The following is a 56,258-nucleotide window of genomic DNA, read 5'->3' on the forward strand; positions in this document are numbered from 1 at the left end:
CATCGGGGCGATGGTGCTGGCGGCCTTCGTCTCGGCGCTGATCGAGCTGCGCCGCCAAGCCGTCCCGGCCGTGCCCCAACCGGTGCCGCACCACGCCGTGGGCACCGCGCCGCAGCGCCGCTTCGTGCCGCCCGCCCAGCGCCCGCCCACGCGGGCACCGCTGTTCTTCGCGCTGGCGGCGATGCTGGTCGCGGCCGTGTGGGGCGCCGTGATCGTGCTCGAGGAGCCCGGCTCCGGCAGCAGCGGGGCCAGTGGCCTGCACGTGTCGACGGCCTGGTGCATGGGCAGCGGCGGCAACTGCGACTACGCCCGGGACCACCTGTACGTGGCCGGGTCGCCCGAGCAGCTGCGGTCGGCGCTGACGGCCGGTGGCCGTGCCGCGGTCAAGGACTTCGAGCACGGCGCGGAGGTCCCGGCCGGGCAGACCCAGCTGGACGTGACGGTGCAGACCGACAGCGCCGAGTCGGTCATCCTGGAGGCGCTCCGGGTGCGGGTGCTGCACCGCGGCCAGAGCAGCCCCGCCGACGGGTTCGTGGTCACGATGCCGTGCGGGGACTGCGGTGGCTCCGTGATCACCCGGCCGTTCCAGGTGCGGCTCGACGACGCCGAACCGGTGCTGCGGCCGCTGCAGAACAGCCGGAACTTCCCGTACGAGGTGTCGCTGACCGACGTCGAGGTGTTCACCCTGGACCTGCGCGACAACGCCTGCGACTGCACGTTCGACCTGGTGCTCGAATGGGTGGCCAAGGGCAGGCACGGCGAGACGGTGCTCGACAACGAGGGCCGGCACTTCCGCATGGTCGGCCCGGCCGGGCTCGCGCACTACGCCCTGAGCCTGTCCGAGCAGGGCGAGCTGCGGCTGCCCGAAGCCCCGGGCAAGCCGCTGACCTGCCTGGTGAACGGAGACAAGCTGTGCGCGTGACCTCCGGGCGGCTCGTGGCGGCCTGCGTGGCGCTCGCCGCGCTGATCGTGGGCGGGGCGGTGGCGGTCCGGCTGCTGCGCGCCGACCCGGCGTCCTCGGGTACGACCCCGGTGGCGGTGCCCTCGGGCGCGACCGTGTTCGACCCGGTCCATCAGGTCGTCGACGGCGGGGTGCAGGTCGACGTGTCGGTCGGTGCCCGCGTCTGCCCGTCGCTGCAGTACGTCAAGGAGACCGAGGCCGCGGTGCGGGAGCGGATGGCGCACCATCCCCGCAACGACATCGAGGGCTTCTTCGCCGGGCTGATGCCGCAGGAGGTCAACGCGGCGATGACCGTGTCGGCGATGCGCCAGGAGGACGGCTCGCCGGTGCGCATCACCGACGTCCGGGTGGACGTGGTGCGTACCGTGGACGAGCAGGTGCAGCACGGTGTCTACATGATCTACGACCTGCAGTGCGAGTTCGTCGCGCCGGGCGTGCAGCCGATGGGCGGTGACGAGGACACGCTGGAACCGACGGTGTTCGCCCGCTTCGGCGGCGACGGGGTGGCGATGGGCAACAACGCGACCTTCGTCGCCGCGCCGACCGAGCGGGTGCACCGGCTCAACCTGCGGCCGCTGGGGTGCGGGCGGCAGGTGAGCGACTGGATCGCGACGGTCGGCTGGGCCGACGGCGACCGTACCGGCACGGCCGTGTTCGGGCCGTTCCGGACGGTGCCGCAGCAGGACCTGCCCCAGTTCAAGCTGGGTCGGCGCGAGTTCGGGGCGCCGTTCACGTTGACGCCGCAGACCGGGGGCAAGGAGTTCCGGCCGTGCGTGACCGGGCCGGTGCCCGACCCGCGGCAGCCGGCGGCGGCGCCGTACTGCGGGTCGGTGGACGGGCCGGGCGGCAAGGTGTTCGTGCGGATCGCCCGGGGGCCGGTGGACTGCGCCAAGGGCCGCGAGCTGATCGACGCGTACCTCAACCATCCGCCGACGCCGCCGCAGGGCACCGGCCGCTTCGTCGAGATCGGCGGCTGGGAGTGCACGACGCAGGGGTGGGTGTACAAGGCGGTGTCCGGCGTGGGCGGAGACTGCGGCACCAAGGAGTCCTCGGTGGAGTTCAGCGTGCCGTGACCATCTGACGCCACGCTCCGTGTCGGTGCCCCAGCGCTTCGCAAGCGTGTCGGTGGGCAGGGTGAACCGCTTTCCCCGGTCACCGCGCGCCAGCTACGATCGTCGCTGTTCTCGACGGTGGGTTACACCGGGACGGATCCGGCCACGGGACCCGCGGCGCGCAGACTCAGGGTGGGGAGAGCGTCATGACGGACAACCGCTTGAAAGGCCGGGTCAAGGGACTGTTCGGCAGCGGACCGGCCGAACTGGAGGCACTGCCGGAGCAGCCGGAGTCGGTGCTGGCCGATCCGGAGGCCGAGCGCCAGGCGCTGCAGGTGCTGGTGCTGGCGCGGCGTACGGCCGACGAGCACATCTCCACCGCGCAGCAGGAGGCCAGCCGCATCCGGCAGGAGGCGCGGGCCAAGGCCGAGGAGACCGCCCGGGAGGCGCGCGCCCTGGTCGAGGGCGCCCGCGAGGACGCCGCGAAGATCATGGCGGCGGCGCAGGCGAAGGCGGTCGAGACCGCCCGCGAGGCGCAGGCCCACGCCGAGAGCTCCCGGCGCGAGAGCGACCTGGTGCTGTCGGAGGCCCGCCAGCGCGCGATGAAGATCGGCGAGGACGCCCGGGCCAAGGCCGACGAGCTGGAGCAGGACGCCCTGCAGCAGTACGAGGACGTCGTGGGCAGCCTGGAGGGCAAGCGCGACGCGCTCAACGAGCGGATCGAGGCGCTGCAGCAGTTCGACCGGGAGTACCGGGCGCGGCTGCGCCGCTTCATGAACAGCCAGCTCGACGCGCTGGCCCAGGACGATCCGGCCGGCGAAGCCGACGCGCGCGACGCCGAGCCGCGCGAGGCCGAGCCCCGGCCGCCGGTCGGCCGCCAGCGCAAGCCCGCCGCCGAGGGCAACGTGGCCGTCTGAGCACCCCGTCCTGCTATCTTGTCGATGGAAAGATAGCGTGAGGGGTGAGGGCGATCGCGTACCACCACGGAGACCTGCGCCGGACCATCCTGTCCGCCGCCGTCGATGCGATCACCGAATCCGGTGTGGACGGCTGGAGCCTGCGCGAGCTGGCCCGCCGGGCGGGCGTCTCCCACGCCGCCCCCGCCCACCACTTCGGCGACCGCACCGGCCTGCTCACCGCGGTCGCCGCCGAGGGCTACCAGCTGCTGGCCGACGCCCTGCAAGCGGCCGAGCCCGGCTTCCTGGAGGCCGGACTGGCCTACATCGGCTTCGCCACCGAGCACCCGGCCCACTTCACGGTGATGTTCCAGCCCGCGCTGTACCGGCCCGACGACGACGCCGTCACCGATGCGCGCGAGCGGGCCGGCGCGCTGCTGCGGGCGGGCGCGCAGGCGGTGGCCGGCGAGCGGTCCGACGCCGAGAGCACCGCCCTGGCGGGCTGGTCCATCGCGCACGGCTTCGCCAGCCTGTGGCTGGCCCGGGCCCTGCCCGCGCACACCCGCGCCGACGCGGTGGCCGCCGCCCGCCCGGTCCTGCGCCGCCTGGTCGAGCACTGAGGCGTTGTGTGCAGTTTCGGGGAAAGTGCGCGAATCCGAGCCCCGATTCCAACACCTTCCCCGAAACTGCAAGATCACACGCGCGCCCGCCGCGCGTCGCAGGTGCGTAATGTCCGGATCATCCTGTTAGGGCATCGGCCAGGTGTACCGGATTCGTTGCGAACGCGCAGGCGGCTGGTACTTTCCCCCGGCCGGGACGCATAATGCCCTCCGGTGCGGCATCCGCGCCGGGCGTCGTGGTCGTATGGAGAGGTTGACGCAATGTCCCAGGGTGAGGAACCGTACGCAACACGTGACCACGTGTCCGCGCGTCCGGCCTTTGACGTCGCGATGCGCGGCTACGAGAAGCGCCAGGTCGACCAGTTCGTCGCCCGCGCCGACAGCGAGATCTCGACCCTGTCGGCCGAGCGCGACCGGGCGTTCGCCCGCATCCAGGACCTGACCTCGCAGTACAAGCAGCTGTCGCTGGAGATGGCCGAGCTGCGCCAGAAGCCCACGCAGGTCGAGCGCGCCTCGTTCCGCGACCTCGGCCCGATGGTCGAGCAGATCCTGGACCTGGCCGAGAAGCAGGCCGAGGCGATCACCACCACGACCGCCCAGCAGATGGCGGCGCACAAGTCCGACTCCGAGAAGCTGCTGGCCGAGGCCCGCGAGCACGCCGAGAAGCTGCGCGCCGAGAGCGAGGCCGCCAACGAGCGCGCCGAGCAGGAGGCCAAGCGCATCAACGACGTCAGCGCCCAGCAGATGGAGCACGCCCGCGCCGAGGCCGACGCACTGGTCGAGGCCGCCCGCCTGCGGGTGCAGCAGGAGGTCGAGGCCGCGCACGCGCAGACCCAGCAGGAGGTCGCGCAGTGGAAGGCCAACGCCGAGCGTGAGATCGCCGAGCTGCGCGCCGGTGCCGAGCGGGAGCTGGCCGCCCAGCGCACCGCCACGAACCAGAAGAACGCGGCGCTGCACGCCGAGGCCCAGCAGTACACCACCGACCTGCGCCGCCGGGCCGACGAGCAGACCGCCGCGCACCAGCAGCAGCTGACCGTGGTGCAGCAGGAGATCCGGGCCCGCCGCCAGGCGCTGGCCCAGCTGCAGGCCGAGCTGGACATCGCCCAGCAGCGCCTGGCCCAGTCCCGCCAGGAGGGGTCGGCCGCCGAGCGCGAGGTCGCCCAGCTGCAGCAGCGGCACAGCCAGGTCAGCCAGGAGCTCGGCGCGGAGATGACCCGCCTGGAGGAGGCGCGCCGCCAGGCCGACTCGGCCGAGCGGCACGCGCTCGCGGTGCGGGCCCGGGTGCAGCGCGAGGCGGAGCGGGTGGCCAACCTGGCCGCCGCGGCCGTCATGGCCGCCGCCACCGGCTCGGCCGAGACCGGCGAGTACCCGCGCGTGGTGCCCCGCGACCTGCAGGACCCGTCCCCGGTGCACGCCATGCAGGAGGTGCAGGAGGCGGTCGAGCAGCTGGCCGAGGAGGTCGCCGAGTTCGCCGACTTCCCGGAGGACAGCGACGCCGCCGAGGAGCAGCCGCTGAGCCGCCACGCCCGGCGCGAGGAGTACGCCCGGCGCGAGGAGGAGGAGCTGCAGGTGCCGATGCAGCGCCAGCCGCACGACGAGCTGCCGCAGCGCCAGCCGTTCAGCGAGCTGCCGCAGCGCGGGTACGAGGAGCTGCCGCACCGCCAGTCGCGCGACGAGATGGTCGCCGCCGACGCGGAGTGACCTGGGCTCGCCCGAGCGGATGAGCAGCGGAGCCCGGCACCGGACCTGATCCGGTGCCGGGCTCCGGCGTCTGTCGGGCGGCGGCTCAGCCGCGGGCGCCGCCGAGGCCGAGCAGGGCGGCCAGGCCCAGGGCGCTGCGCGGGGCGTACGGCATCCGCCACAGCCCGCCGTGCGCCGCCCCGTCGGCCTCCTCCTGCCACACGTGCTCGCGCACCGGCGGCGGGTTGCGCAGGTCGTGCACGAGCAGCGCCGCCATCAGCGTGTTGCTCGTCGCCGGGTCGAAGATCTCCACCCCGAACGCCGGCGCCCCCGCGTACGCCGCCGCCAGCACCCTGTTCTTCACCACCGACCGGGTCCGGGTCGGCGGGGCCACCTTGAAGCTGACCGTGGCGCCCTGCTGCCGGGCCACCGCCGCGCGCCACCGCTGCAGCCGCTTGGCCAGCGCGTAGTTCGGCCCCTGCTGGGCCACCAGGCTGTCGCAGACGCCCGGGTCGGCGCCGGGGGCGTAGTTGCGCCGCAGCAGCCGCCCCGCCGACACCATCCGCAGCGGCCCGCGCAGCGTACGCAGCAGCGACGACTCGTGGTAGTTGCGCTCGGCCCGCGCCACCGCATCGGCCGGGACGGCGAACACGTCGGTCGGGGTGGCCAGGAACGACAGGGCCGTGTCCGGCCGGTGGGCGCGCAGGTGCTCGGTCAGCGCGTCGACGGCGGTGCAGACGCGGACGTTGACCGCCCCGTCGGCGTAGACGTAGTTGCCGACGACCAGGCGGCCCTCGAACCCGCGCAGCCAGGCGCCGACGGCGGGCAGGTGGTGCAGCAGGTCCGCGCCCGCGACCTCGGCCACGTCGCCGCCGCCGTCGTACCCGGCGGGCACCGGCAGGTGCACCCGGCCGCCGGAGCGGCGTACCGCCTCCAGCAGCTCGCGCCACAGGCCCGGCCGGGGCAGGTCGACGGCGACCACGTCGGCGCCCCAGCGCAGCAGCGACCGCGTCGGCCCCATCTCCGCGCCCGCGCCCAGCACCGCCACCCGCAGGTCGGACAGGTCCAGCCAGTCCGGATTGGCCTGCACCGCGCGCACCGCCTCGGCGCAGCCCGGCTCGATCACGCCCGCCTCGGTCCACGCGTCCAGGCGCCGCAGGAGAGCGTCCCCGCGCAGCCGCTCGCCCCGGTACGGCAGGGACAGCTCGCGGTCGACCGGGCCGTCCCCGGCGACCACGGCCGTGCCCAGCTCGGCGCCCGGCTTCGCGTCGAACGCCTCGCGCAGCCCGATCTCGGTGCCGTCGGGGTCGGCCACCCGCATCCGGTCGTGCAGCGAGGCGAGCCCCGCCGCGGCGACGGCCCGCGCGGTGTCGCCGGAGCCCAGCCCGGCCTCGACCAGCCGCCGGAAGTGCACCAGGTAGTCGGCGCGCCAGTTCGTCTCATGGTCGGCGGCGCGGGCTCCGACCGGGTCCGCGGCCCGCAGCGCGTCGGCGACGACGGCGCGGCCGAGCGCGGAGGTGCTGCGGTCGGTGCCGTCGCTGAGGGGGAAGACCACGCCAGTCGTCATGTCCATGCCTCCTGTCGGCGGCACCCGATCAGCGGCGCCGCGCGCCAGCGGACCCTACCGGCCCGCCCCGGCGACGGCAACGACCACTCGCCGGGGCTGTGCGGAGCGCGCTGCTCAGGTGGGCCGCGGCGAGATCCACCCAGTCACCCGCGCGGACCACCACGTCGGCGCGGTCGACCGCCTCCCAGAGCGGTGTGGGCAGGTCCCGCGCCCGCTTCGGCAGGTGCGTATCCGCCATGACCACGACAAGCACCCCCGCGACGCTACGCGGGCAGCGTGCAGTTTCGGGGAAAGTGCACGAAAGGACGCCAAGATTCCTGCACTTCCCCCGAAACTGCCCCTAACGACGGCGGGTGAGGAGGAGGGGGCCGACGGGGCGGAGGGCGATCGCGGCGGTGGGGGTCGGGTTGCCTGAGACCTGCGTGAGGGGGCCGTCGCACCAGGGGGTCAGGGCGGCGAGCAGCATCGCGCGGGCCAGGTGGGCGCCCAGGCAGGTGCGGCGGCCCGCGCTGAACGGCAGGAACCCCCAGGCCGGGCGGCCGCCGTCGGCGAAGCGCTGCGGCCGGAACTCGTCCGGGTGCGGCCACAGGTCCGGATCGCGGTGGGTTAGCAGCGGCGAGTACAGCACCAGCGTGCGCGCGCGCAGCGGCACCCCGGCCACCTCGGTGTCGGTCGAGGTGATCCGGCTGCCCAGCCACCCCGCCGGGTACAGCCGCAGGATCTCGTCCAGCACCAGCGGCAGCGCCTGCGCGGTGCGCCACTCGGGCGCGCCGGCCAGGTGCCACAGCGCCCACGCGAGGGTATGCGCCGTGGTGTCGTACCCCGCCGCCAGCGCCACCCTCGTCTCGGCGACCGCGTCGTCCATCCCGGACAGCGCGCCGGCGAGGCTGCCCTCGGGCGGGTCGGCCAGCACCCGCGCGATCGCCGCGTCCAGGCGCCGGAACAGCAGCGGCCGGGGCAGCATCGGGCCCGGCACCGGGCGCTCCAGCGGGCGCAGGAACGCCGCCAGCAGCCGCTCGTCGAGCGCGCCGCCGAAGAACGCCGCGTTCAGCATCCGCCGCACCGTGTGCCCGGCCCATTCGAGCGCCTCGAACGGGCTCTCGGGCAGCCGCGCGGCCGCCGCCTCCGCCAGGCGGGTCTGCAGGTGGGCCAGGCCGCGCGAGTGGAAGTGCGGGTTCAGCTCGCGCCGCCTCGGGTCGTGCGCGGGCACGTCGGTGTAGACGACGCCCGCCGACAGGTACGGCGTGAGCCCGCTCAGGCTGCCCCGGCTGCGGAACGTGTCGAGGTCGCCGAGGACGGCCCGGTTCCACTCCGGCCGGTAGCCGACCACGGCGGGGCGCCACAGCCGCAGCCGGAACACCGGCCCGGTCCGGGCGCCCTCGGTGAGCAGGCGCACCGGGTCACGGGTCCACCGCCACAGGTGCCCGAACACCGGCGTGGTCGCGGGGGCGGGCAGCCGGACCGGGGTCGATCGGGCCAGTAGCGCGGTCACGGGTAGCGGCGTCCCTTCCAGACGGCGGTGCGCCGCAGCGCGACGGCGTAAACCGGGAGCGCGGCCGGGGCGATGAACGGCACCAGCGCGGCCTCGGCGTACGCCCCGCGCCCGGTCTTGGCGTTGGCCAGCAACCGCTCGGCCAGGCCGAGCACCGCCGCGACCCGCCACGCCGCCCCGCGCCGCCACAGCAGCCACGGCACCGTGTACGCGGTGACGTTGAACGCGGCGCTGGCCGCCAGCACCAGGTCGCTGCCGCCGTGCGCGGCCCGCATGCTCTTGCCCATGCCGCGCACCGTGGCCGGGTAGCCGTCGTACATCCGGGTGCTGATCAGGTCGCCGCCCAGCGCGAGCCCGAGCTTGAGGCCCTTGCGGCGGCTGAGCCGGGCCAGCTCCAGATCCTCCACGATCTGGTCGGCGACGGCCGCGTGCCCGCCGACGTGCTCGTACGCCGCCCGGCGGAACGCCAGCAGCTGCCCGTTGGCCACCGCCGCCGCCCGGATGGGCAGGTCCAGCAGCTGGTGCGGCAGGAACGCGAGCAGGTTCTCGTCGATCAGCGGCACCAGCATCCGCTCGCCCAGGGTGCCGGTCTGCTGGCGCGGGAACACGCTGAACACGTCGGCGCGCTGGCGGCGCAGCTGCGCCCATACCGCGTCCAGGGCGCCGGGCCGCAGGGTGACGTCGGCGTCGGCGTACACCAGCAGGTCGCCGGTGGCGGCCTGCGCGAGCTGGTGGCAGGCCCAGTTCTTGCCGATCCACCCGTCGGGCCGGGGGGTGCCGGTGAGCAGCCGCAGCCGGGGGTCGGCGAAGCCGCGCACGATCGCGGCGGTGTCGTCGGTGGAGCCGTCGTCGAGGATCAGGATCTCCTCGGCGGGCTGGGCGAGCAGACCCGGGATCGTGTACGGCAGCCGCCGCGCCTCATCGCGCGCGGGCACCAGCAGCGACGTCCGAGGCCGCCCCGGCGCCCGCTGCCCGAGCCGCAGCACCGGGAACGACCGCGCGTTGGCGACCAGCCCCGCCGTCTTGGCCAGGTGGAACGCCGCGACCAGGGTGCCTACGACCGCCACGGCAGCGCCCCCGTCAGCCGGTCGATCCGCTCGTCGCGACCGGCCCGCCCGGCGACCACCCGCCGGAACCCGGCCAGCGGCGTACGCGGGTCCGCCACGGCCAGCTGCCCGTCCAGGTTGGCCAGGTCCTCGGCCAGCGTCTCGGCCAGCAGCTCAGTGGTGTCGGCGACCCTGCCCTTGCCCGGCACCGCCGTGCACGACACGTACGCCTCCGGCCGGTCGTGGCCGCGCAGCACCACCCGGACCGCGACCGACAGCAGGGGCAGCCCGGCGCGCTCGGCGTACCAGGCGGCGCCGGGCGACAGCGGGCCGGGCGGGGCGGCCGGGCGCAGCTCGCCCTCGGGGTAGATGACCAGGGTGCGGCCCCGGGCCAGCAGCCGCAGGCCGGTGGCCAGCTCGGCGCTGCCGAAGACGCCGGCGTGCCGGAAGAACCGGTAGCGGTCCAGGTTCTCCTGCAGCATCAGCAGGCAGGCGGGGCGACCGGCCCGGCGCAGCACCGCCGAGGCCACGAACGGGTCCCACCAGCTGTGGTGGTTGGCCGCCCAGACGAACGGGCCGACGGGCAGCCCGCCGCGCAGGTACACCCCGCGCAGCTCGCGCCGCACCATCCGGTCGAACCCCGTTCGCAGCAGACCGCCGAGCAGGCTCGGCTCAGTCATCGGCGCCCCGTTCGGCGGCGCGGGCCGGGCGCAGCTTCAGCCACAGCAGCAGCGTCAGCGTCATCAGCGCGAACCCGAACCCGTAGTCCTCGACCGGGATGTGCCACGGCACCCGCAGCCCCGAGATCGCCGCGTCGTCATAGTGCACGACGGTCGCGTCCGGCCTGGTCAGCCAGCCGTCGACGGGCACCTGGAACGCGAACGCGATGGCCATGGTGAGCCAGTACCGCGCGCTGCGCAGCAGCCCGGTCCGCAGCACCCACAACTCCAGCGCCACCACCGCCAGCGGCGCCGCTATCGCGGCGACGGTGTACTCACCGCCCACGCCCGCCCCCCGCCTGCGGTGAAAGGAAGGGACCCTTCTTATCGCTTTCCGTAGTAGAAGGGCCCCTTCCCAACCGGAGCAGGTGGCGGGTGCGGCCGAGGACCTCGTAGGTCAGCAGGGCGCAGAGGGGGACGACCACGAAGAACAGCCACTCCTCGACAGGCAGCCCGAGCAGCCGTACGCCGGTGGTGTAGCGCGGGTCGAACCACCAGTGGCCGCGCGCGACCGCGGCCAGGTCCCACAGCACGAACAGCGCCACCACCGGGGCGAGCGCGGCCAGCAGGCGCCGCGGGCGGCGGTAGACGCGGGCGCCGAGCAGCAGCTCCAGCGGCAGGGTCACGGCCAGGCAGGCGAGCAGAATCAGCAGGTAGCGCAGCGGATCCATCACGGCACCGGCTGCGGGTCCAGCACCGGCGGCGCGGTGACGGGCGTGCCGGGCCGGGTCAGCAGGCAGCGGGCGGCCACCGCCAGGCGGCGCCGGTTGGGCACCACGGCACGGCGGGCGAACACGTCGTGGTCGGCCGCCTCCACCTCGTCGAGGATGCCCGCGTACAGGTGGTACGCGGTGCGGATGCAGGCCTGCGAGGTCGGGGCGAGCATGGTCACCCCGGGCGCGGCCAGGGCGTAGTGCTCGCGTGCGCGGGCGATCTCGAACCGGACCAGCTCGCGTACGGCTGTGGTCGACGTGCCGCGCTGGGCGCACAGGTGCAGGTCGGCGGTGCTGAGCCCGAATCGACGCAGGTCCTCCTGCGGCAGGTAGACCCGGCCCCGGTCCAGGTCCTCGGCCACGTCGCGGATGAAGTTGGTCAGCTGGAACGCCAGCCCCAGCTGCCGGGCGGGCTCGCGGGCCTGGGCCGGGTCGGCCGGGTCGAGGATGGGCAGCATCATCGTGCCGATCACCGCCGCCGAGCCCTCCATGTACTCCAGCAGCGCGTCGTAGTCGGCGTACTCGGCGATCTCCAGGTCCATGGCCATGGAGTGCAGGAACGAGGCGAAGTCGGCGCGGTCCAGGTCGAACGCGGCGATGGTGTGCAGCACCGCGGGCAGCAGCGGGTCGTCGGTGCGGGCGCCGTGCAGCCCGGCGACGAACCGGTCTGACCAGTCGCGCAGCAGCCGGGCCCGTTCGGCGGGCGGTAGCGCCTCGGTCTGGTCGACGATCTCGTCGGCGTGGCGGGTGAAGCCGTAGAGGGCGTGCACATGCGGCCGTTTCCAGGCCGGCAGCAGCCGGGTAGCCAGGTAGTAGGTGCGGCCGTGCTGTCGGTGCAGGTCCCGGCAGCGGGCGTACGCCGCCGCGAGTTCCGCCTCCGCGAATTGCGGCTCCACGAAGCCCTCCCCAAATCGACTCAGTAATCGACGCAACTTCGACTCTACGCTAGTCTGGCCCCGTGGCAAACGACACCTCTTCCGCTCCTGCCTCCATGCTCGCTGCTTCCGGGCCGTTGACCTGTGAAAACGGCCATGGCGCGGCCGCCGTACCCGGTCCGGCCGAGCTGCCCGCCGCCGTCGAGCGCGTGCTGGCCGACTTCGTCCGGGAGGAGAGCGCCGCCCTGATGGCGGTCGACCCGGCCCTGCAGCCGCTGGTCTCGGCCGCCCGCGCGGCGGTGCTGGGCGGCGGCAAGCGGGTGCGTCCGCTCTTCGCGTACTGGGGCTGGCGCAGCGCCGCCGGGCCGCACGCCCCGCTGCACCGGGTCCTGCCCGCGCTGGCGGCCCTCGAACTGCTGCACGCGTTCGCGCTGGTCCACGACGACGTCATGGACCGCTCCGACACCCGGCGCGGCCGCCCCACGGCCCACCGGCAGCTGGCCGCCACGCACACCGCCCAGCGGTTGCGCGGCGACGCCGACCGGTTCGGCGACGCGGGCGCGATCCTCGTCGGCGACCTGTGCCTGGTCTGGGCCGACCGGCTGATGGCCCGCGCCGACGTACCCGCCGCGGTGCTGGCCACCGCCCGCGCCGCCTACGACCGGATGCGGATCGAGGCCGTGGCCGGCCAGTTCCTCGACGTGCTCGGCGACTGCGCCCGCACCTGGTCGCCCGAGCGGGCCCTGCGCACCGCCCGCCTCAAGACCGCCGGCTACACCGCCACCTGGCCGCTGCACTTCGGCGCCGCGCTGGCCGGATCCGGCGGCGCCGCCTTCGCGCACGGGCCGCTCGGCCGCGCCTTCACCGGCTACGGCCTGGCCGTCGGCGAGGCGTTCCAGCTGCGCGACGACCTGCTCGGCCTGTACGGCGAACCCGCCGTCACCGGCAAGCCCGTCGGCGACGACCTCGGCAAACCCACCATGCTGCTGCTGCTCGCCCGGCAGCGCGCCACCCCCGCCCAGGCCGCCGAACTCGACGCGATCCTGGCCGCACCCCGCCCCGACGTGGGCCGGCTGGCCGCCGCCGTGCGGGTCACCGGCGCGGCCGAGCAGCTCAGTGACATGATCGGCGAGCGGGTCGCCGACGCTCGGGCCGCGCTGGGGTCCGCGCCGATGCCAGAGGCCGTCCGCGACGGGCTCGGCGAGCTGGCCGCCGCGGTCGCCTGGCGCGCGGCATGAGCACGAGGAAGGAGCAGGCGGGGATGCGTACCGTCAGCGGACCCAGCGAGCACGTGGTCGTGGTCGGCGCCGGACTCGGTGGACTGGCCTGCGCGCTGCACCTGGCGGGCGCCGGGCGGCAGGTGACCGTGCTGGAACGCGAGGCCGAACCGGGCGGCCGCGCCGGGCGCCTGCTGCGCGACGGGTACGAGTTCGACACCGGCCCGACCGTGCTGACCATGCCCGAACTGATCGCCGAGGCGTTCGCCGCCGTCGGTGAGGAGCTGGCCGACTGGCTCACCCTCACCCCGCTCGACCCGGCCTACCGGGCCTGGTTCCCGGACGGGTCGAAGCTCGACGTCATCGCCGACCCGGCGCGGATGGCCGAGGAGATCGCGACGGTGTGCGGCCGGGCGGAGGCGGACGGATACCTGCGCTTCGTCGCGTACGCGCGCCGCCTGTGGGAGCTGGAGCGCAACGACTTCATCGACCGGAACTTCGACAGCCCGCGCGACCTGCTCACGGCCAACCTGCTGCGGCTGGTCGCCGCCGGTGCCTTCGGCCGCCTCCAGTCGCGCATCGACCACTTCCTGAAGGACCCCCGCACCCGCCGCATCTTCTCCTTCCAGGCCATGTACGCGGGCCTGTCCCCGCACAAGGCCCTGGCCGTCTACACCGTGATCTCCTACCTGGACTCCGTCGCCGGGGTCTACTTCCCGCACGGCGGCATGCACGCCGTCCCGCGCGCCCTGGCCGCGGCGGGGGAGAAGCACGGCGTGGTCATGCGGTACGGCACCGAGGTGGCCCGGGTCGAGTCGCGCGGCGGCCGCGCCACCGCCGTGGTGACCACCTCCGGCGAGCGGATCCCGGCCGACGCGGTCGTCCTCAACCCCGACACCGCCGCCGCGCATGCCCTGGTCACCGGGGCCGCCGCCCCGCGCCGCCGCCTGCGCTACTCGCCCTCCTGCGTCGTCATGCACGTCGGCTCCGACCGCGGGTACGCCAAGGCCGGGCATCACAACATCCACTTCGGGCGGGCCTGGCGGTCGACGTTCGACGAGGTGATCAACCAGGGGCGGCTGATGAGCGATCCGTCGCTGCTGGTCACCAACCCCAGCCGCACCGACCCGAGCGTCGCCCCGGCCGGCGGGCACACCTACTACGTGCTCGCGCCCGTGCCGAACCTGGCCACGGGCCGGCAGGACTGGCGCGGCGGGCTGGCCGAGTCGTACGCCGACGAGCTGGTCGAGGTGCTGGAGCAGCGCGGGTACGTCGGCTTCGGCGACGGCATCCGCAGTCGGCATGTGGTGACCCCCGCCGACTGGGCCGACGCGGGGATGGCGGCGGGGACCCCGTTCGCCGCCGCGCACACGCTGACCCAGTCGGGCCCGTTCCGGCCCCGGAACCTGCATCCGTCGCTGTCCAACGTGGTCTTCACCGGCTCCGGCACCACGCCCGGCGTCGGCGTGCCGATGGTGCTGATCTCCGGCAAACTCGCCGCCGCCCGCATCACCGGCTGACCCTGCCCTCAGCCGCCCTCATCACGTCGGCAACCGCAGGTCTCCCGCGCTTGCGGGCGTGATGATCGCGGCTTGCGGCCACGGGGTGGACGTCGGGGCGACGTTCTGACCGCGAAGGCCGATCATGAGGCTGCACTGGTCTCGGCGCTACGCCCGCGAGCGCCGGTCTCCAGCGCCTGCGGGCGTGATGATCGCGGCCTGTGGTCACTGAGTGGACTTCAGGGCGACCTCCCGACCCCAAGCGCCGATCATCACGTCCCACCCAGGACACACGCCGATCATGAAGCTGGCGCGGCGAGTTTCGGCGTGGCGCGGCCGACTCCGGTGGTGACGCGCCTGGGCCGGGAGGCCGAGGCGGTCGGTTCGGGGTTGTGGTGCAGGTGGTGACCGCTGAGGGTGATCTTGTGCGGCCGTGGCTCGATGATCGTTGGTTGCGGTCATCGGATGGGTTCGAGCGGCCGGGTTCGACCGCAGGTGCTGACCATCGGGGCGCTGCGGACGGATGATCGCCGTTTCGGTCCTTCAACCTCGATGTTCGCTCAGGGGTGGACCCGGGCGGGTCTCGGAGCCGAGAAATACTAGCCATGGCGATAGTAGCCATGTACATTAAACGGCGTGAGTGAAGCGCGGATGCGGATAGCGACGCCGGGGTTCCTGGTCTGGCGGCTGTCGATGAAGCTCAGGGTCGCGGTGGATCGGGCGGTGGCGCCCCTCGGCCTCACCCATGCGCAGTACTCGGTGCTCGCGTCCCTCTACGGCATGCATCACGCGGGCGAGAGCCCCAGCCAGCGCCGCCTGGCCGACCACACCGGCCTGGAGCCGCTCTACATCTCCAAACTGGCCCGCGGCCTCGAATCCGCCGGGCTGGTGGACCGCGCCCCCGACCCCGCCGACAGCCGCGCCGTGCGGCTGAACCTGACCGATCAGGGTCGCGACGTGACCGCCAGGGCCGTCGTCGTCGTCCGCGACCTCCAGGAACGACTGCTCGCCCCGCTGGGCGGGCTTGCGGGCGAGCGCGCCGCCGCGTTCGTACGCGACCTGAATCTCCTGCTCGACGTGCAGTTGGACCCGAAGGAGCAAGCATGACCACGCTGAATGGACAGATCCTCGGCCAGGCCGAACGGGCCACCCGTGCCGTCCTCGACCGGCTGCTCGACCGGGCCGGAACCGACTTCCACGGCTGGGTGCTGCTCAACCTGACCGCGGACGGCGCCGAGCCGGTGCCGCATGCGGCGCTGGCTGCCCGGATGGCCGCCGGACTCAAGATCGGCGAGGTGGAGGCCGCCGCCGTGGTCGAGCGGCTGGTCGGCGCGGGGCTGATCGCGGGCGGCGGGGACCGGGGTCTGGCCCAGACCGCCGCGGGTGCCGAACTGTACCGGCGGATCGGCGCGGGCGTCGCCGAGGTCACCACCCGGCTCTACGGCGGCATCCCGGCCGACGAGCTGGCCGTCGCGGGGCGGGTGCTGCGGCTGGTCACCGTACGTGCGGACGCGGAGCTGGCGGCCTGACCGGACGGTCACCCGCGCGGGGGTCAATCGCCCTCGCGCGCGTGACAGTCCGGCGTCCAGGCATTGTGCGTACACCACTTAACGGGCATTTTGGACTCCACCGGCTGAGGGGGTCTGAGATGCGGGCACGGCAGTCACTGGCGGCGGGCGCGGCGATCCTGGTCGCGTTCGCCTGGGCGCAGGCCGGGGCGGCACCGGTCGGCCGGGCGGCGGCGCTGCCCGGCGCGGCGACACCGCCGCTGGTCGCGTACTCGGGGCGGGCGTTCGGCGGCGACTGGCAGTCGTATGGCACGGGCGTGTTCGACAACGCCCGGGGCGAACTGGGCACCGTGGGGAACGACGCGATCAGCTCGCTGCGGGTGGCGCCCGGCTACCGGGCCGTGGGCTGCGTCGAGGGCGGCGGAGAAGGCCGGGTCGACGAGGGCGACCTCGGCCGGTGCCGCATCTTCGGGCCGGGCGGCCACGACTCCGTGGGCAGGGACCTCGACGACAAGATCTCCCTGCTGGCCGTGTACGGCGGCCCCGCCCGCCACGCGGGCGCCACCGCGTACCAGGGGCCGGGGTTCACCGGCGCGGACCTGCCGCTGGGGCCTGGCGGGTTCGAGGCGGCCACGGGCGCGCTCGACCGGCTCGGGGCGGCGATCTCCTCGCTGGCCGTCGAGGACGGCTACCGGGTGGTGGCCTGCGACCGCGACAGCGTGTCGGCCGGCAGCGACGCCGACCTCGGGCTGTGCCGCCTGTTCGGACCCGGCCGGCACAGCGGCGTCGGCGACGACCTGCAGCGCAGGATCTCGCTGGTCGCGGTCGGCGGTCCCGCGCTGACCGCGACCAGCGACGCCGGTATGGCCGGACTCCGCCAGACCTTCGGCCCCGGCATCCACCAGGCGCTGGCCGGCGAGCTGTCCCAGGTCGGCAACGACGCGGTCACCGCACTGCGCGTGGCCGACGGCTACCGCGTGATCGCGTGCGCGGACGACCGCACCGACCTCATCGGACAGGGCGACCTCGGCCTGTGCCGCCTGTACGGCCCCGGCGACCGGGACCTGTCCGACGGCCGCCTCAACGACGCCGTGTCCCTGCTCGCGGTCTACCCGGGCGGCGCGAGCGGCGACTCCGTCCTGGCCTACGCCGACCGCGACCTCAACGGCGCCTCCGCCGCGTTCGGCCCCGGCTGGTACCCGGCCGCCGACCTCGGCAAGGTCGGCAACGACACCGCCAGCTCCCTCAAGGTCCGCTCCGGCCGCGCCGTCGCCTGCGAACACGACCGCGAGCGGCTGGGCACCTGCCGCCTGTACACCGTGGGCGACCACCCCTTCGTAGGCACCTCCCTCAACGACCGCATCTCCCTGCTCGCCGTCGCCCCCTGACCGGGACGTGCGGCCCCGCAGCCCGCGTCGCGGGTTCGTGCAGTTTCGGGGAAAGTGCAGGAAAGGCGCCCAAGATTCCTGCACTTTCCCCGAAACTGCAGCCACCTGCCTCCCTCGTACGCGGCGGGTGGATCGCAGACCCTGCCGATCGAGCACGGGTGAGCCGGGCCGGGGCGCCGCCCGACGCGGCGGCGTCCCGGCACCGACGGCTGGATACGATGCGCCGATGCAGCCTGATCTGTCCCGGCCCTGTTCATGCCGCCTGTGCGTGCCCTCGGGGGAGGAGTTGGAAGCACACCGGCAGACGGTCGTGGACCATGTCGGTGAGTACGGCTGGCACGCGGCCGGGGTGCTCGCCGACGACCAGTCGCCGGGGTGGGCGTACACGGTGGGGTTGTGGCACAGCCTGGGCCGCCCCGAGGTGTCGGTGTTCGGGCTGCCGGTGGAGAAGGCGATGGACATCGTGAACGTGGCGGGGCGGCTGGTCCGCGACGGCGGCACGCTGGTCGACGGCCGCGACAGCGACGAGATCCTGCGCGGCGTCCCGGTCGCGGTGCGCAAGGTGCATTTCAGCTGGTACGCCGACCTGTTCGGTCAGGCCGTCGGCTTCTACCAGGGCAAGGTCCCGCCGATGCTGCAGCTGGTGTGGCCGGACCGGTCGGGCCGCTGGCCGTGGGAGGCCGAAGTGGAGGCGTCCTGCCGCGACAGCCAGCCGATGCTGTGGCTGCCCTGGGACGACCACCCCCGCAACGCCTGGACCGCCCTGCGCGACGGGCAGTAGCCGGCGATAAATCGGCTGCGTCCGGCGGCGGGGCGCGGCTACCGTCCTTGCATGACGACGATGCTGGTACAGGTGGATCTGAGGTCGAGCGGGCGCTATCTGACGTGCTGGGTCGAGCCGAAGGTGCGCGTAGGGGACCAGGTCACGCTCAAGTCTTCCGAAGAGCCCGCCCGCCGCTGGGACGTGCTGCGCGTGGGCGAGCCCCGCGTGACCACGGACATCAAGCGCGGCTGGAGCAACAACATCTGAGCCGCTGGACAAGTGGCGCACCCGCCTCGTCCCACCCGGGACGGGGCGGGTTTCGCATGTTGGGTGAATGGAACGGGCCCGGATTGGGCATGCTGGACCCATGAGCGAGGCGGGAGCAGGGCTGGCGGCGTCGCTGGTGCGCCTGCGCGACGAGCTGGCCGGGGTCGCGTACCCGCTGCCGCTGCCTGACGCCGCCACCGACGCGGCTCTGGCCAGGGCGAGCGTGGGGCAGCTCGACGACTACCTGATCCCGCGCCTGGCCCGGCTGGACGCGCCGCTGCTGGCGGTGGCCGGCGGTTCCACCGGGGCGGGCAAGTCGACGCTGGTCAACAGCCTGGTGCAGGCGCCGGTGAGCGTGGCCGGGGCGCGCCGCCCGACGACCCGGGCCCCGGTGCTGGTGTGCCATCCGGGCGACGCGACCTGGTTCGGGCAGGCGCAGCTGCTGCCGCGCCTGGGGCGTACCCATACCCCCGGCGGACCCGGCACCGACCTGGTGATCGTCACGTCGGCCGCGTTGACCCCGGGCCTGGCGCTGCTGGACGCCCCGGACATCGACTCGGTCGAGGAGGCCAACCGGGCGCTGGCCGAGCAGCTGCTGGCCGCCGCGGACCTGTGGCTGTTCGTCACGACCGCGGTCCGCTACGCCGACGCGGTGCCGTGGGAGCTGCTGACCACCGCCCGCGAGCGGGGCACCGCCGTGGCGGTGGTGCTCAACCGAGTGCCGTCCGGCGCCGACGACGAGGTCGTGCCGCACCTGCGGGAGATGCTGGCCGAGCACGGCCTGGGCGAGATCGGCCTGTACGTGGTGGCCGAGCGCCGCCTGGACGAGCAGGGCCTGCTGCCGCCGGAGGCGGTCGCGCCGCTGCGCGACTGGCTGGACCAGCTGGCCCGCTCGGCGGCCGAGCGGGCCCGGGTGATCCGGCAGACCGTCGACGGGGCGGTGGCCGCGCTGGTCCCCGCCACCGACCGGCTGGCCGCCGGCGCCGACGGTCAGGCCGCGGCGGTCGGCGAGCTCCGGGAGGCCGCCGAGCGGGCGTACCGGGACGCGGAGCTGACCGTCGACCACGGGCTGCGCGACGGGGTGCTGTTCCGGGGCGAGGTGCTGACCCGGTGGCAGGAGCTGGTCGGCACGGGCGAGTTCATGCGCGGGCTGCAGGCGAGGGTGGGCCGCTGGCGCGACCGGATCGTCGCGGCGGTCTCCGGCAAGCCGATGCCCGACGAGCAGCTCAAGACGGCGCTGGAGTCGGGCCTGGTGACGTTCCTGCACGGTACGGCCGCCGACGCCGCCGAGCAGGCGGTCACCGCGTGGCGCACCCGCCCGGCGGGCGCGGCGGTGCTGGCCGCCCCGGGCGGTCCGGAGCTGGCCGCGCCGTCGCCGGACCTGCCCGACCGCGCCGACCGGCTGGTGCGTGACTGGCAGCGCGGCGTGCTGGAGCTGGTGCGCACCGAGTCCGGCAACCGCCTGTTCGCGGCCAAGGCCAGCGCGTACGCGGTGAACGCGCTCGGGCTGTGCCTGATGGTCGCCACGTTCGCGGCCACCGCGTTCATCCCGACCGGGGCCGAGATCGCGGTCGCGGGCGGCACCACCATCGCCGCGCAGAAGGTGCTGGAGGCGGTCTTCGGCGACCAGGCGGTGCGGCGGCTGGCCGAGCAGGCCCGCCAGGACCTGCTGGCCCGGGTGCGCACCCTCTACGGCGAGGAGGCGCGGCGGTTCCACGCGGTGCTCGCCGCGGTCGGCGTCGACCCGGACGCGGGGCAGCGGCTGCGCGCCGCGGCCTCGGCGGTGCGCGCGGCCCGGCAGGCCGACCCGGTCCCGGGCGGGGCGGCATGACCGCGTCCACCGTGTACGACCGCATCGAGGCGCTGCGCCGGTTCACCACCGCCGCGCAGCCGTACCTGCCGGAGTCCGAGCTGGCCGCCGCGCGGGCCCTGGCCGTCAAGGCCGACGAGCGGCTGGCGCTGTCGCGGGCGCACACCGTGGTGGCGCTGGCCGGGGCGACCGGCACCGGCAAGTCCAGCATCTTCAACGCCCTGGCCGGGCTGACGCTGTCGCAGGCGGGCCTGCGCCGCCCCACCACCGGCCAGGCGCACGCCTGCGTCTGGGGCGACCAGCCCGCCGACGACCTGCTCGACTGGCTCGGCGTGGGCAAGCGCTTCGCCCGGCCCGGCGGCACCGACCCGGACCTGTCCGGCCTGGTGCTGCTGGACCTGCCCGACTTCGACTCGGTGCACGACGCGCACCGGGCCGAGGTCGACCGGCTGCTGAAGGTCGTCGACCAGATCGTGTGGGTGCTGCACCCGCAGAAGTACGCCGACCGCGTCGTCCACCACGGCTACCTGGCCCGGTTCCACCGCCACCGCGAGATCACCGTCGTCGACCTCAACCAGGTCGACCTGCTGTCCGCCGACGACCTGCAGGTGTGCCTGCTGGACCTGCGCCGCCTGCTCGCCGACGACGGCCTGGCCGACGTGCCCGTGCTGACCAGTTCCACCGTCGGCCCGCCGGGGCTGTCCGCGCTGGCCGACACGGTCGGCGCGGCGGTCGCGGCCCGGCAGGCGGCGCAGCGGCGGCTGGCCGCCGATGTGGACGACGCCGTCGCCGACCTCGGCCCGCTGGTCGCCGCGGACCTGCCGAAGGATGCGCTGGGCAAGCAGGTGCTGCGGCCACTGACCGACGCGCTGGCGCGGGCGGCGGGCGTGCCGCTGGTCGCCGACGCCACCGAGCGGGCGTACGTGCACCGCGCCCGCAAGCGCACCGGCTGGCCGCCGCTGCGCTGGGTCCGCCGGCTGCGCCCCGACCCGCTGATCCGCCTGCACCTGGGCGGTCCCGCCGGGGACACCCCGCCCGGCATGGCGGGCTCGGTCGGCGCCACCTCGATCAGCCCCGCCGCGCCCGCCGAGAAGGCGGCGGTGGCGCTGACCCTGCGCGACACCGCCGGACGCGCCGGGGCGGACCTGCCGGCGCCCTGGCGCGACAGCCTGCTCGCGGCCGTACGCTCCGGGGCCGACGGGCTGCCCGACGCGCTGGACCGGGCGGTGGCGAGCACCGACCTGGGCGTGGCCCGGCCCCGGGCCTGGTGGCGGGTGATCAACCTGCTGCAGTGGATTTTCGCGCTGGTGGCGCTGGCCGGGCTGGTCTGGCTGGGCGTGCGCTGGGCCATGTTCGCCCTGGCGCTTCCCCAGCTGCCGCTGCCGCAGGTCGCGGTGCAGGGCTGGCAGGTGCCGACACCGACGGCACTGCTGGCGGGCGGCCTGCTGGCCGGGCTGCTGCTGTCGCTGCTGGTACGGCCGGTGGTGCGGCTGGCCGCGGTACGCCGGCGCAAGCGGGCCGCCGCGCGGCTGCGCGCCAATGTGGAGCGGGTCGCCCGGGAGCAGGTGCTGGCCCCCGCGCAGCGGGTGCTGGACGCGTACGCCCAGGCCAGGCAGGCGCTGACGCAGGCAGGGCGCTGAACCGCCGCGGCCGCCGCCGGGGCGGACCGGGTGCTCGGCTGAGTCGAATTCCTGCTGGCGGCCCCGCGTCAACCCCTGCGGGGTGTGATGCGTCCGCATCAATTTCTATGCATCGACCCCTGGACATCGCCGTCGCTATCCCCCTAAATGGATCGAGGTTCGCGGCTGGCCGGCGGCGAGCCTGAGGCGGTGGGGGCGACCTGTGGGGTCCGGTCCGTGTGCCGCCAGGCGGAAAAGAGGTGGGGACGATGCTCTCGGTGGTGGAGTCGGGCAGGCAGGGCGTGTCCCTGGTCGCGGGACCGCAGCCGCAGGACGCGGCCGGACAGTCGTGGTGCTGGACTTCGGTGGCCGACAGTGACGGCGAGCCGCTCCGTGACGCGCTGGCCCGCCGCGACATCGGCAAGCTGTTCAACTTCCTGCGGGCGCGCGGGATGAGCGTCAACGCGCTCAGCCGGGCCACCGGCATGCAGGAGCACTCGGTGCGTGCGGTGTGCGGTGGCAAACGCACCGTCCAGCACTACGACGTGCTTGTCCGCATCGCCGAAGGATTGTGTATTCCACGGGACATGATGGGGCTCGGCCAACGCCAGCACCAGCACTGAGACACCGCTCGAATTACCGACTGTGACGATATCGCCGCCTTCTGCGGCTTGGCGTGACACGCGCTTTGCCGTAGCTTTCTCTGCACAGCAGACTGGGGCCGATGCGACAGAAACGGGGACGTGCGCAGTGGCTTTACAGGTAAGGAGGCCACACCGATGACGTCGTACACCGTCACCATCACGCCCGACGATCCAGCCATCGCCACGACTACGCTGCGTGTAGAGGTGAGCGACAGCTCGGCCGTCGTCACCGAGCTGCTGCTGCGCGCCGGCGCCGACGGGGGGCTGACCCCGGGCGGGCTGCCGGTGCTCGACCTCAACCAGCTGGTGCGGGCGGTGACGGCCGCGACCGGCGCCCCGCTGCCTCCCGCGGCCGCGAAGCCCGCCGCGCTTGCGTCCGGTCGCGACGGTGCGGCCGGTCTGGTGGGCGTAGCCAGGGCCGCCGCCCCGGTGGCCGCGCCCGGCGCGGCACCGGCGCGCCCCGCGGCCCCCGTCCGCACGGTCACGGCCGCGGCGCCCGCGAAGAAGGCGCCCGCCAAGCCCGTTCCGGTCCAGCGTCCGGTGGCGGGCAGGAGCGCGGCCGCCGCCGTGCCCAAGAGCGCTCCGGCCGCGCCGGCGTCGGCGCCCCGGCCCGTCACGCCCGCTGCCGAGCCGAAGATCGCGGCGGCGGCCGCCGACGGCGGTGTCCTGATGCCGGTGTTCTCCGCTCCGGCGGAGCCCGTGCCGCAGCTCAAGCCGGTGGAGAAGGCCGCACCGGCGGCTGCGGCCAAGGCCGCACCGGCGAAGGCGACCGCCACGAAGGCCGTACCCGCGAACGCGACCGTGACGAAGGCCGCCGCGAAGGCGGCCCCGGCCAAGGCGGGCGCGCGCAAGACCACGGCGGCCAAGGCGGCCGCCGGCAAGGCGGCCAAGCGCGGTGCGGTGAAGACCTCGGCGCGGGTGTACCGCCGGGTGCCCGACGACTTCGAGTCGGTGATGCGCCAGACCGGCGACAACGGGCCGGCCATCGCCGACCACTACAACGTCCCCAAGCACACCGCCTACGGCTGGCTGCGCACCGTACGCAACCGACCCGGCGCCTGACCGCCGCCTCCCGACAGGCCCGCTCCGCCCGCCACCGCGCGGGTCCGGGGCGGGCCTGCGCGCGTCAGGTGAAATCCACTCGGCCGCAGGACGCCGCGACCCTGTCGGACCGCGCCCCGCCACGACGATCATTCCGCTGCTCCGGGCGGGTGGAAGCAGCATTGCGCATGTTTCCGTATGGTGTCCTGAGAGGACTGTCCAGTATGGGGGGTCCACGTTAGACCCCCATGACAGTCTGGTGCCCCAGCGATTACAGTCGGCTCGCTTCATCGAAATGCCTGCGGGGCGGGCAGGCATCCACCAGTCGCGGGCAGCGTCGCCCGACGGTGGGTGAGACCTGGCTCGGGTGTGGGGTCGACAGAACGTTGGGGAGGCGGACCGCTATGCGCGGAATCGGCAAGGTCAGAGGCGGCACCACGTCGCACCGGGCACGACAGGCCCGGGGGGTGCGATGACGGGGCGCGCACTGGCACGCCGGACGCTGGGCGCCGGCTCGCTGTGGGTCTTCGCGGTCGGGGCGTCCTCGCCGCTGACCGTGCTCGTCGGTGGTGTCGTGGCGATGTACGCCCTCACCGGCGTGGTCGCGGTGCCGCTGTCGTTCGTGGTGATCGGAGTCGTGGTCGGGCTGCTGGCCGTCGGCTACGTCGCCATGGCCCGGCACGTGCCGCACGCGGCACCGTTCTACGCGCTGCTCGCGCGCGGTCTGAACCCGTCGGTGGGGGTCGCCGGCGCGGTCATCGCGCTCCTGGGCTACAACGCCATCCAGATCAGCCTGTACGGCCTGTGCGCCGTCACGCTGTCCGGCCTGGTCGGCGGCCCCTGGTGGGTGTGGGCCGCGGTCATCTGGGCCATCGTCGCGGTGCTGGGCCAACTGCGCGGCGTCACCAACGCCAAACTGCTCGGCACCCTGCTCACGGTCGAGCTCGCCATCATCGTCCTGTTCGACCTCGCCGCGCTGGCCAACCCGGCCGAGGGCCTGGACATGACGCCCTGGTCGCCCTCGCAGCTGGCCGTGCCCGGCATCGGTGGCGTGCTCGCGTTCGCGATGGCCGCCTTCGTGGGCGGCGAGACCGGACCCGCCTTCGGTGAGGAGGCCCGCGCCGACGGCGCGGTGGGCCGGGCCATGGCCGCCACGGTGGCTTTCCTCGGCCTGTTCTACGCCGTGTCGGCCTGGGCGTTCGCCGTGGCCGTCGGCCCGGACCACGTCGCCGACGCCGCCCGCGACCCCGACCAGGGCCCGCTGGGCGTGCTGGGCACCGTCTACGGCCCCGGCATCATCACCGTCGCGACCGTCCTGCTGGTCACCAGCGTCATCGCCGCCATGTCGGCGTTCCACGCCACCGTGGCCCGCTACGTCTTCGCGCTGGCCCGCGAGGGGGTGCTGCCGCCCGCGCTGGCCAAGCTCAGCGGCGGCGTACGCGGCGGCGCGCCGCTGGCCGGCTCGGCCGTGCAGTCGGTCGTGGCCGCGGTCGTGGTGACCGCGTTCGTCCTGGTCGGCGCCGACCCGATGGCCATCATGTTCACCTGGCTGTCCACCATCGGCGGTATGTCGGTGCTGGTGCTGCTGGTGCTGTCGGCGCTGTCGGCGCGGGCCTACTTCGCCCGCGGCGGCGGCTCGCGCGAGTCCGTCCTGGTGCGCACCGTCGCCCCGACGCTCGGCGCGGTGACCGGCTTCCTCGTCATCGTGTTCATGCTGTCCAACCTGGGCGCGCTGCTGGGCGTGTCAGAGGGCTCACGCTGGCCGTGGATCATCCCCGTGCTCATCGCCGGCGCCGGCGTGATCGGCCTGGCCTGGGGCGGCGGCATGCGCCGCAGCCGTCCGGGCGTCTACCAGCAGATCGGGCGGGGCACGCCGAACCCGCTCACCGTCGGCGACCACCGCCTCGAACCCCTGGAGCTGTGACATGGGACCGACCGCATACGGGCAGTCGCAGCCCGGCACCGGCAACCGACCGCAGGGCATGGACGAGCAGCCCGACCCTATCGGCGAGGCGTCCATGCTGGACCTGGCCCAGATGGCCGACCTGCGCCACCAGGCCGCGCAGCGGCTGCGCAAGATGAACGTCCTGCACGCCCGGCACGCGTGGGAGAAGCGCCGCTCGGACCCGCTGTCGCCGTACGCGCTGGCGTTCCTGTACAAGCAGGCCGACCCCTTCCGCCGGGACCGGCAGCTGCTCACCGCGTCGACGAAGATCTGGCTGGCCGGGCCGGAGGTCAGCAACCTGCCCCGGCTGCTGTTCGAGCTCAACCAGACCATCGCCGCGCAGCGCCCGCCCTACGACGTGCGCTTCGCGCTGGCCAACCGGCGCGACGACACGATGACCGACAAGGCCGTCTACGCCGGACTGGGCGTCAGCAGCCTGGACACCCACACCGGTACCTGGGACCAGGTCCGCTCGCAGGTCAACCGGGACTCCGACGTGCCGGGCAGCATCCGCGTGGTGATGACCGACGGCAGCGTGATGGTGGGGGAGCGGCGCGGCCTGGCCGAGTTCAACACCTTCCAGGTGCACTCCACGCACAGCCTCGAGGTCGCCCCCGGGCACCACCTGATGCAGTGGAGCCCGGTCGCCCTGGACAACCTGATCGCCGACGACTACCACGGCCAGATCGTGCGCTGGATGAACGAGCTGTCGACCACCCTGGCCTGGGCCGACAACCAGCGCATCGCGGCCGCGCAGGCCCGGGGCCGCAGGAGGGCCGGGTGACGGCCATCCCGGTCACACCGCTGCGACCGACGGCGCCGCCGCTGTCGGTCGCGGCCACCCTGCGGGACCTGACCGCCCGCCTCGCCCACTCCCGGCACTACGACATCGGCTTCCCCGGCGCCGTGGACCTGGTCTTCCCCGAACTGGCCGAGCTGATGACCGGCCACCTGCTCAACAACGTGGGCGACGCCTGGGGCGACCCGGGGCACGGCGTCAACCACACCAAGGAGCTGGAGCGCGAGGTCGTCACGACCATCGGCGGCCTGCTGCGGGCCCCGCGCGACTGCTGGGGGTACGTCACCGGCGGCGCCAGCGAGGGCACCGAGCACGCCCTGGACGAGGCCTGGCAGCGGTACCCCGACATCGTCGTCTACACCTCGGCGGCGGCGCACTACTCGGTCGCCAAGGCCGCCCGCAAGCTCAAGCTGCAGCTGGTCATCGTGCGCACCGACGTCACCGGCCGGATGGACGTCGCCGACCTGGCCGGGGAGCTGGCCCGGCGCCGCGAGCGCCCCGCCATGATCGTGGCGACCGCGGGCACCACCATGACCGAGGCGATCGACGACGTCGCCGCGATCCGGGAGGTCTGCGACGACCTGGCCATCATCCGGCGGCGCATCCACGTGGACGCGGCGCTGTCGGGGGTGCCGCTGGCGCTGCTGCCCGAGGACCAGCGGCCGGCGTTCGACTTCGCCGCCGGGGCGACGTCGATGGTCGTGTCCGGGCACAAGTTCCTGTCCACGCTGATGCCCTGCGGGGTGCTGGTGTACGCGCAGTCGCCCTACCGCAACGCGGACACGCGGGTGTCGTACACCGGCAGCGCGGACACCACGATCACCGGTTCCCGCTCCGGGCACACGCCGCTGATCCTGTGGACGGTGCTCAACCGGGTCGGCTTCGACGGGCTGCGCGAGCGGGCCGAGGCGTCGCGGCGGCTGGCCGACTACACCCACCAGGGGCTGTGCCGTCTGGGCTGGGACGCGCACCGCAACCCGCACGCGTTCACGGTCACCCTGCCCAGCCCGCCGTCGGGGCGGCTGGGCCGGTGGGTGCTGGCCGACGACGGGCGCCTGTCGCACGTCATCTGCATGCCCGGCGTGACCGTCGGGCAGATCGACGAGTTCCTCACCACCCTCGGCCACGGCCCGGGTCGGCGGCGGCTGCTGCGGTCCCGCGCGGCGGACGCCACGACGGCCGTGCTCAGTCCGGCGGTGTGAGGCGCGCCGGAGGCCGGTCCGGTCCGCAGCAGCCGCCGTACGCCGAGACGGGGCGGGGCGAGTGAGTTCGCCCCGCCCCTCGGAGCGGGTTTCGGCTGGTCATCTGCCCGGGTAATGCTCGGCATGGCCGATGGTAAGAAACTTCGCAAAGGCGACAAGGTGACCTGGCGGTCGCACGGCGAGACCGTCCACGGCACCGTCGAGGAGAAGATCACCAGGCGCACCCGGACCGCGGGCCGCACCGTCGACGCCGCACCCGACGACCCGCAGTACCGGGTACGCAGCGACAGGTCCGGCCGCGACGCGGTACACAAGCCCGGAGCGCTGAAGCATGAAGGCTGACCAGCGCGACGACGTCCGCCGCGAGTTCGCCGACGCCGTCAACATGACCGCGGGCGAGCTGGACCGGTGGCTGCACGGCGACGACTCCCGCGAAGTCGGCCAGAAGAAGGGCGGCGGCGGGGAGTCCACCGGGCACGCCTCCGGCCGACGCATCGTCGAGCTGCTGCGCCGGCGCAAGGACGACCTGACCGACGACGACCTGGCCCACATGCGCAAAGTCGTCGGCTACGTCCACCGCCACCTGGCCCAGCGCCCGAAGGGCGACATCGCCGACACCCCGTGGCGCTTCTCCCTCATGAACTGGGGCCACGACCCGCTGAAGTCCTGACCCGCCCCGCCGAGATCGCGCAAGTTGCCGGGCGGTCGGGCGTATCTCGACCACCTTTTCCCCCGATTGCCGGGCAACTTGAACGATCAACGGGCACGGACGCAACCACATTGGACCAAAAGCCGGAGTAGTCCGATCCGGTGAAGTTCACGTCCCCCTGGCGGGCCAAGCGGCCGAACATCCGGTTGCGGGCCACGGGGAACACGAGCAGACTCGCGTGCGTCGTCGCGTACGGGAGTCAACTGATGGCGCAGAGTTGGGCAGACCTGCCGCTGGGGCGGGTCATCCGCCTGCGCGACGCAGCCCTCGACGCCGTCGAGCTGTCGCTGCGGCCCCTGCCCGCAGCCGCTCCGGCCGTGGTCGTCTACCACCCGAGGCCCGCCCGCACCACCGCCGAGCAGGTCGGCGCCGTGCTCGCCGAACTCGACCGCGTCGCCGTCCAGCTCTTCCCCGCCTGGCTGCCCGCCGCCGAACCGCTCGACGGCCCCGCCGGAGCCGCGCTCGCCGCCGTACGCGCCCTGGCCGTGGAGCTCGCCGCCACCACCGGCCACTTCGGCCCGTTCCTGGCCGAGCTCGCCGAACGGGCACTGCGCGGCGGCGGCCCCGGCACGACCCGGTTCGCGCCCGAGGTGCGCGCGGCCGAACTGGCCAAGGTGCTGGCCGCCAGCTACGGCCGCGGCGGGGCCGCGATCGTCGTGGAGGTGCCCGCCGACCTGGACCAGCCCGCGCAGCGGGTGCTCGGCGCCGCCTGCGAGTGGCTGGCCGCCCACGGCGGCTTCGGCGTATGGCTCACCGGCGCGCCACTGCCCGCGGCGGAGCGGATCGAGACGGTCCGCTTCCCGCTGCCCGAACACGTCGCCGAGGTGGTCGCGCAGACCCCGGCGGCACCGGCTCCGGTGGCGCCCGCGGGCGCCGTGACGTACCCGCCGGTGGAGGGGCGGCCGGATCCGAACAGCACCGCCGAGAAGGCGCTGGAGGCGGCCCTGGCGAAGGCGGCCTGGGCGGTCGGGCGGATCTGGAACCGCAGGTTCGAGGCGTACCCGCACTACATCATCGACCTGCAGTGGCGGGCCGAGCGGTGCGCGGTGGAGATCGACGGCCCGGAGCACCGGGGGCCGCGCAAGTTCGAGAACGACCGCCGCCGGGACGTGCTGCTGCAGCTCGACGGCTTCGCGGTGCTGCGCTTCACCAACAACCAGGTCCTGACCGAGCTGGATCAGGTCCTGTCCCAGCTGGAACGGTACATCCGGAACAAACGCAACGACGCGCACAAGGAGTGAAGATGGCAGGCAAGACCCTCAAGCCCTCGCAGAAGGCCTTCCTCACGCTGCTGATGGCCGAGGCCCGGGAGGTCACCAACAGCGAGCTGACCGAGCGCTACGGCATCTCGCTGACCGGCGAGGACAGCCGCGCGCTGGTCGAGGCGAAGCTCGCCACCCGCCGCAAGGTCGGCCGAGGCCTCGCGCACGAGCTGACCGACGAGGGCTGGGCGCGGTGCCGGGAAGAGCTGACCGCCGAGTACGTCAAGGGCACCGGCCCCGCCGTCCCCGCCCTGCACGCGCTGTTCGGCGCACTCGACCGCTACGTCAAGCGGTCCGAGCTGAGCCTGCCGGAGCTGTTCACCGCCAGCCCGGCCCCGGTCGAGGCGCCCAAGCCGGAGAAGGCCGCCGCCAAGCCGCGGGCGGGCGGGAAGAAGGTGGACGTCGAGCAGCGCATCCGCACCGCGTACGCGAAGCTCGCCACCGCGCCGCAGGGCTGGGTCAGCCTGGCCGACCTGCGCGCGGCCCTGGCCGACGTCGACCGGGGCGCGGTCGACCAGGCGCTGATGACGATGGCCGTGCACCGGGACGTGGTGCTGGTTCCGGAGGAGAACCAGAAGAACATGAGCGCGGAGGACCGCGCCGCCGCTATCCACATCGGCGGTGAGGACAAGCACCTGCTCTCGATCGAGGCCGCATGAACGACGACGAGCGCCGGGCGCTGTCCGCGCTGAGGTTCGACGTCGCCCCGGTCCCCGACGACGTCTGGCGCAGCTCGCCCTTCCACGTCGAGGCGCTGCACGGCGAGGTCGCCCAGTACATCCTGGACGGCCTGCACGACGCCGAGCGCAGCGCGGACGGCAGCCCGATGGGGGTGGCCATGCAGGGGCAGGCCGGGTCGGGCAAGACCCACCTGCTCGGCTGGGTGCGCGAGCGGACGCAGGCCAAGGGCGGCTACTTCTTCCTGGTCGGCCTGCTCGACGGGGGCCACTTCTGGAAGAGCACCGCGCTGGCCTTCCTGGACGGCCTCTACCGGCCGCACCTGGAGCAGCGCAGCCAGCTGTCGGTGTTCCTGGACCGGATCTGCGGCCTGGCCGGGGTGGGCGAGCAGGCGCGCGCGGCCGTCGCCGGCAACGGCCTGCTGGAGCGCGGCCACGTGGACGAGTTCGTCAGCGCGCTGCGCCGCCACAACCAGCAGGTGGGCATGGCCTGCCACCACACGGCGCGGGCCCTGGTGCTGCTCGCGGCCGGGGACCCGGCCGCGCAGGACGTCGGCTACGCCTACCTGCAGTCGATGGAGGAGCTGGAGCAGGGCGAGCGGCACGCGTGGGGCATCCACCCGGATCCGAAGCTGCCGCAACTCGTGGTCCAGGAGATCTCCCAGTTGCTCGCGCTGACCGGGCCGTCGGTGGTCGCGGTGGACCAGCTCGACACGCTGATCGCCCAGGCGGTGACGAGCACCGCCGGCGACAGCGCCGCCGACGAGAGCCAGGACCAGGTCATGCTGGTCAACCGCATCGCGGACGGGCTGATGGCGCTGCGGCAGAGCACGCGCCGGACGCTGACCGTGCTGTCGTGCCTGCCCTCGACGTGGACGCTGATCCGGACCCAGGCCACCAAGTCGGTGGCGGACCGGTTCCGGGAGGTGGTGACGCTCAAGGGCATCGCCAGTGCCGACATCGCGCAGGACATCGTCGAGAAGCGGTTCGCGGTGCGGTTCGGCGAGATCGGGTACGTGCCCGAGTACCCCTCCTGGCCCGTACGCCCCGAGGTGTTCGCCCACGCCACGGTGATGACGCCGCGGCGTCTGATCAACACGATCAACGACCACGTCCAGTCCTGCCTGCGCCGGGGCGTCGTACGCGAGCTGGAGAGCCTGCTCGGTGACGGCGACCCGCCGCCGCAGGACCTGCCGCCGCGGCCGGTCCAGGACGGTGCGCTGCAGGAGCGGTTCGAGCAGCTCAAACGGGGCGCTGACATCTCCGGCGCGCTGCGCCCCGCCACCGAGGACCAGGTGGTGTACGAGCTGCTCACGGCCGGGCTGACGGCTTGGATCGAGGAGCAGGGGGCGTACGGGGAGCAGTTCAAGCTCGATCCGCCGCAGGGCGGGAAGGTGGCCCTGCACGCCCGGCTGCGCCGGATCCTGGACGAGAAGGTCGAGGACGAGCAGCACTGGTCGTTCCGCGCGATCTCGTCCGAGCAGCCCATCGCCGCGCTGGCGCGCATCCACGCGGCGCGTACCAGTGCGGGGCTCAGCCGCGGCATCACCAAGCGCAAGCTGTTCCTGCTGCGCGACGCCGACTGGAGCAAGGGTGCGAAGACCCGGGAGGCGATGCGGGCGTTCACCGAGGACGGCGGCACCTGGCTGCGGATGAACGAGGACGACCTGCGCACCTTCGCGGCGCTGCGGCAGCTGCTCGCCGAGCGGGACGCGGGCCTGTCCACCTGGCTGGTCTCGCAGCGCCCGGCCGGGCGCACCATGCTGCTGCGTACCGTGCTCGGCGAGGTGGGCGCCGAACTGGCCCAGGCCGAGCAGGCGGCCGCCGAGGCCGAGCAGACGGTGGCGGCCGAGGCCGAGACGCCGGTCGAAACGGTGGCGGCGCCGGACGTCGCGGGCGAGCCCGGCACCGAGATCGTGCTCGGGCACGGGTTCGAAGACGGCAGCCCGCTGCGGCTGCAGCTGGAGTGGCTGCGCAAGCACACCGTGATCTTCGCGGGCTCGGGTTCGGGCAAGACGGTGCTGATCCGGCGCCTGATCGAGGAGTGCGCGCTGCAGGGCGTCTCCACGATCGTGCTCGACCCCAACAACGACCTGTCCCGCCTCGGCGACGCGTGGCCGCAGCCGCCGTCGGGCTGGCGCGACGGGGACGCGGCCAGGGCGGCGGCCTACCACGACTCGGTCGAGGTCGTGGTGTGGACGCCGCGCTGGGAGGCCGGTCGGCCGCTGACGTTCCAGCCGCTGCCGGACTTCCAGGAGGTACGCGAGGACGCCGACGAGTTCCGGGCCGCCGTCGACTCGGCCGTGGCCAGCCTCGCCCCCCGGGCCAAGGCCGACGGTGCCACCGCCAAGTCGATCCGCAGCCAGGCGGTGCTGAAGGAGGCCGTCCGCTCGTTCGCGGTGCAGGGCGGCCGGGGGCTGCACCCGTTCATCGGCATGCTGTCGGCGCTGCCCGAAGGGGTCAGCCGGCTGGAGGAGGCGGAGAAGCTCGCCTTCGAGATGTCGCAGAACCTGACCGCCGCCACGGTCAACGATCCGCTGTTCGGCGGCGAGGGCGTCGCCGCCGACCCAGGGGTGCTGCTGACGCCGTCGCCGGGGCGGCGCGCCCGGGTGTCGGTGATCAGCTTCGTCGGCCTCACCTCCGACGAGCAGCGGCAGGGCTTCGTCAACCAGTTGCAGATGGCGCTGTTCGCCTGGATCAAGCGGCACCCGGCCGGCGACCGGCCGCTGGGCGGTCTGCTGGTGATGGACGAGGCGCAGACGCTGGCGCCGTCGGGCGGGGCGACCCCCTGTACGCAGAGCACGCTGGCGCTGGTGTCGCAGGCCCGCAAGTACGGCCTGGGCCTGGTCTTCGCGACCCAGGCGCCCAAGGGGCTGCACAACCAGATCCCCGGCAACGCGGCGACGCAGTTCTTCGGGCTGCTCAACGCGCCGGTGCAGATCGACGCGGCGCGGGAGATGGCCCGCGCCAAGGGCGCCGACGTCCCGGACATCTCGCGCCTGGGCACCGGCGAGTTCTACGCCTCGGGCGAGGGCTTCGCCTTCCGCAAGGTCCGCACCCCCCTCTGCCTAACCCACCACCCCAAGAGCCCCCTCACCACCGAGGAGGTCGTCGACCGCGCCCGCACCGGCCGCGCCTGACCGCCTTCTACCTGCAAGAACTCGATGGGCATCCGTACTGCGCGGATGCCCATCGGGCCGCAGGGCCGGTTGGCTATCGGACTGGAATGGGTTGGCGTTCGGCTGCGATCACCTCGACGATCTGATCGACGTCACGATCCACGCTGCGGTGCTCGAAACGCAGGTACTGCAGGTAGGCCAGCTCGGCGATATCATCAGGCAAGCGGTCGTGTTCCAGCCGAGGGGTACGGCTCAGTAGCACCGGAACCACACGAGCTGTGGCCACGAGGGCGCGCGATATCTCGGACCTCACCCAGTCGGTGCGGCTCGGGTCCTGCCCCTCGAGCCTGTCTACCCAGGTAGGCCCGATCAGCACCAGAACTGTGCGGCAGGAGCTGAGTGCTTGCCCGATGCGTTCTGCGTAGCTCTCGCCAGGCTGAATGGATCGGCTTGCCCTAAAGACCGCATGCGAACCGAAGGCGACACTCAGGCGATCGTCGAGCAGGGCTGCTGCGTACGCGTCATCGCCAGATCGGTAGCAAATGAAAACGTCATGCATGGTGCGAACTTTCGATGGTTTGCGCGGGGCGTCCGGCTGGGATGCTCACAAAACTGGAAACGGGATTCAAAGCGGCTGACAGTTCCGGCAGGAAACGCTGGACGGATGCTTCTCCGCTCCACCGATTGAGAACGCGTGTCAGTCTGCGAAGATCTCCCCGGATGGTTGCCGACTCCATCTCGGGAAACTGTACAAGAATCGGTTTGAGAACTTCATATGCCGCGTCGATCTCTCGGACCGTGGCCAGCGCCAGTGCCAGGCGGGCGCCGATCCGGGCGCGTGCCCTCGTGGCGCCTTTAGGAGTGGAGTCAAACAAGGGGGTCAAGACTTGCACGGCCTCCTGGCTGCGACCAAGATCATGAAGCGACCAGCCCTCGGCCAGCGCAACAGAGTTGGGAATCCTTGTCGGCCCTAGGACGGGTAGGTTCGACCTGTCATCGCTATCGCCGCTCAGCAGTACGGCTGCTCTGGAAATGCAGTCGCGAAAGGATGAGTAATCGTGGGCGAGGGCGTGCCCCTGGGCTTCACGCTGGACGGCCAGCCCCATCACCCTGCGACTGCATTCCATCGACTGCGCGGTTCGGGCAAAGGAGATGGTTCCATAAGCGTCTTGCTGGTATAGCGCTATGTTCGCCCGACGCACAAATGCATAGGCGATCATGTCGACGTCGTTGCCGGCGCGTGCACACCTGACCGCCTCGTCAGTCCAGCGCAGGGCTGCGGCATCGTCGCCTCTCTCTTGCTCCATCCATCCCAGGAACTCCGCGAAGCGAGCTGTCAGCAGCAAGGTGTCCCGCGCAGAAGCTGGATCGACTCTGCTGGACATCTGCAGCAGGATTCCGATGTGGGCGTGCAAGATGGGGATGATGGAGGAAGGGCTGAGCGTCTGTCCGAGTTGACGTAGATTGTCGAGCATCTCACGGAAAGCATGAAGAGAGTCACTCGCTCCATACGCGTCAATGGTCGTCGTTGCCGAGGTGGGAAGCGCCTCGGGAAGTTGCTGCCCCGTGACGACGGCTGATGGCTGTCCGGCCGGTTCCTGTTGGGATGCCTCCAGTAGCGCGGACAGGCTGCCGTTGGTTTGCAGGGCGGCGTCGCAGCTATGTGCGAGATCCCCGCTTGGGCTCCTCTGACCGGCTTCGACTCTGCTCAGGTAGCCCTTGCTGTAGTGAACTCGCCTGGCTAGCTCGCTCAAGCTGATGCCGGCTTCGAGCCTGAGTCGGCGGAGCTCGGTGCCGAACGATCGCCTCGCGGCGTTGCCGCCCTCCATTTGCCCGCCCTCTCCGATCTTTGGAACTGAGTATGCCGGAGATGGACTTCGTTGCCTAGTGTTGACGCTGTGGCAACGGGCAACGATACTCAAGCCAGGCGCGGGCTGCCCTTGATCATTCTTCCGTGCTTAGTGCACCTCCTCCATCCTGAAGGGGCCCATCGTGTACGAGATCATCAATGCGGCTGGAAGTGTTGCGAGCGTAATCGCCATGCTCCTGGCCATCCCCGCAGCTATCGCCCTTTTCCGCAGGCGGCGTCGGCGCAACTCGAACACGCAGCAGCAGGACTGACTCACTGCCGTACTCGCACAAGACCAAAGAAGTCTCACGGTTCGTGGGGGTCGAGGCGGTGGCGGAGGTCGTCGCGGCGCTGTTCGAGTTCGCCCAGGAGGGCCTCCTGCTCCTGGGTCTCGGCGAACAGCTCGCTGACGTCGCCGGGGTCACCCGGCCCGTCGTCGCGGTTGCCGATCTCCTCGTGGATGCCCTCGGCACTGCGGCGCAGGTCGGCGATCAGCCGCTCGACCTCCGCCAGCTCCGCCCGCGTGGCCGCCTCATCCGCCGCCATGGCCCGCCCCCTCGTGCGCTCGACCGCTTCCCCCTCATTGTCGGCACCCGTCGCCGGGCGCAGGGCCGGATGCCGACAATGCCGCTCGCCCCTCCCGGTGGTCTGGTCGCTGCAGTCTCGGGGAAGGTGCACGAATATCGCCCGAGATTCGCGCAGTTTCCCCGAAACTGCGCTCACGGTGCGAAGCGGCGGCGGGGGGCGGGGGCGGGGGTGCGGGCGGGGTCAGAGGCGGGCGAACCAGTCGCGTACGGCGTCGACGCCGCCGCCGCCGAGGGCGGCCATCAGCGCCACCCGGGCCTTGACCGGGGACAGGCCGCGGGCGCCGATCGCGCCGATCCCGGCGGACAGGCCGATGCCGGGCGGCAGGTCGGTCAGGGCCGCAGGTCCGGTGCCGCTGCGCGAGGCGACCACCACCGGGATGTCCCAGCCGACGAGTTCGCTGACGGTGCTGAACAGGCCGACCGGGATGTTGCCCGCCCCGGTCCCGGCCAGCACCACGCCTCGGGCGCCGGCGTCGACGGCCGCGTTGAGCAGCCCAGGCTCCATCCCCGGGTACGTCGTGATCAGAGCCACGTCGGGTTCGGGGTCGCCGGACACGGCCGGGGGCCGGGGCGGCACCGGGTTGAGCAGCTCGACCTTGGCGCCGATGACCTGGCCGAGCGGCCCGGTCTGGCCGGAGCCGAACAGGGCCACCCGGTCGGCGTCGACGAGGGTCGCCAGGCGGGCGGTGTGCAGCTCGCCCGCCGCGCAGACGAGCACTCCGGCCCCGGTCAGCCCGGGTTCGGCGGCCGCGGTGAGCGCGTCGGCGAGGTTGCCGGGCGCGTCGGCGTCGGGGTCGTCCAGGCGCCGCTGGCCGCCGGTGAAGATGATCGGGCCGCGTTCGGCCGCCGGTCCGGCGAGCAGGTCCGCCAGGTAGGCGCTCTCTTCCAGGGTGTCCGGGCCGTGGGCGACGACGACGCCGTGGTAGCCGTCGTCGAGTAGCGCGCCGCGTACCCGGCGGGCCAGCGCCAGCATGGTGGTGGGGGAGATGTCCCAGCTCGGCTCGGCCATCACGTCCACCGGCGTGACGTGGACGCCCGCGGGGGCCGGGCCGGCCGCCTCCAGCAGCTCGTGGGCGCTGGCGACGGCCGGCCGCTCGCCGTGGTGGGTGTGGGCGTAGGTGTCCTTCAACGCCAGCAGCAGCAGCCGTGTGGTCATGTCAGAACTCCTATCGCGCCGTCCGCCACGTGGTCCACCCGGGGTCTGCTCAGGCGCCTGCCAGCGTCTGCAGGATCCGGGCGGCGTCGGTGCCCAGGCCGCTGAACGACGGCAGGGCGGGGACCGGTTCGTGGCGGGCGCGCAGCTCGTGCTCGCCGTACCGGATGCAGGTGTCGTGCCAGACCAGGATGCCCGACATCCAGTCCTTGAGCTGCCCGGCGTACCGGTCCAGCCGGTCGCGCACCTCGGCCGACAGGTCCAGCTGCCGGTACAGCTGGGGCAGCTCGACCGAGTCCAGGTGCTCGAACTGGCGCATGCGCTGGTTCATCAGGTCGGCGACCACGTCGCGGGCGGCGTACGGGTCGCAGCCGAGGAACCGCTCCACCACGAACACCATGTTGTGCACCTCGTCCTCGTACTGCACCTCCTTCTGGTACGAGTAGAGGTCGTTGGTGAAGCAGGCGTAGTCTTGCGCGGCGTGCTCCAGCTGCTGCAGCACCCGGTGCTCGAACAGCTCGTCGGGGACCAGGTCGGCGTGGGCGAGCCGGGCCAGGCCCATGGTCATGTCGGAGCCGAAGGTGGCCCGGCGCATCTCCACGTAGTCCACCGGGTCGGGCACCCGGTTGAACGCCTGGTTCTCCAGCTCCCACACCCAGGACGCGACCATGTCGACCACCGAGGTGCGGAATCTGGCCCTCGCGTTCGGGCTCATCGGCCCGGCCGTGCGCAGCCACAGGTCGGCCAGCCCGCGCTCCAGCGGGGTGACCGGCTCGGGCATGGCCGCGCCGTCCAGCGGCATGAACAGCGCCAGCCGGGCGGTCTGGGCGCGGGCCCCGGCCAGGTCCCGGGTGCGGCCGAAGCGCACCGGGTAGAGGTCGTCGCCGTAGGTGCCCCAGGACAGCCAGTCGGCGGACAGCTCCAGCTGCTCCGGCTCGGCGTCCACATGGATCATCGCGGCGCAGTGGGCCAGGTCGTACCCGGCGAGCAGGCCCGCGTCCCAGACCGTGACCGGGCCGTCGCCGGGCGCGGGCTCGAAGAAGCCCATCCGCTCGCTCCAGGCCAGCACGTGCCGCCGGGCCTGGGCCAGGTGCGGGCTGGTCCGATGGGGGTACGGCATGTGCAGCGGCGGCAGCGGCAGGTGCCCCACGGTCCGCCCGACCGGCACGTGCGCGTGCTGCACCAGGAACGTGCGCACCCCGGGGGCGAGCTGGCCCGGCCAGGCGGCGGCGGTGCCCAGCCCCACCGGGCGGCCGCTGAGGTCGGCGGCGTTGCGCTCGCGCGGCTTCTGGTAGCGGCTGGACCGGGCGTGCCACTCGTGCCCGCCCGCCTGCCAGTCCTGCAGGCCCTTGGCGTACAGGGCGACGGCGAGCTGGTCCTCCAGCGGCACCCCCTGCTCGGCCAGCAGCTGCGGCAGCTCGGTCAGCGCGGTGTGCTCGAACTGGCGCAGCCGGGACGTCAGCAGCTCGTTGACCAGGTCGGCGGCCCGCTGGGCGGGCAGGTCGAGGAAGCGTTCGAGCACCAGCACCGCGTTGGAGTTCTCGCCCTCCTCGGCTACCTCCCGCTGGTACGAGAACAGGTCGTTGCGCAGGTGGACCGCGTCGGCGAAGGTGTCGCACAGCACCCGCAGCGGCCGCAGCGCGGCCAGGTGCTCGGGGATCTCGGCCCCGGCCGCGTACTCGACCAGGTTGGCCGACCAGGGGGCGCCGCCGACCCGCCGCCGCATCTCGATGTACTCGATCGGGTTGGCGATGCGGTGCCGGTTGATGTTGTCGAGCTCCCACATGGACTCGACCATGAGGTTGTGCGTGCTGGCGACGAAGCGCCGCCGCCAGCCGTCCGACATGGCCGGTATGGTGCGCGCCCACAGGTCGGCCAGCCCCGCCTCGGCGGGGTTCTCCGGCTCGGGCGGGGTCTGGCCGGGCTCGGTCATGAACCGGCCGAGCCGGTCCAGGTAGGCCTGCGCCCCGGCCAGGTCCCCGGAGTACTTGAACATCTCCAGGAAATGGTCGTCGAAGAAGAAGACCCACACGTACCAGTCGGTGACCAGGTCGAGGGTGGGCTCGTCGCAGTCGGGGTGGGTGTAGGCGCACATCAGCCCGTAGTCGTGCCGGTTGAGGCGCTCGGCGTCCCATACCAGGCTGCCCGTCGGCCCGACGGCGTCGAGCATCCCCATCTCCTTCGCCCAGGCGTTGGAGTGGTCACGGGCGTGCTGCTCGTGCGGGTTCAGCCGGGCCGGGTAGGGCAGATAGAACTCGGGCAGGTCGAACGCTGGCATTGCGGCTCCTGACGGGTCGGGGGCGGCGTAGCCAGCACGACATTACCGATAAAACGGACTTCTGGGTAGATGTCTCCTGGCGCTGATCGCCTGCCCGCCCAACGAACGACCCCGCGGCCGTGACACGGGCGACGATGCGGCCATGATGGACGCTCACCGTCCGAAATGGAAATCGCCAGCTCGCGCCCCCGAAGTGGATCAGCCGAGGGCCTGCATGAGCGGGCTGTAGTGGATCGCACGGTCGCCGCGCGCCGGCCCGTACGCCATGATCGTGCAGGTGAAGCGCTCGGCCAGGCCGTGCGCGGTGGCCCACTCGCGCAGGTGCGGGCGGCGCTCGTCGAAGTCGACCCGGACCCGCTCGTCGGTGCCGCCGACCGTCTCGGTGATCAGGGCCAGCGCGTCGGCGTCGGACCCGGCCACCACCGGGCCGACCATCAGCCGGTCGGTGTTGGGCCAGGCCCCCGCGAACCCGGTGACCTCGCCGTCCCGCTCGATCACCCGCAGGCTGCTGCTGAACTCCGGAAGCAGGCGCATCACGCCGGTGCGCTCGGCACCCATGGCCCGGGTGTCCAGACGGGTGATCGCGGGAAGGTCGGCCGCGGTCGCCGCGCGGGACACCGTGGCGGCGGCCGCGTCGGCGCCCGGGTCGAAGACGCCGGCGTGCACGTGCCGCGTGCCCAGCGCGGTGAAGCCGAGCTTCTCGTAGAGCGGACGGCCCTGCGCGGTGGCGTCCAGGATGACCGTGGCCGTACCGGCCTGCGCCAGCGCGTGCTCCATCAACCGCCGGCCGAGGCCGCGCCCGCCCAGTCGGGCGGCGACCAGCACCATGCTGATCGCGGCCATGCCGCTGCCGTACCGGGTGAGGATCGTGGTGCCGACCAGCTCGCCGCCGTCGCGGATGCCGTAGACCTCGCCGACCGCGAACAGGAACCGCCACTTGCCCGGCTCGTCCAGCCAGTCCCGGTCGGCGGCCAGGGCCAGGCAGCCGGGCAGGTCGGCCAGGGTCAGGCGCACCACGTCGTAGCTCACCCGCGGATGTTTTCATCCCCGCCGCCTGGCCGTCATCTCTGTTTCCGGCGCCTGAGCTCCAGGTCACACCAGTTCCAATTTACAAACCGTACGTACGTACTGTTAAATCGGCGGCATGATCCAGAGACTGCTGCCGCCGCCGGGACCTGCCCGCACGCTGAACCTCGTCACGCTGATCAACACGGCGGGCAACGGGCTCTGGCTCACTGTCAACGTCCTCTACCTCACCCGCGTCGTCGGCTTCAGCCCGCGCGAGGTCGGGTTCGGGCTCACCGCCGCCACCGCCGTCTGCGTCCTGGCCAGCACCCCCATGGGCTACCTGGCCGACCGCTTCGGCCCGCGCCGCATGCAGATCGCCTGCTTCGCGGCGCTGTCGCTGCTCACCGCCGCGATGCTGCCGGTACGCACGTTCGGCGCCTTCGTCGCGGTCGCGGCGCTGACCGCGCTGGCCGACGCCGGGCAGCGCGGCGCCCGGGGCGCCCTCATCGCTGGCGTCATCCCCGCCGACCAGCGGGTACGCGCCCGCGCCTACCTGCGCGCCACCACCAACGTCGGCATCTCGGTCGGGGCGGCGCTGGCCGGGGTCGCCCTCGCCGCGGACACGCCGACGGCGTACCGGCTGGTGATCGTCGGCAACGCGGTCAGTTTCGCCGCCGCCGCCCTGGTCGGCACCCGCCTGCCTGCCGTGGCGCCGGTGCCCGCCGGGCACGGCCCCCGCCTGGTCGCCCTGCGCGACCGGCCCTACCTGGCCTTCGTCGCCCTGGACGGGCTGATGTCGATGCACTTCGACATCCTCAACGTGGTCCTGCCGCTGTGGATCGTCACGCACACCGACGCGCCCGCCTGGCTCGCCGCGGTGCTGCTGCTGGTCAACACCACCATGGTGGTCGCCTGGCAGGTCCGCGCCGCCCGGGGCACCGAGCAGCTCGACGGCGCCGCCCGCGCCACCCGCAGCGCCGGCCTGTTCGTCGGCGGCGCCTGCCTCATCTTCGCCGCCAGCGCCGCAGCCCCGACCTGGGCCGCGGTCGCCCTGCTCATCGCCGGGGCGCTGGTGCACGTCGTCGGCGAGCTGCGCCAGTCGGCGGGCGGCTGGGGCATCTCGTTCGGTCTGGCCCCGGCCCACGCGCAGGGGCAGTACCAGGCGACCTACAGCATGGGCGCGCAGTTCGGCCGGATGCTCGCCCCGGCGCTGCTGACCTGGCTGGTGCTCGACCACGGCGTCGCCGGCTGGGCGGTCCTGGCGGTGCTGTTCGCCACCCTCGCCGCCGCCGTCCCACCGGTGGTGAGCTGGGCGGCCACCCGCCGGGCCGTCGCCGCCCCCGCCTAGTCCGAAAGGAAGGGACCCTTCTTATCGCTTTCCGTAGCAGAAGGGCCCCTTCTTAACGGCGTGCGTCAGTTGCGGCCTTGGCCGTCGTAGAGGTCGAGGTCGGCGGCGAGTTCCACTGCGATGACCGTGGCGTGGGGGTCCACATCAGCCTCGGACGGGGCGTCGATCCAGGTCACGCCGGGTACCTCGCCGTGGCCGCCGGTCACCCGGTGCCCCAGCTCCGCCCCGGTCCCCAGCACGTACGCCCGCTTCACCGCCGTACGCAGGCCCTTTACCGCCAGCTCGCCGGGGGAGCCGAAGCAGATCAGGTACAGCGTGCGGCCGTCGGCCGAACGGGTGCTCGGGCCGTAGTGGTGCCCGGCCGGCAGCCCGGCGACCGTGCCCCACACCGCGTCGGCGTGCCGGGCGATCCAGGCGCCCAGGCCCTCCAGCCGCTCCACCTGCTCCGGCGGGATCACCCCGGCCGCCGTCGGACCCACGTCCAGCAGCAGGTTCCCGCCCAGCCCGATCGTCTCGGCGAAGTAGCGCACCAGCTGCCCGACCGACTTGAAGTTGGTGTCGGAGTGCCGGAAACCCCAGCTGTCGTTGACGGTCAGGCACAGCTCCCACGGGCCGTCCGGCGCCCGCATCGGCAGCCCCTGCTCCGGGGTCGCGTAGTCGCCGTAGGACAGCATCCGCGCGTTGAGCACCGTACGCGGGTCGGCCGTCAGGATCCGCTCGGCCAGCGGGGCCAGCCGCCACTGCTGCTCGCTGCGCTCCCACTCGCCGTCGAACCACAGCAGGTCGGGGTGGAACCGGTCGACCAGCTCGCCGACCTGCGCGTCCCGGTAGTCCAGGTACCGCTGCCAGGCCTGCTCGTCGTCGGGGGCGCCGTCCTGCGGGGCCACCCAGCGGCTCTCGTTCACCCACGGCGCCCGCCCCTGCGAGCGCACCGACGGGTAGAGCGGGTGGTTCCAGTCCGAGTGCGAGTAGTAGAAGCCGACCTTGAGGCCGTGCTCGCGCAGCGCCTCGGCGTACGGCCCGAGCAGGTCGCGCCCCGCCGGGGTGTGCCGGACGACGTTCAGGTCGCCGTGCCCGGTGTCCCACAGCGCGACGCCGTCGTGGTGGCGGGAGGTGAGCACCGCGTAACGGGCGCCGACCCGCGCGAACAGCTCCGCCCACGCCCTCGGGTCGTACCCGGCGGCGGTGAACCCGGCGGTCTGGCGCATGTACTGCTCGTGGGGCACGTCGCCGGCGTAGAAGGCCCACGACTCCAGCGTGCCGTCGACGGCGTAGATCCCCCAGTGGATGAAGATGCCGAGCTTGGCCTCGGTGAACCACGGCTGCATCGCCACGTTGACGTGTCTCCAGGTGTGTTGCCGGTGGTCGGTGACGTGGAGAGGCTATGCGGCCGCAGCGCCGCCGAGCGTGGGTCGTAATCACCACTGCTGGTAGATTTTCACCATGCCGGACCTGGAACCGGGCGGTGCCCGGGTGCGGCTCCGGCTGCACGAGCCGCCGCGCGTGGTCAACATCGGCGTCGGCGTGCACGGGGTCGGCAGCGTACGCGACGTGTTCCTGCTGCCGGACCTGTGGCAGCTGCACCTGTACGGCTACCACGGCGAGCTCACCCTCGGCGGGCTGACCCACGAGATCCGCCCCGGTCACGTCAGCCTCATCCCGCCGGGGCACGAGGTCGCCTTCCGCTACCGGGGACGGTCCGAGCACCTGTATGCCCACCTGCGGCTGCCGCTCGGGGGCCCGGCGCTGTCCGTACCGGTGATGCAGGACGCCGCCGACCGGACCCCGGCGCTGCGCGACCTGTTCAGCCAGGCCCTGGCCGTCGCGCCGCGCGACGGCGCGCACGCCGACGCCGAGGTGTGGGCGCTGCTGTGGCGGATCGGCCGGCTGCCCGGCCCGGCGGCGGCCGCGCCCGGCGGCCCGCATCCCGCGGTGGCCGCCGCGACCGCCCACATCGAGCTGCACCTGGCCGAACCGCTGACGGTGCCGGAGATCGCCCGGCACGCCGGCGTCTCGCACAACCACCTGACCAGGCTTTTTCGAGCGGAAACCGGCGACACCGTGGTGGCGTACCTGCGCCGCCGCCGCCTGACCCGCGCCGAACACCTGCTCCGCCGCTCCACCCTCTCCATCGCCGCCATCGCCGCCCTGGTCGGCCTCCCCGACCTCCAGGCCTTCAACAAAGCCTGCCGCCGCGAACTCGGCGCCTCCCCCCGCACCCTCCGCCCCCCACCCCCACCCCCACCCCCACCCCCACCCCCACCCCCACCCCCACCTCTGCCGCTGCCTCTGCCTCTGCTCCGTTGATCATGAACTTATGGACGTGTTCGACGGCGTGTCCCCACCCCAGCACCGTGATCACCAGCGGCTCGCGCAACAGACCGCCCCCGGGCGCCGCGAGCGCCAGCGGTCCGGCGCCTCGGCCCAACCCGGATGCTGCGATCACCTGCGGTTCCGCGCTGCGGTCCGCCTCCGGGTGGCGCGATCACCTGCGGTTCCGCGCTGCGGTCCGCCTCCGGGTGGCGCGATCACCTGCGGTTCCGCGCTGCGGTCCGCCTCCGGGTGGCGCGATCACCTGCGGTTCCGCGCTGCGGTCCGCCTCCGGGTGGCGCGATCACCTGCGGTTCCGCGCTGCGGTCCGGCTCCGGGTGGCGCGATCACCTGCGGTTCCGCGCTGCGGTCCGCCTCCGGGTGGCGCGATCACCTGCGGTTCCGCGCCGCGGTCCGCCCCTGGGTGTCGCGATCGTCAGCGTTCCGCGCCGCGATCCGATCCGGGTGCCGGTTCCCGGCTCGCCCCCGATGCCGAGATCCTGACTGCGGCTCCTGCCCCGGTCGCTGGCTCCGGCCTCTGATCTTCGGCCTCCGGTTCGATGATCGACGCCGGCGGTCAGAACGCAAGCTTGAGGGCCACAAAGTGACCGCAAGCGCCGATCTGTGGTGGGCCGCTGTCGAAGATCGCGATCGATGGTCAGAACACTGCGTGGCCGACCTGCCGAAACCTCTCTTCTGCCCATTGGCGACGATCATCGGCGACGGCGGTGTTGAAGATCGCGATCTCGGAGCACAACGCTGCAGGCCCCTGCCACTGAAGTCCACCTTCCCGCCGCCGCTGCCGGTGGCGACCGCCGTCGACGATCACCACCGCCTGCTGCCTCAAAGTCACTCCCTGCGGTCGGAATGACCGGCGAGCTGGCCCCTTTGTCCACCGACAGCGATCTTGCGGTGACGGCCAGCCGGAGATCGCGGTTTCCGGTGCGGCCAGATCAGGCGAGGTCCCGTCGCGGGTGAGGTGATCACGGTCCCGAGGTGGGGACACGCCGTCGAACACGTCCATAAGTTCATGATCAACCGGATGTCGGGGTGGGGGCGGGGTGGGGGTCCTAGACTGGGCGCGGAGGGGGTGGTTCGCCATGCCCATCAAGCGCTGGCACAACGTGCGGACCGGGCCGACGGGGGAGAAGATCCTGTCGATCTTCGAGAAGTACTATCCGAAGAAGCGCGATCTGTGCGTCAGCTCCGGCATGGAGGGCGATCATGGCGGCTCCAGCCACCACTACGGGCTGAGCCATCAGGGCTCGCCGACGGCGGCGGTCGACTTCGGGGTGGGCGCGCAGGCGGCGGCGGGCCGCGACCTGGCCAAGTGGATCGAGGACGAGTTCCACGACCAGTGCGTCGAGCTGATCCACACGACGCCGTTCGCCGACGACGACGGTTTCTATGTCAAGAACGGCGAACGGATCTCCTCGTACGGCGCCGCCACCGACGCCGCGCACGCCGACCACGTACACCTGGCGATGTCGGCGGCGCAGGCCGACGAGGTGCTGGCCCGGTTGGAGCGCAAGTACGGGGACCAGGTCAAGGGCACCCGGGCTCGGCGCACCACCACCGCCAAGAAGACGACCGCGAGGAAGGCGCCCGCGAAGAAGGCGGCGGGCGCGGCCAGCAAGCGCTACACCGTCAAGGCGGGTGACACCCTCACCGCGATCGCGAACCGCTTCGGGACCACGGTGCTGGAGCTGTGCCGCCTCAACCCGCGGATCACCGACCCCGACCGCATCGAGATCGGCTGGCGCCTGCGCATCACCTGACGGCATCGGTACACCTGTTGGGAAGGGTCCCTTCTTCTACGCAAAGCGATAAGAAGGGACCCTTCCTTACCTCCGGGGCGGTGGGGTGCGGCGGAGGGGGCGGGTCAGGGGGAGGTGGCGGGGTGGTGCGTGGGGGTGTGGAGGGGCAGGGCGGGGGATTCCGCCGCGGGTTCGGCGGCCGGGCGGCGGCGCTGGGCCAGGCGGCGGACCAGCGGTTCGATGCCGCGGGCGATCAGCGGGCCGAGGACGGCGAGGATCAGCACGTACGCCGCCGCGAGCGGACCGAGCCGCGGGTTGATGCCCGCCGCGACGGCCAGACCCGCGATGACGATGTTGAACTCGCCCCGGGGCAGCAGCGCCACCCCGGCCCGCAGCCGGCCCGCCGCGTGGATGCCCGCCCGGCGCGCCGCCCACCAGCCGGTGGCCAGCTTGGTGGCGATACCGGCCAGCGCCAGCAGCAGCGCGATGCCGATGACCGGCGGCAGCTGCGCCGGGTCGGTCTGCAGCCCGAAGAAGACGAAGAAGACCGCGGCGAACAGGTCCCGCAGCGGCGTCAGCAGCTCCCGGGCGGTGTGCGCGAGCGGCCCCGACAGCGCGATGCCGACCAGGAACGCGCCGACCGCCGCCGACACCTGCAGCTGCTGGGCGACCCCGGCGACCACGATGGTCAGGCCGAGGACCTTCAGCAGCAGCACCTCCTCGCTGGGGGAGTGGACGAACTTCTCCACCCATTTGCCGAACTTCAGCGCCACCACGAGGATCACCGTGATCGTGGCGGCGGCGATGCCGAGCGTGGTCAGGCCGGCCACGAAGCCGACCCCGGCCAGCATGGCGGTGAGGATCGGCAGGTAGACGGCCATCGTCAGGTCTTCGAAGACCAGCAGCGACAGCACCACCGGCACCTCGCGGTTGCCGAGCCAGTTCAGGTCGGCCAGCACCTTGGCGGTGATGCCGGACGAGGTGACGTACGTGATGCCGCCCAGTGCGACCGCGGCGACCGGGCCCCAGCCCAGCACCAGCGCGGTGATGACGCCCGGGGCGCTGTTGAGGACCAGGTCGACCAGGCCCGCCGGGGCGTTGTGCCGCAGCGTGCCGACCAGTTCGGGGGCCGTGTACTCCAGGCCCAGGGTGAACAGCAGCAGGATGACGCCGATCTCGGCGCCGGTGGCGGTGAACTCCTCGGTGGAGACGAGCGGCAGTAGGCCGCCCTTGCCGAACGCCAGTCCGGCCAGCAGGTACAGCGGGATCGGAGAGATGCCGAAGCGCACGGACAGTGCGCCGAGCAGGCCCAGGGCGAGGATGACCGCCCCGATCTCGATCAGGGTGACGGCTCCGTGCACGGGCGCCCCCTCAGCCGTTGTTCAGGATGTCGGTCACGGCGGCGGTGCCCTCGGCGGTGCCGACGGCCACGGCCAGGTCGCCCGGGTGGAACTCGAAGTCCGGCCGGGGGCTGGCCAGGATCTCCCCGGCCCGGATCACGGCGACGATCGAGGCACCGGTACGGGTGCGGGCCTGGGTGTCGCCCAGGGTGCGGCCGTCGTACGGCGAACCGGCCGTCACCGGCACCTGGACCGTGAGCAGCCCGACCACCTGGCGGCGCAGGTCGGCCAGCCGCTCCACGATCCGGGCCGTGCCCAGCAGCTCGGCCACGCCGTTGGCCTCGTCGGTCGTCAGCGACAGCGCCGCCACCGCGGTATCGGGATCGTCCGGGTGGTAGATGACGATGTCGCGGCGGCCGGACACGTGCGAGACGACAGCCGCGTGCTGCCCCTTCGCGGTCCGGAACTCATGGCGCAGGCCGATTCCCGGCAGTGCGGTCTTCTCGACGTCCAACGGTCAACCTCCCGGTGCGGCGTCCTGGTTTGCGATCACCTTACCCGTACGGCACCTGATATCGGCAAACTTGAACTTGACCTCAAGCGCACTTGAACCCGCAGCCTCGTCCCATGAGCTCGCAGACGTTGGCGCGACGGCTCGGCCTGCCCCGCACCCGCGGCAACGGCCGCCTGCTGGCCGCACTGGCCGTGGACGCCCTCGGCAACGGCCTGATGGCCCCGTTCCTGCTGCTGTTCCTCGGCTCCTGGACCGGGCTGGAACTGCTCGTGATCGGATCGGTGCTGACGGCGGCCCGGCTGGCGGCGCTGCCGCTGGGCGTGGCCGCCGGCCCGCTGACCGACCGGATCGGGCCGCGCCGCGCCCTCGTGTGCAGCGGGCTGGCCCAGGCGGCCGGGGTCGGCGGCTACCTGCTGTGCGCGCACGCGTGGCAGGTCGCCGGCTGTGCGCTGCTCGCGGCCGCCGGTGACGCCGTGTTCTGGGTCGCGCACCGGTCGATGACCGCCGCGGTCGTGCCCGAAGCCGACCGGCCGCGCTGGCTCGGCGCCCAGATCGCGCTGCGCAACGGGGCGTTCGCGGTCGGCGGGCTGGCCGCCGCGCTGGTCGTGGCCGCACCCGGCCGCACCGGGCTGGCCGTGCTCACCGCCGTGAACGCGGCCAGCTACCTGGGGCTGGCCGCCCTAGTCGGCACCTGGCACCCGGCGACCCGGCCGGTTCCGGCAGCCTCCGATGTGGAGTCCGTGTCGTACCGGGTGGTGCTGGCCGATCGGGCGTACCTGCTGTTCGTCGCGGTGAACCTGCTGCTGGTGGTGGCGATGGCCACGCCCGCGCTGCTGCTGGCCGTGTACGTCGGCGACGTCCTGCACGGGCCCGTGTGGCTGGTCGGCGTGGCGTTCACGGCCGAGACGGTGCTGATCGCGCTCTGCCAGACCGTGGTGGGGCGGCTGCTGGAACGCCACCGGCGCACCAGGGTGCTGCGCTGGGCGGTGCTCGCCTTCGCCGCCTCGTTCCTCGCGTACGCGCTGCTGCCCGCCGTACCGGCGAGCCTGCTCGGGCCGTGCCTGCTCGGCGCGGTGCTGATCACGACCGCGGCCAACCTGCTGGAGGGGCCGACCGGGGTCGGCCTGGTCACCGACGCCGCGCCGGACCGGGTCCGAGGCCGCTACACCGCCGTCTACCAGCTCTCCTGGAACATCGGCAAGGCGGTCACCCCCGGCGCGGCCGCCTGGCTGCTCGCGCGCGGCCCGGCCGTACCGTGGCTGGCCCTGACCGCCTGCTGCGCCCTCGCCTACGCCCTGCTGACGCGCCTGTCCCGCACCCTACCCACCCGCATCGACGCCCCGCACCGCCCCACGCCCGCGCCCGCCGCACCCGCGCCCGCCGCACCCGCGTAGTGGGTGCAGTTTCGGGGAAAGTGCAGCATTCGGGGCCAAGATTCCAGCACTTTCCCCGAAACTGCACCGCACCCAGCGCGCGGTTCGCGGCGACGGCGCGCGACGGCGCGCGACGGCACGCGTCAGAACGCGGGCCGGTCGTTGAGGATCTTCTGGAAGAGGACGTGGTCGCGCCAGTGGCCGTCGATGTGCAGGTAGTCGCGGGCGGTGCCGATGTGCTCGAAGCCGCTCTTGGTCAGCACCCGCTGCGACGCGGCGTTGTCGACCAGGGTGCCGGCCTGCAGCCGGTGCAGGCCCAGCCGCTCGTCGGCGATCCGGCAGGCGACGGCCACGGCGGCGGTGGCCAGGCCGCGCCCGGTCTGCTCCGCGTCGACCCAGTAGCCGAGGTTGGCGCTGCGCAGCGGCCCGAACATGATGTTGGACAGGGTCACCGCGCCCAGCACCCGCGCGCCGTCGTCGAGCAGCCACGGCGCCATCTGCCCGGCCTCCGCGAGCGCCAGCTGGTCGCGTACCCGGGCGTCGTGGGCGGCGGTGGTGAAGAACTCCTCGTCGCGCTGCGGCTCCCAGGGGCGCAGGTGCTCGCGGTTGCGCCGGTACGCCTGCGCGATGGCTTCCGCGTCGGCGGGGTCCGGCGGCCGCATCACCACCCCGGGCACCACGGGAAGCACGTCGCCGATCACCCACCCACCCTAACCCGCACCGTTCCCACCCGCGCACATCCGCCTCGTCAGGCCGCAGTTTCGGGGAAAGTGCAGCAATCCGGGCCGGCATTCCGGCACTTTCCCCGAAACTGCACCCTCCCGGCGGGGCGGGTGGGGGCGGTAGCGTGCGCGGCATGTCGATGGCAGCGGGGTTTCGGGACAGCGTCGAGGCGATGCGCGAAGGGCTGGTCGCGCTGCGGCGCGAGATCCACCGGCAGCCGGAGATCGGCCTGCACCTGCCGCGTACGCAGGAGACGGTGCTGAAGGCGCTGGCCGGGCTGCCGCTGGAGGTCAGCACCGGCACCGGGCTGAGCTCGGTGACGGCGGTGCTGCGCGGCGGCCGTCCCGGCCCGGCGGTGCTGCTGCGCGGCGACATGGACGGCCTGCCGGTCACCGAGCTGAGCGGCCTGGACTACGCCTCCCAGGTCGACGGCGCGATGCACGCGTGCGGTCACGACCTGCACGTGGCGATGCTGGTCGGGGCGGCCCGGCTGCTGTCGGCGGTACGCGACGAGCTGCCCGGCAGCGTGGTGTTCATGTTCCAGCCCGGCGAGGAGGGGCCGGGCGGGGCCGAGCCGATGATCGCCGAAGGGCTGCTGGAGGCGGCGGGCACGCCGCTGGTCGGGGCGTACTGCCTGCACGTGCTGTCGGGGTGGCTGCCGCACGGGCAGTTCACCACCCGGCACGGCACCATGCTCGCCGCGGCCGACAGCCTGCACGTGACGGTGCGCGGGGCGGGCGGCCACGGTTCGGCGCCGCAGTTCGCCCGCGACCCGATCCCGGCCGCCTGCGAGATGGTGCTGGCGCTGCAGACGTTCGTGACCCGCAGCATCGACGTGTTCGACCCGGCGGTGATCACCGTCGGCACGTTCCACGCGGGCACGGTCGAGAACGTCATCCCCGCCGAGGCGACGTTCTCGGCGACGCTGCGGTCGTTCTCGCCGCAGACCCGCGAGCGGGTGCGCACCGGCGTGCAGGACGTGGTCAGCAACATCGCCGCCGCGCACGGGCTGACCGCCGACGCGGTGTACGTCCCGGGCTACCCGGTGACGGTCAACGACGGCGGCGAGGCCGACTTCGCGGCCGCGACGGTGGCCGAGGTGTTCGGGGCGGACCGGTTCGCCTGGATGGCCCACCCGGAGGCGGGCGCGGAGGACATGTCGTACGTGCTGGAGCGGGTGCCGGGCGCGTACCTCAACCTGGGCGCCTGCCCGCCGGAGCACGATCCGCTGACCGCGCCGCTCAACCACGCGCCCGAGGCGCGCTACGACGACTCGCTCGTGCCCGACGGCGCGGTGCTGCTGGCCGAGCTCGCCTGGCGCCGCCTCCAGCGGGGCTAACCCACCCGTCACCACCACGATGAACACCACACTCGTGATTGGAGTGTGGTGTTCATCGTTTTATCGCACTCGTTGTGCGACACGGGTGCCGTTCGGTCGTGTTGAGTTCTCTGCGCCGATCACCTTCCGTATCGGTGGCGGCACCAACAGATGCGGACCGGGCCGGTCGGCACCCTTCTACTCATGTCGCTGGGGCGTGGTGATGAGTACCCGGACCTCGAACCTGCGGGCCAAGATCGTGTTCCTGCTGGTATCGCTTTCCGCGCTGTGGATGTTCGCGGCCTTCGTGACCATGCGCGAGGGCCTGAACCTGTTCTGGATCAACACCCTCGACCAGGACGTCGGCCGCCCCACCGACGCGCTCGTGGCCGACCTGCAGGCCGAGCGGCGCCTGTCGGTGGTGGTGCTGGCCGGGGACACCCGGGCCCGCGAGGACCTGCTGCGCGCCCGGCAGGCGACCGACACCGCGGTACGCGACCTGCGCGAATCGGTGGACGGCACCCTGGTCGGACAGGCCGCCTCACCCCTGGCCGAGCAGCGCATCGCCGAACTGCTGGGCCACCTCGACCGCATCGCCCCGGTCCGGATGGGCGTGGACACCGGCCGCCTGGACCGCGCCGAGGCCGCCGCCTACTACACCGACACGGTCGCCGTCGCGTACCAGATCTTCGCCACCATCGCCCGCTTCGACGACCCGGAGATCAACGACCAGCTGTCGCACCTGCTGACCGTGTCGCGCGGCCGCGAGCTGCTGTCCCAGGAGGACGCGGTGATGTCCGGCGTGCTGGCGGCGGGGCGGTTCACCACCGCCGACGCGGCCCGCTTCGCCGAGCTGGTCGGCGCGCAGCGCTACGTGCGCTCCATCGGCACCCAGGGCCTGGCCGCCGACACCGCGATCTACGAACCGGTGCTGACCGGGGCCGCGCTGACCCGCCTGCGTACGGTCGAGGACCTGGTCATCTCGTCCGCGCGCGACGGCGCCGCCCCCGGGGTGTCGCAGCAGACCTGGCGCCAGGCCTTCGACCCGGCCCTGACCGAACTCGCCGACCTCGACATCAGGCTGGCCGAGGCCGCGATCGACCGCTCGCGCGGGCCCATCGTCTGGACCATCGTGCGGCTGATCCTCGCCGCCGGACTCGGGCTGATCGCCGTCATCGCCTCCATCGTGCTGTCGATCACCACCGCCCGCGCCATCGTCGCCCAGCTGCGCCAGCTGCGCGACGCCGCCAACGAGCTGGCCACGGTACGGCTGCCGCGGGTGGTGCAGCGGCTGCGGCAGGGCGAGGAGGTCGACGTGGCCGCCGAGGCGCCGCCCATCGCGGCGTTCGGCGGCGACGAGATCGGGCAGCTCGGCCAGGCGTTCAACGCGGCGCAGGAGACCGCCATCCGCACCGCCGTCGAGCAGGCCGAGCTGCGCAGCGGCGTACGCGACCTGTTCCTGAGCCTGGCCCGGCGCAGCCAGACCCTGGTGCACCGGCAGCTGGGCATGCTCGACGCGATGGAGCGGCGCACCGACGACTCGGCCGAGCTGGAGGAGCTGTTCCGGATCGACCACCTGGCCACCCGCATGCGCCGCAACGCCGAGAACCTGATCGTGCTCGCCGGGGCCGTGCCGGGTCGGGGCTGGCGGCGCACCGTACCCATGATCGACGTGATCCGGGGCGCGGTCGCCGAGGTCGAGGAGTACCCGCGCCTGGAGGTGCGCCCCAGCGAGACCGTCGGCCTGGCCGGGTACGCCGTCGGCGACGTCATCCACCTGCTGGCCGAGCTGATGGAGAACGCGCTGTCGTTCTCGCCCCGCCACTCGAAGGTGCACGTCGGCGGCTCGTCGGTGGGCAGCGGCTACGTGATCGAGATCGACGACGCCGGGCTGGGCATGACCGAGGCCGACCTGGCCGAGGCGAACGGGCAGCTGGCCCACCCGGTCGAGTTCTCGCTCAGCGGCACCCCGCGCCTGGGCCTGTACGTGGTCGGCAAGCTGGCCCAGCGCCACCACGTGCAGGTACGCCTGCAGCACGGCCGCGGCGGCGGCACCACTGCCGTGGTGCTGATCCCCGCGGCGCTGCTGGCCGAGGGCTGGACCCCGCAGGGGCCCTTCGCCGACGACGAGGTCAGCGGCGAGCTGCAACTGCCGCCCGCCCTGCCGGCCGTGCCGCGTACCCCGCAGCCGCGCCCCGCCGCGGTGCCGGACGCGGTCGAGCCGGGCGCCGAGCAGGCCGGGTCGGGCCCGACCCGCATTCCGGCCCCGCGCGACGGCGCGGCCGCGCCCGAGTTCACCGTATCCGGCCTGCCGGTGCGCCAGCGACGCCCGTCGCCGCACCCGGCCGAGGCCGCGACCACGCCACCGCCACCCGCCGACGAGGCGGTCGAGGTGGAGGCCGAACCCATTGACGACGACGGTCCTGACACCGTCGCCGACCTGCCGGGACTGCGCGAGGAGCAGGTACGAGCCCTGTTCTCGTCGTTCCAGAGCGGATCCGAACGGGGCCGCCGCGAGGCGGGCCTCATGTCCGTAAACGGATCTCCACCGGCGGCCCCACCCCCGCCACCGGCCGACCGGTCATGAAACCGGTCATGGCGATCAACCACCGGAAGGGAAAGCACGATGCACGTGGAGCAGACAACGAGCGCGGTGGCCGACCTGGCGTGGCTGGCCGACGACTTCGTCGACCGGGTGGCCCAGGTGCGCAAGGCCATCGTCCTGTCCTCCGACGGACTGATGATGGCCGCATCGAGCGGGGTGGGCCGCGAAGACGCCGAGCACCTGTCGGCGGTCGCGGCCAGTATGTTCGGCCTGGCCAGAGGGGCCGGCCGGCACCTGGGCCGGGGCAGGGTCCGCCAGGCGGTCATCGAGACCGACTCGGGGTTCCTGTTCGTGACCGCGGCGGGCAACGGTGCCTGCCTGGCCGTGGTCGCCAGCCGTGAGGCCGACGCCGGAATGGTCGCCTACGAGATGGCCATGCTGGTGGTGCGGGTTGGCCAGTTCCTGACCGCACCGGTTCGAAGCAGCGGCGCGTGAGCGCCGCCGAAGCGGTCGAACCGGTGCCGGAGGGCATGCGGTGGCTGGACGAAGACGCGGGGCCGGTGGTGCGCCCGTACGCGATGACCGGCGGCCGCACCCGCCCCGAGCAGGGCGACTTCGACCTGATCGAGCTGGTGGTGGCGACCAGGCCGATGCTCTCGGTGGACGTGGGCATGGGCACCGAACTGGCCGAGATCATCCGGCTCTGCCAGCGGCCGCAGTCGGTGGCGGAGGTCGCCGCGCGGCTGCGCCTGCCCGCGGGAACCGTACGCGTGCTGCTGGCCGATCTGGCGCAGCGGCGACTCATCCGCCGGCGACCGCCGGTGGACCTCAGGCATCTGCCAACCCAGGACATCCTCAGGGCGGTCATCGATGGGATCCGAGCACTCTGACACAGCGTCACTGCCGTCCGCGTTCAAGATTCTGGTCGCGGGCGGTTTCGGCGTGGGCAAGACCACTCTCGTCGACACGATCAGTGAGATCGCGCCGCTGCTGACAGAGGAGTACCTCACCGACGAGAGCGTCGGCGTGGACGACGTGTCCGGGGTGGAGGGAAAGAACACCACCACGGTGGCGCTGGACTTCGGGCGGATCACGATCAGTTCGGAGCTGGTGCTGTACCTGTTCGGCACCCCCGGCCAGCAGCGCTTCGCGTTCGTGTGGGACGAACTGGCCCACGGCGCGATCGGCGCGGTGGTGCTGGCCGACACCCGCCGCCTGGAGGACGCGTTCGGCTCGATCGACTACTTCGAGCAGCGCGGCATGCCGTTCGTGGTGGCGGTGAACTGCTTCGACGGCGCCAAGGTATACCGCCCCGACGAGGTCGAGCAGGCCTTGAACCTGGACCCGCACGTCCCGGTGCGGCTGTGCGACGCGCGCCGCCGCGACTCCGTCAAGGAGATCCTGGTGGCGCTGCTGGAGCACGTGATGGCCGCGCCCCAGCCCGCCTGAGCCTCAGGCGAAGGAAGGGCCCCTTCTTATCGCTTTCCGTAGTAGAAGGGCCCCTTCTCAACTCCTGCGGTGGAGAGCAGACCGCGGCCCCGGGCGGTGCGATGCCCGGGGCCGCGGAGTCTTTCGGGGGCGCGGTTACAGCGTCAGGGTCCAGGAGTTGATGTACCCGGTGTCGTTGCTCGCCGCGTCCTGTACCCGCAGGTTCCAGGTGCCGTTGCGGGTCTCGCTGGACAGGTTGACGGTGAAGGTCTGGTCGATGTTGTCGGCCGACCCGCCCGCCCGGTTGGACAGCACGTACGCGCTGCCGTCCGGCGCGATCAGGCTCACCACCAGGTCGCCCTTGTACGTGTGCACGATGTGCACCTCGACCGTCGAGGCCGCCGACGCCGTCCCGGTGCACCCGGACACCGTGATCGGGCTGTTCACCGTGGTGTTGTCCGGGATGGTGACGTCGGTGCCGTTGGTCCCGCCGCACGACGGCGGCAGCGTCCCGCCCAGGCTCAGCGTCCACGAGTTGAGGTAGCCGACGTCGCCCGACGCCGCGTCCTGCACCCGCAGCTTCCAGGTGCCGTTGGCGACCTCCGAGGACAGGTTCACCGTGTAGGTCTGGTCGATGTTGTCGGCCGACCCGCCGGTCCGGTTGTGCAGCACGTACGCGCTGCCGTCCGGCGCGATCAGGTTCACCGCCAGGTCGCCCTGGTACGTGTGCACGATGTGCACCTCGACCGTGCTGGCCGAGCCCGCGTTGCCCGAGCAGCCCGAGATCGTGATCGACGACTCGACGGTGGTCAGGTCGGCGATGGTGACGTCGGTGCCGTTGGAGCTGGTGCAGCCGGGCGGCCCGGCCACCGTCAGCGTGTAGGTCGCGGTGTGCGTCGCGTCCGTGCCCGTGCCGGTCACCGTCACCGGGTACGTACCCGTCGGCGTGCTCGCGGTGGTGCTGACGGTCAGCGTCGCCGAGCCGCCGGAGCTGATCGAGGCCGGGCTGAACGAGGCGGTGGCCCCGCTGGGCAGCCCGGAGGCGGTCAGGTTCACCGTCTGCGCGGCGCCGTTGGTGATCGCGGTGCCGATGGTCGAGGTGACCGAGCCGCCCGCGGTGGTGCTGCCCGAGGCGGGCGAGGCGGAGATCGAGAAGTCGTTGGCGGCCGGGGCCGGGGCGACGGCCAGCGTCCACAGCGCGTACGCGGCGGCGTCGCCGGAGCGGTTCAGCACCGTGTCGCTGATGTTGCTCGGGTACGTGTCGCAGGACGAGTGGTAGCACGGGTCGTAGTCGCCGGTGGTGCCGCCCCACTTGGTGACCTGCGCCGACGTCTTGTTGGCGCTGGCGCCGGCGGCGACGCCGGAGGTCTGCACGCCCACGGCGTTGAAGGAGGCGTCGTCGGACCGGCCGGCGCCCTCGACGTTCTCCTCCGGTGCCAGGCCCGGGAAGTTGGTGTCGTAGTACTGCTTGAGCACCTGACCCGGGGCCGACGTGATGCGGTTGATGAAGTACCCGCCGTTGGTCGAGGCGACCATGTCGAAGTTGAAGTACGCCTTGATCTTGGCGCGCTCGGTCGACGACAGGTTGTTGGCGTAGAACTCCGAGCCGTTGAGGCCCTGCTCCTCATCGGTCCACC

Annotated in this window: 51 protein-coding genes and 3 pseudogenes (2 of these 54 running past the window's edge); 35 read left to right on the forward strand and 19 right to left on the reverse strand. The window is 73.1% G+C overall.

Annotated elements, in window-relative coordinates; all coding sequences use genetic code 11:
• The 5 genes from QEZ54_RS18405 to QEZ54_RS18425 form a co-directional block, all read left to right on the forward strand.
• On the forward strand, nt 1-922 hold the 3' portion of the coding sequence (locus QEZ54_RS18405) for a hypothetical protein (RefSeq protein WP_281305870.1). 128 nt of this gene lie to the left of the window's left edge; 922 of the gene's 1,050 nt are visible here — the last part of the coding sequence; its start codon lies off the left edge, out of view; its stop codon occupies nt 920-922.
• The gene (locus QEZ54_RS18410) at nt 913-2,034 is read left to right on the forward strand and encodes a hypothetical protein (RefSeq protein WP_281305871.1); all 1,122 of its coding nucleotides are present in this window, start codon (nt 913-915) and stop codon (nt 2,032-2,034) included. Before QEZ54_RS18405 ends, QEZ54_RS18410 begins: the two co-directional genes overlap by 10 nt.
• 185 nt (nt 2,035-2,219) lie before the next feature.
• Complete coding sequence (locus tag QEZ54_RS18415; protein WP_281305872.1) at nt 2,220-2,930, forward strand: hypothetical protein; 711 nt, start codon at nt 2,220-2,222, stop codon at nt 2,928-2,930.
• Between the two features lie 44 nt (nt 2,931-2,974).
• On the forward strand, nt 2,975-3,529 hold the full coding sequence (locus tag QEZ54_RS18420; protein WP_281305873.1) for a TetR/AcrR family transcriptional regulator: 555 nt from the start codon (nt 2,975-2,977) through the stop codon (nt 3,527-3,529).
• 300 nt (nt 3,530-3,829) lie between these two features.
• Complete coding sequence (locus tag QEZ54_RS18425) at nt 3,830-5,230, forward strand: hypothetical protein (protein ID WP_281305874.1); 1,401 nt, start codon at nt 3,830-3,832, stop codon at nt 5,228-5,230.
• An 85-nt stretch (nt 5,231-5,315) separates the two neighbouring features.
• Here QEZ54_RS18425 and QEZ54_RS18430 read toward each other — a convergent pair whose 3' ends face one another.
• From QEZ54_RS18430 to QEZ54_RS18465, 8 genes and pseudogenes are all read right to left on the reverse strand, one after another.
• Nucleotides 5,316-6,776: a hypothetical protein gene (locus QEZ54_RS18430; RefSeq protein WP_281305875.1), complete on the reverse strand. Its 1,461-nt coding sequence runs from the start codon at nt 6,774-6,776 to the stop codon at nt 5,316-5,318.
• Nucleotides 6,777-6,903: 127 nt separating this feature from the next.
• Nucleotides 6,904-7,029, reverse strand: a pseudogene (locus QEZ54_RS18435) (YfcE family phosphodiesterase); the annotation flags it as partial.
• Nucleotides 7,030-7,116: 87 nt separating this feature from the next.
• The gene (locus tag QEZ54_RS18440) at nt 7,117-8,268 is read right to left on the reverse strand and encodes a cytochrome P450 (protein WP_281305876.1); all 1,152 of its coding nucleotides are present in this window, start codon (nt 8,266-8,268) and stop codon (nt 7,117-7,119) included.
• Nucleotides 8,265-9,335, reverse strand: a complete 1,071-nt coding sequence (locus QEZ54_RS18445; protein ID WP_281305877.1) for a glycosyltransferase family A protein — start codon at nt 9,333-9,335, stop codon at nt 8,265-8,267. The genes QEZ54_RS18440 and QEZ54_RS18445 overlap by 4 nt, the downstream gene beginning before the upstream one ends.
• The gene (locus tag QEZ54_RS18450; protein ID WP_281305878.1) at nt 9,323-9,994 is read right to left on the reverse strand and encodes a lysophospholipid acyltransferase family protein; all 672 of its coding nucleotides are present in this window, start codon (nt 9,992-9,994) and stop codon (nt 9,323-9,325) included. The genes QEZ54_RS18445 and QEZ54_RS18450 overlap by 13 nt, the downstream gene beginning before the upstream one ends.
• A complete protein-coding gene (locus QEZ54_RS18455) occupies nt 9,987-10,319 on the reverse strand; it encodes a lycopene cyclase domain-containing protein (RefSeq protein WP_281305879.1) in 333 nt (110 codons plus the stop codon). The genes QEZ54_RS18450 and QEZ54_RS18455 overlap by 8 nt, the downstream gene beginning before the upstream one ends.
• Nucleotides 10,309-10,704 (reverse strand): lycopene cyclase domain-containing protein, encoded by a 396-nt coding sequence (locus QEZ54_RS18460; protein ID WP_281305880.1) that lies wholly within the window; start codon nt 10,702-10,704, stop codon nt 10,309-10,311. Before QEZ54_RS18460 ends, QEZ54_RS18455 begins: the two co-directional genes overlap by 11 nt.
• Nucleotides 10,704-11,642, reverse strand: a complete 939-nt coding sequence (locus QEZ54_RS18465; protein ID WP_281305881.1) for a phytoene/squalene synthase family protein — start codon at nt 11,640-11,642, stop codon at nt 10,704-10,706. The genes QEZ54_RS18460 and QEZ54_RS18465 overlap by 1 nt, the downstream gene beginning before the upstream one ends.
• 95 nt (nt 11,643-11,737) lie before the next feature.
• On the opposite strand from QEZ54_RS18465, the gene QEZ54_RS18470 reads away from it, so the two are divergent.
• The 19 genes and pseudogenes from QEZ54_RS18470 (at nt 11,738) to QEZ54_RS18560 (ending at nt 33,111) form a co-directional block, all read left to right on the forward strand.
• Complete coding sequence (locus tag QEZ54_RS18470; protein ID WP_281305882.1) at nt 11,738-12,859, forward strand: polyprenyl synthetase family protein; 1,122 nt, start codon at nt 11,738-11,740, stop codon at nt 12,857-12,859.
• Nucleotides 12,860-12,882: 23 nt separating this feature from the next.
• A complete protein-coding gene (gene crtI, locus QEZ54_RS18475; RefSeq protein WP_281305925.1) occupies nt 12,883-14,358 on the forward strand; it encodes a phytoene desaturase family protein in 1,476 nt (491 codons plus the stop codon).
• Between the two features lie 615 nt (nt 14,359-14,973).
• Nucleotides 14,974-15,444: a MarR family transcriptional regulator gene (locus QEZ54_RS18480; protein ID WP_281305883.1), complete on the forward strand. Its 471-nt coding sequence runs from the start codon at nt 14,974-14,976 to the stop codon at nt 15,442-15,444.
• On the forward strand, nt 15,441-15,866 hold the full coding sequence (locus QEZ54_RS18485) for a hypothetical protein (protein WP_281305884.1): 426 nt from the start codon (nt 15,441-15,443) through the stop codon (nt 15,864-15,866). Before QEZ54_RS18480 ends, QEZ54_RS18485 begins: the two co-directional genes overlap by 4 nt.
• Nucleotides 15,867-15,985: 119 nt before the next feature.
• A complete protein-coding gene (locus QEZ54_RS18490; RefSeq protein ID WP_281305885.1) occupies nt 15,986-17,233 on the forward strand; it encodes a hypothetical protein in 1,248 nt (415 codons plus the stop codon).
• A 226-nt stretch (nt 17,234-17,459) separates the two neighbouring features.
• Complete coding sequence (locus QEZ54_RS18495) at nt 17,460-18,014, forward strand: DUF4262 domain-containing protein (RefSeq protein WP_281305886.1); 555 nt, start codon at nt 17,460-17,462, stop codon at nt 18,012-18,014.
• 51 nt (nt 18,015-18,065) lie between these two features.
• A complete protein-coding gene (locus tag QEZ54_RS18500) occupies nt 18,066-18,263 on the forward strand; it encodes a hypothetical protein (RefSeq protein WP_281305887.1) in 198 nt (65 codons plus the stop codon).
• A gap of 100 nt (nt 18,264-18,363) precedes the next feature.
• Nucleotides 18,364-20,094: a GTPase domain-containing protein gene (locus tag QEZ54_RS18505; RefSeq protein WP_281305888.1), complete on the forward strand. Its 1,731-nt coding sequence runs from the start codon at nt 18,364-18,366 to the stop codon at nt 20,092-20,094.
• On the forward strand, nt 20,091-21,713 hold the full coding sequence (locus tag QEZ54_RS18510; RefSeq protein ID WP_281305889.1) for an ABC transporter: 1,623 nt from the start codon (nt 20,091-20,093) through the stop codon (nt 21,711-21,713). The genes QEZ54_RS18505 and QEZ54_RS18510 overlap by 4 nt, the downstream gene beginning before the upstream one ends.
• Nucleotides 21,714-21,961: 248 nt before the next feature.
• On the forward strand, nt 21,962-22,315 hold the full coding sequence (locus QEZ54_RS18515) for a helix-turn-helix transcriptional regulator (RefSeq protein WP_281305890.1): 354 nt from the start codon (nt 21,962-21,964) through the stop codon (nt 22,313-22,315).
• A 156-nt stretch (nt 22,316-22,471) separates the two neighbouring features.
• Entirely contained in the window at nt 22,472-23,398 is a 927-nt protein-coding gene (locus QEZ54_RS18520; RefSeq protein WP_281305891.1) for a hypothetical protein, read from the forward strand.
• 451 nt (nt 23,399-23,849) lie between these two features.
• Complete coding sequence (locus tag QEZ54_RS18525) at nt 23,850-25,301, forward strand: APC family permease (protein ID WP_281305892.1); 1,452 nt, start codon at nt 23,850-23,852, stop codon at nt 25,299-25,301.
• A 1-nt stretch (nt 25,302) separates the two neighbouring features.
• Entirely contained in the window at nt 25,303-26,106 is an 804-nt protein-coding gene (locus tag QEZ54_RS18530) for a hypothetical protein (protein ID WP_281305893.1), read from the forward strand.
• Nucleotides 26,103-27,323, forward strand: coding sequence for a pyridoxal-dependent decarboxylase (locus tag QEZ54_RS18535; RefSeq protein WP_281305894.1), 1,221 nt, complete (start codon nt 26,103-26,105; stop codon nt 27,321-27,323). The genes QEZ54_RS18530 and QEZ54_RS18535 overlap by 4 nt, the downstream gene beginning before the upstream one ends.
• A gap of 123 nt (nt 27,324-27,446) precedes the next feature.
• Nucleotides 27,447-27,665, forward strand: coding sequence for a DUF2945 domain-containing protein (locus QEZ54_RS18540; RefSeq protein WP_281305895.1), 219 nt, complete (start codon nt 27,447-27,449; stop codon nt 27,663-27,665).
• Nucleotides 27,655-27,990, forward strand: a pseudogene (locus tag QEZ54_RS18545) (DUF3140 domain-containing protein); the annotation flags it as partial. The gene QEZ54_RS18540 and the pseudogene QEZ54_RS18545, both read left to right, overlap by 11 nt.
• 248 nt (nt 27,991-28,238) lie before the next feature.
• Nucleotides 28,239-29,273 carry a DUF559 domain-containing protein gene (locus tag QEZ54_RS18550; RefSeq protein ID WP_281305897.1) on the forward strand — a complete coding sequence of 345 codons (1,035 nt, stop codon included), beginning with the start codon at nt 28,239-28,241 and terminating at the stop codon, nt 29,271-29,273.
• Between the two features lie 2 nt (nt 29,274-29,275).
• Nucleotides 29,276-29,953: a hypothetical protein gene (locus tag QEZ54_RS18555; RefSeq protein ID WP_281305898.1), complete on the forward strand. Its 678-nt coding sequence runs from the start codon at nt 29,276-29,278 to the stop codon at nt 29,951-29,953.
• Nucleotides 29,950-33,111, forward strand: coding sequence for an ATP-binding protein (locus QEZ54_RS18560; protein WP_281305899.1), 3,162 nt, complete (start codon nt 29,950-29,952; stop codon nt 33,109-33,111). Before QEZ54_RS18555 ends, QEZ54_RS18560 begins: the two co-directional genes overlap by 4 nt.
• 73 nt (nt 33,112-33,184) lie before the next feature.
• Here QEZ54_RS18560 and QEZ54_RS18565 read toward each other — a convergent pair whose 3' ends face one another.
• Together QEZ54_RS18565 and QEZ54_RS18570 are read right to left on the reverse strand one after the other, a co-directional pair.
• A complete protein-coding gene (locus tag QEZ54_RS18565; protein ID WP_281305900.1) occupies nt 33,185-33,649 on the reverse strand; it encodes a toll/interleukin-1 receptor domain-containing protein in 465 nt (154 codons plus the stop codon).
• Nucleotides 33,642-34,919, reverse strand: coding sequence for a helix-turn-helix transcriptional regulator (locus tag QEZ54_RS18570; RefSeq protein WP_281305901.1), 1,278 nt, complete (start codon nt 34,917-34,919; stop codon nt 33,642-33,644). Before QEZ54_RS18570 ends, QEZ54_RS18565 begins: the two co-directional genes overlap by 8 nt.
• 163 nt (nt 34,920-35,082) lie before the next feature.
• Here QEZ54_RS18570 and QEZ54_RS18575 point away from each other — a divergent pair, with 163 nt between their 5' ends.
• Nucleotides 35,083-35,211: a hypothetical protein gene (locus tag QEZ54_RS18575; RefSeq protein WP_281305902.1), complete on the forward strand. Its 129-nt coding sequence runs from the start codon at nt 35,083-35,085 to the stop codon at nt 35,209-35,211.
• A 34-nt stretch (nt 35,212-35,245) separates the two neighbouring features.
• Here the strand turns inward: QEZ54_RS18575 and QEZ54_RS18580 are convergent, their stop codons facing one another.
• From QEZ54_RS18580 to QEZ54_RS18595, 4 genes are all read right to left on the reverse strand, one after another.
• Complete coding sequence (locus QEZ54_RS18580; RefSeq protein ID WP_217395582.1) at nt 35,246-35,485, reverse strand: hypothetical protein; 240 nt, start codon at nt 35,483-35,485, stop codon at nt 35,246-35,248.
• 222 nt (nt 35,486-35,707) lie between these two features.
• Complete coding sequence (locus QEZ54_RS18585; RefSeq protein ID WP_281305903.1) at nt 35,708-36,682, reverse strand: asparaginase; 975 nt, start codon at nt 36,680-36,682, stop codon at nt 35,708-35,710.
• Between the two features lie 49 nt (nt 36,683-36,731).
• Nucleotides 36,732-38,957 carry a germacradienol/geosmin synthase gene (locus QEZ54_RS18590; RefSeq protein WP_281305904.1) on the reverse strand — a complete coding sequence of 742 codons (2,226 nt, stop codon included), beginning with the start codon at nt 38,955-38,957 and terminating at the stop codon, nt 36,732-36,734.
• Nucleotides 38,958-39,155: 198 nt separating this feature from the next.
• Nucleotides 39,156-39,986, reverse strand: coding sequence for a GNAT family N-acetyltransferase (locus QEZ54_RS18595; RefSeq protein ID WP_281305905.1), 831 nt, complete (start codon nt 39,984-39,986; stop codon nt 39,156-39,158).
• 115 nt (nt 39,987-40,101) lie between these two features.
• Here QEZ54_RS18595 and QEZ54_RS18600 point away from each other — a divergent pair, with 115 nt between their 5' ends.
• A complete protein-coding gene (locus QEZ54_RS18600; protein ID WP_281305906.1) occupies nt 40,102-41,313 on the forward strand; it encodes an MFS transporter in 1,212 nt (403 codons plus the stop codon).
• Between the two features lie 65 nt (nt 41,314-41,378).
• Here QEZ54_RS18600 and QEZ54_RS18605 read toward each other — a convergent pair.
• Nucleotides 41,379-42,662: pseudogene (locus QEZ54_RS18605) on the reverse strand (alpha-L-fucosidase); the annotation flags it as partial.
• 94 nt (nt 42,663-42,756) lie between these two features.
• Between QEZ54_RS18605 and QEZ54_RS18610 the strand changes: the two are divergent.
• The 3 genes from QEZ54_RS18610 (at nt 42,757) to QEZ54_RS18620 (ending at nt 45,401) form a co-directional block, all read left to right on the forward strand.
• The gene (locus tag QEZ54_RS18610; protein WP_281305907.1) at nt 42,757-43,620 is read left to right on the forward strand and encodes a helix-turn-helix transcriptional regulator; all 864 of its coding nucleotides are present in this window, start codon (nt 42,757-42,759) and stop codon (nt 43,618-43,620) included.
• Between the two features lie 607 nt (nt 43,621-44,227).
• Complete coding sequence (locus tag QEZ54_RS18615) at nt 44,228-44,494, forward strand: hypothetical protein (RefSeq protein ID WP_281305908.1); 267 nt, start codon at nt 44,228-44,230, stop codon at nt 44,492-44,494.
• A gap of 229 nt (nt 44,495-44,723) precedes the next feature.
• Entirely contained in the window at nt 44,724-45,401 is a 678-nt protein-coding gene (locus QEZ54_RS18620) for a LysM domain-containing protein (RefSeq protein ID WP_281305909.1), read from the forward strand.
• 104 nt (nt 45,402-45,505) lie between these two features.
• On the opposite strand, the gene QEZ54_RS18625 is transcribed toward QEZ54_RS18620, so the two are convergent.
• Both QEZ54_RS18625 and QEZ54_RS18630 read right to left on the reverse strand, forming a co-directional pair.
• Nucleotides 45,506-46,741, reverse strand: a complete 1,236-nt coding sequence (locus QEZ54_RS18625; protein WP_281305910.1) for a cation:proton antiporter — start codon at nt 46,739-46,741, stop codon at nt 45,506-45,508.
• A 10-nt stretch (nt 46,742-46,751) separates the two neighbouring features.
• Nucleotides 46,752-47,234 carry a cation:proton antiporter regulatory subunit gene (locus tag QEZ54_RS18630; RefSeq protein WP_281305911.1) on the reverse strand — a complete coding sequence of 161 codons (483 nt, stop codon included), beginning with the start codon at nt 47,232-47,234 and terminating at the stop codon, nt 46,752-46,754.
• A 113-nt stretch (nt 47,235-47,347) separates the two neighbouring features.
• Between QEZ54_RS18630 and QEZ54_RS18635 the strand changes: the two genes are divergently transcribed.
• Entirely contained in the window at nt 47,348-48,628 is a 1,281-nt protein-coding gene (locus tag QEZ54_RS18635) for an MFS transporter (protein WP_281305912.1), read from the forward strand.
• Nucleotides 48,629-48,750: 122 nt separating this feature from the next.
• Here the strand turns inward: QEZ54_RS18635 and QEZ54_RS18640 are convergent, their stop codons facing one another.
• Nucleotides 48,751-49,308, reverse strand: a complete 558-nt coding sequence (locus tag QEZ54_RS18640; RefSeq protein ID WP_281305913.1) for a GNAT family protein — start codon at nt 49,306-49,308, stop codon at nt 48,751-48,753.
• A 155-nt stretch (nt 49,309-49,463) separates the two neighbouring features.
• Between QEZ54_RS18640 and QEZ54_RS18645 the strand changes: the two genes are divergently transcribed.
• The 5 genes from QEZ54_RS18645 to QEZ54_RS18665 all read left to right on the forward strand — a co-directional run bounded on the left by QEZ54_RS18645 (nt 49,464) and on the right by QEZ54_RS18665 (nt 54,642).
• On the forward strand, nt 49,464-50,669 hold the full coding sequence (locus QEZ54_RS18645; protein ID WP_281305914.1) for a M20 family metallopeptidase: 1,206 nt from the start codon (nt 49,464-49,466) through the stop codon (nt 50,667-50,669).
• Between the two features lie 202 nt (nt 50,670-50,871).
• Complete coding sequence (locus QEZ54_RS18650; protein WP_281305915.1) at nt 50,872-53,235, forward strand: nitrate- and nitrite sensing domain-containing protein; 2,364 nt, start codon at nt 50,872-50,874, stop codon at nt 53,233-53,235.
• Between the two features lie 45 nt (nt 53,236-53,280).
• The gene (locus QEZ54_RS18655) at nt 53,281-53,688 is read left to right on the forward strand and encodes a roadblock/LC7 domain-containing protein (protein WP_217395592.1); all 408 of its coding nucleotides are present in this window, start codon (nt 53,281-53,283) and stop codon (nt 53,686-53,688) included.
• A gap of 35 nt (nt 53,689-53,723) precedes the next feature.
• The gene (locus QEZ54_RS18660; protein ID WP_281305926.1) at nt 53,724-54,083 is read left to right on the forward strand and encodes a DUF742 domain-containing protein; all 360 of its coding nucleotides are present in this window, start codon (nt 53,724-53,726) and stop codon (nt 54,081-54,083) included.
• Complete coding sequence (locus QEZ54_RS18665; protein WP_281305916.1) at nt 54,064-54,642, forward strand: ATP/GTP-binding protein; 579 nt, start codon at nt 54,064-54,066, stop codon at nt 54,640-54,642. Before QEZ54_RS18660 ends, QEZ54_RS18665 begins: the two co-directional genes overlap by 20 nt.
• A 135-nt stretch (nt 54,643-54,777) precedes the next feature.
• On the opposite strand, the gene QEZ54_RS18670 is transcribed toward QEZ54_RS18665, so the two are convergent.
• A protein-coding gene (locus QEZ54_RS18670) for a M28 family metallopeptidase (protein ID WP_281305927.1) crosses the window boundary here: on the reverse strand, nt 54,778-56,258 show its 3' portion. It continues 454 nt past the right edge of the window; only the last 1,481 of its 1,935 coding nucleotides appear in the window; its start codon lies off the right edge, out of view — the gene reads right to left on this strand; it ends in the stop codon at nt 54,778-54,780.

It is taken from the genome of Catellatospora sp. KI3, from assembly GCF_029948125.1.
Lineage (GTDB): Bacteria > Actinomycetota > Actinomycetes > Mycobacteriales > Micromonosporaceae > Catellatospora.

Excerpts from the sequence above, each read along its gene's own strand:
- QEZ54_RS18415 (WP_281305872.1), top strand. The coding sequence starts at position 2,220 with ATGACGGACAACCGCTTGAAAGGCCGGGTCAAGGGACTGTTCGGCAGC.
- QEZ54_RS18430 (WP_281305875.1), bottom strand. The coding sequence starts at position 6,776 with ATGACGACTGGCGTGGTCTTCCCCCTCAGCGACGGCACCGACCGCAGC.
- QEZ54_RS18450 (WP_281305878.1), bottom strand. The coding sequence starts at position 9,994 with ATGACTGAGCCGAGCCTGCTCGGCGGTCTGCTGCGAACGGGGTTCGAC.
- QEZ54_RS18460 (WP_281305880.1), bottom strand. The coding sequence starts at position 10,704 with ATGGATCCGCTGCGCTACCTGCTGATTCTGCTCGCCTGCCTGGCCGTG.
- QEZ54_RS18470 (WP_281305882.1), top strand. The coding sequence starts at position 11,738 with ATGCTCGCTGCTTCCGGGCCGTTGACCTGTGAAAACGGCCATGGCGCG.
- crtI (WP_281305925.1), top strand. The coding sequence starts at position 12,883 with ATGCGTACCGTCAGCGGACCCAGCGAGCACGTGGTCGTGGTCGGCGCC.
- QEZ54_RS18485 (WP_281305884.1), top strand. The coding sequence starts at position 15,441 with ATGACCACGCTGAATGGACAGATCCTCGGCCAGGCCGAACGGGCCACC.
- QEZ54_RS18490 (WP_281305885.1), top strand. The coding sequence starts at position 15,986 with ATGCGGGCACGGCAGTCACTGGCGGCGGGCGCGGCGATCCTGGTCGCG.
- QEZ54_RS18495 (WP_281305886.1), top strand. The coding sequence starts at position 17,460 with ATGCAGCCTGATCTGTCCCGGCCCTGTTCATGCCGCCTGTGCGTGCCC.
- QEZ54_RS18500 (WP_281305887.1), top strand. The coding sequence starts at position 18,066 with ATGACGACGATGCTGGTACAGGTGGATCTGAGGTCGAGCGGGCGCTAT.
- QEZ54_RS18505 (WP_281305888.1), top strand. The coding sequence starts at position 18,364 with ATGAGCGAGGCGGGAGCAGGGCTGGCGGCGTCGCTGGTGCGCCTGCGC.
- QEZ54_RS18510 (WP_281305889.1), top strand. The coding sequence starts at position 20,091 with ATGACCGCGTCCACCGTGTACGACCGCATCGAGGCGCTGCGCCGGTTC.
- QEZ54_RS18515 (WP_281305890.1), top strand. The coding sequence starts at position 21,962 with ATGCTCTCGGTGGTGGAGTCGGGCAGGCAGGGCGTGTCCCTGGTCGCG.
- QEZ54_RS18520 (WP_281305891.1), top strand. The coding sequence starts at position 22,472 with ATGACGTCGTACACCGTCACCATCACGCCCGACGATCCAGCCATCGCC.
- QEZ54_RS18525 (WP_281305892.1), top strand. The coding sequence starts at position 23,850 with ATGACGGGGCGCGCACTGGCACGCCGGACGCTGGGCGCCGGCTCGCTG.
- QEZ54_RS18530 (WP_281305893.1), top strand. The coding sequence starts at position 25,303 with ATGGGACCGACCGCATACGGGCAGTCGCAGCCCGGCACCGGCAACCGA.
- QEZ54_RS18540 (WP_281305895.1), top strand. The coding sequence starts at position 27,447 with ATGGCCGATGGTAAGAAACTTCGCAAAGGCGACAAGGTGACCTGGCGG.
- QEZ54_RS18550 (WP_281305897.1), top strand. The coding sequence starts at position 28,239 with ATGGCGCAGAGTTGGGCAGACCTGCCGCTGGGGCGGGTCATCCGCCTG.
- QEZ54_RS18555 (WP_281305898.1), top strand. The coding sequence starts at position 29,276 with ATGGCAGGCAAGACCCTCAAGCCCTCGCAGAAGGCCTTCCTCACGCTG.
- QEZ54_RS18560 (WP_281305899.1), top strand. The coding sequence starts at position 29,950 with ATGAACGACGACGAGCGCCGGGCGCTGTCCGCGCTGAGGTTCGACGTC.
- QEZ54_RS18565 (WP_281305900.1), bottom strand. The coding sequence starts at position 33,649 with ATGCATGACGTTTTCATTTGCTACCGATCTGGCGATGACGCGTACGCA.
- QEZ54_RS18570 (WP_281305901.1), bottom strand. The coding sequence starts at position 34,919 with ATGGAGGGCGGCAACGCCGCGAGGCGATCGTTCGGCACCGAGCTCCGC.
- QEZ54_RS18580 (WP_217395582.1), bottom strand. The coding sequence starts at position 35,485 with ATGGCGGCGGATGAGGCGGCCACGCGGGCGGAGCTGGCGGAGGTCGAG.
- QEZ54_RS18585 (WP_281305903.1), bottom strand. The coding sequence starts at position 36,682 with ATGACCACACGGCTGCTGCTGCTGGCGTTGAAGGACACCTACGCCCAC.
- QEZ54_RS18590 (WP_281305904.1), bottom strand. The coding sequence starts at position 38,957 with ATGCCAGCGTTCGACCTGCCCGAGTTCTATCTGCCCTACCCGGCCCGG.
- QEZ54_RS18600 (WP_281305906.1), top strand. The coding sequence starts at position 40,102 with ATGATCCAGAGACTGCTGCCGCCGCCGGGACCTGCCCGCACGCTGAAC.
- QEZ54_RS18610 (WP_281305907.1), top strand. The coding sequence starts at position 42,757 with ATGCCGGACCTGGAACCGGGCGGTGCCCGGGTGCGGCTCCGGCTGCAC.
- QEZ54_RS18620 (WP_281305909.1), top strand. The coding sequence starts at position 44,724 with ATGCCCATCAAGCGCTGGCACAACGTGCGGACCGGGCCGACGGGGGAG.
- QEZ54_RS18635 (WP_281305912.1), top strand. The coding sequence starts at position 47,348 with ATGAGCTCGCAGACGTTGGCGCGACGGCTCGGCCTGCCCCGCACCCGC.
- QEZ54_RS18645 (WP_281305914.1), top strand. The coding sequence starts at position 49,464 with ATGTCGATGGCAGCGGGGTTTCGGGACAGCGTCGAGGCGATGCGCGAA.
- QEZ54_RS18650 (WP_281305915.1), top strand. The coding sequence starts at position 50,872 with ATGAGTACCCGGACCTCGAACCTGCGGGCCAAGATCGTGTTCCTGCTG.
- QEZ54_RS18660 (WP_281305926.1), top strand. The coding sequence starts at position 53,724 with ATGCGGTGGCTGGACGAAGACGCGGGGCCGGTGGTGCGCCCGTACGCG.
- QEZ54_RS18665 (WP_281305916.1), top strand. The coding sequence starts at position 54,064 with ATGGGATCCGAGCACTCTGACACAGCGTCACTGCCGTCCGCGTTCAAG.